This is a genomic window from Pseudomonas sp. P135 (assembly GCF_020312125.1).
GTDB classification, from domain to species: domain Bacteria; phylum Pseudomonadota; class Gammaproteobacteria; order Pseudomonadales; family Pseudomonadaceae; genus Aquipseudomonas; species Aquipseudomonas fragariae.
Map to the genome: position 1 here is coordinate 1 of NZ_JAGPYR010000007.1, position 57,671 is coordinate 57,671.

Sequence of the window (57,671 nt, forward strand, 5' to 3'; positions counted from 1 at the left end):
GTGGAATACAGAATGCAGGCCGCCAAGGCAGCGTAGGTGGATAATTGTCCAACCTTCGGGGGTCACACCAGAGCGTGAGGAACGATAGTCATCAGGTTCCGGGCCGTGCCTCTAGCCCGACTACTCTAAAGTGCTTTTCGGACACGATGGCCTGACGACGCAAATTGCGACGTAAGTGACAGGACCAAGTCGGGCCGGAAACGGAGCTGCGGGTTTTGCTTGCTTTGGCCCCATCAAAGTAAGTCGCCGAGGGGCGAAAAGGTGACCTGAGTCGAACCCTATCAAACTGACAAAGAAAAGCCGCTGTGTGACGCAGAGCGTCACGAACTGCATTCCCACGCGGAGCGTGAGGAACGATGGTTATGTGACTATCGTGCCAGTGTTCGACACGATAGCCATCGTTAGCCGTCAACCCTCACCAATACGTCTCCACCGCCACCTGCCCCGGCTTGCGTGACAGGCTCAAGCGCATCTCGCGCTGCTTGAGAATCGCCCGTGTGTCATCGATCATCTGCGGATTGCCGCACAACATCACCCGCGAATGCTCCGGCGTGAGAGCAATGCCGGCCGCGCGCTCAAGCTCCCCGTTTTCGATCAACTGCGTGATACGTCCATTCAATGCGCCCGGATGCTGTTCACGGGTCACCGTGGGCAGAAACAGAAACTTGTCCGCGTATTCAGCCAGGTACTCACGCTGCATCAGTTCGGCAATCAATTGCTGATAGGCCAGCTCGCGTGACTCACGAACGCTGTACACCAGAATCACCCGCTCGAACTTCTCCCAGACCTCGAAATCCTGAAGGATCGACAGAAACGGCGCGACACCCGTGCCTGTGGATAACAGCCAGAGATCGCGCCCATCGACAAAGCGATCCAGGGTCAGATAACCAAACGCCTGCTTTTCCACCAACAGACTGTCGCCCTCACGCAAACGGCTCAACTCGCTGGTGAATTCGCCATCCGGCACCACAATGGAAAAAAACTCCAGAAACTCGTCGTGCGGTGAAGAAACCATCGAATAGGCACGCCATACCACTGAACCGTCGGCCTTGGTCACCCCGAGACGCGCGAACTGTCCGGCACGAAAGCGAAAACCGGGATCACGCGTGGTGCGCAGGGTAAACAGGTTCGCGGTCAGCGGCGTGACACGCTGCAGTGTCTGTCGGGTGAATTTGTCGTCACTGACGGTCATGGTGCGCTTTGAACTCCTGAATATGGAAAGCAGAGCCCAGTGTCCCGCAAAGCAGGCTCGATAAACACCGGCTGTTTGTGATGGATTATCCGGCAACGGGCTCTGCCGCTTAGAGTATTTGGTTCTTGGATCAGCTCCTGACGGGTAGCACATCCACAGGCCAAATTGCCCCGACCCTTCTCGCGCGGGGTTTTCAGCCAGCAGCCCCAGAACACGCAGCTATGTGCCATCAGCCCATCCGTCCGGCTGATCCGCAGCCCGACGGATTGCGGTCTATTTGTTCCCTAGACTGGATAAACACCCAGCAAGGTCTGTACACGTACTGCAAGGAGGCTACATGAACACAATGGACATAAATTTCTCACAGCCCTCGCCAGCAAAAAACCTGACTCAGAGAGAAATCGAAGTCCTCAAGTGGTCCGCCGAAGGCAAAACAGCTGGCGACATCGCAATGATCCTCTGCCTGAAGGAACGCACCATTCACTTCCACATTGCCAGTGCCATTCAAAAAATGGGCGTTTGCAACAAGACGGCTGCCGCCGTACAAGCCGCGCTCAGCGGGATGTTCTGACAAACGGGCAATCACCGCGTAATCAGACAGGTATCGAAACGAAAAAATACGTAAAATCGTCTGTCTCGGCGAGCCCACCTGTCATCGGGCTCACTGACATACCTTCGATTGCACAGAGTTCTCCCGCCAATGCCCCTGCTCATCAGTCCCTTCGCTGAACTTGATCTCATTCGCCAACCCGAGCAACAGGATGAGCCCCTGCAGGCATTCGATGCCGCCGACGAGTACCTGCTCAATCATGTTGCACAGGCAGGGCTCAGCCTGCCCAGTCGGGTTCTGGTGCTCAATGACAGTTTCGGCGCGCTGGCGGCGAGTCTCGCGCCGCATGCCACGGTGATCAGCAGTACCGACTCGTTTCTGGCGGCGCAGGCGCTGGAAAAGAATCTGGCGCGCAACGGCATGAGCTACGACGCAGTACCGCACATCCCGGCCAGCGAAGCGTTGCAGGGGCCCTTCGACTGGGTGCTGATCCGGGTGCCCAAGACCCTGGCGCTGCTGGAAGAGCAACTGATACGCCTGCAAGGTCAACTGGCCCCCGGCGCTCGGGTCATTGCTGCGGCAATGGTCAAGCATTTGCCGCGTTCGGCGGGCGACTTGCTGGAGGAATATGTCGGGCCGGTGCAGGCCTCGCTGGCAGTGAAAAAAGCCAGGCTGCTGTTCGCCACGCCACAGCCAATGGAAGTGCGCACCTCGCCCTATCCGACGCGCTACCGGCTGGATGAGCCGGCCATCGAACTGCTCAACCATGCCAATGTGTTTTGCCGCGACGGGCTGGACATCGGCACTCGCGCCTTCCTGCCGCATCTGCCGAAAAACCTTGGCACGGCAAGGGTCGCAGACCTGGGTTGCGGCAACGGCGTACTGGCCATTGCCAGCGCGCTGGACAACCCGCAGGCGCACTACACGCTGGTCGACGAGTCGTTCATGGCCGTGCAATCGGCAGCCGAGAACTGGCGCGCGACGCTGGGTGATCGCGACGTCCGGGTTCGGGCTGGCGACGGTCTGGAGATGCAGGAGCCTGACTCGCTGGATGTGGTGCTGTGCAACCCGCCCTTCCACCAGCAGCAAGTGGTCGGCGACTTTCTTGCCTGGCGGATGTTTCTGCAGGCGCGTGCCGCGCTGGTGACCGGCGGGGCGCTGTACATCGTCGGTAATCGCCACCTGGGTTATCACACCAAGCTGTCGCGCCTGTTCCGCGGCGTCGAACAAGTGGCCGCCACGCCGAAATTCGTGATTCTGAAAGCCCGCAAGTAACCCACGCTCACGACAAAAAAAGACCCCCTTGCCACGCGAGTGGCAAGAGGGTCGCAAAACGTGTCCGGAGGACACGAACGGGAATTCAGTATCAGTGTGTCGTCAGGCCCGCTGCGCTCATGAACATACGCATCAGGCTGGCGACGATGAACAGCGCGAATACGCTGCCCGCCCAGATTCCGACCAGCCACGCCAGTCGTTGCCAGAGCGGCTTGCTCAGCGCCGGATCAGGATCGTGCATGGAATTTTTACCAGACATCGTCATTCTCCTCGGTTCGGACTAGTGATAACCGTCTGCAGCCGTCACCTTGCCGCGGAACACGTAGTAGCTCCAGAAGGTGTAGCCCAGGATGAACGGAATGATGAACAGCGTGCCCACCAGCATGAAGCCCTGGCTCTGCGGCGGCGCGGCGGCTGTCCAGATCGATACCGAAGGCGGAATGATGTTTGGCCACAAACTGATGCCCAGACCGCTGTAACCCAGAAAGATCAGCAACAGGGTCAGTAGAAACGGCGTGTAGTGGGCATTGCGGGCCACCGCCTTGAACAGACCGTACATGGTCACCAGCACCAGAATCGGTACCGGCATGAACCAGAACAGGTTCGGCATGCTGAACCAGCGATGCGCGATATCAGCGTGGGCCAGCGGCGTCCACAGGCTGACCACGCCCATGACCGCGAGCACCGCAAGGGCCAGCGGACGTGCCAGATCATGCATCGCCTTCTGCAGCGAGCCTTCGGTTTTCATGATCAGCCAGGTGCAGCCCAGTAGCGCGTAAGCGACGATCAAGGCCAGCCCGCAGAACATCGGGAATGGCGAGAGCCAGTCCAGCGAGCCACCGGCAAACTGGCGATCGACCACCGGGATGCCTTCAATGTAGGTACCCAGCGCCACACCCTGAAAGAATGTCGCCGCCAGCGAGCCGCCAATGAATGCCTTGTCCCACCAGTGACGCTTCAGCTCGGTCGCCTTGAAGCGGAACTCGAACGCCACGCCACGGAAGATCAGGCCCATGAGCATGAACATCAGCGGCAGGTACAGCGCAGACAGGACCACCGAGTAGGCCAGCGGGAATGCACCGAACAGTGCCGCACCGCCCAGCACCAGCCAGGTTTCGTTGCCGTCCCAGACCGGCGCGACGGTGTTCATCATCACGTCGCGGTCGGAACTGTCCTTCATGAACGGGAAAAGAATCCCGATACCCAGATCGAAACCGTCCATCACCACGTACATCATGATGCCGAAGACGATGATGATGGCCCAGATCAGCGGAAGATCGATACCCATGGCTTAAATCCCCTTGCCGTGACGGTCAAGATTGTCGCCATCTTCTTCGCCTTCAACAGCAGCGGAGAGCGGACGGGCCGGTGTGCGTTGCTGGCCGGGACCACCGTGCGGCACATGTTCGACATAGGCTTTCGGCCCTTTGCGAACCAGACGCATCATGTAGCCAAGACCGGTGCCGAAGAGCACGAAGTAGACGACCACGAACAGCACCAGGGTGATGCTCATCTGCGCCACGCTGTGCCCGGACGAAGCATCGGCGGTACGCATCAGGCCGTACACGACCCACGGCTGACGGCCGATTTCGGTGGTGAACCAGCCGGCGAGAATAGCGATCAGGCCGGATGGCCCCATCCACAACGCCAGGTACAGGAACGGACGCGAGTTGTACAGCGTGCCGCGCTTGCGCAGCCACAAGCTCCAAAGGCCGGTGAAGATCATCAGCATGCCAAGGGCGACCATGACCCGGAACGACCAGAACACGATCGTCGAATTAGGGCGATCCTCAGGCTTGAATTCCTTGAGCGCAGGCACCTGCTTGTCCAGGCTGTGAGTCAGGATCAGGCTGCCCAGGTACGGAATTTCCACCGCGTACTTGGTACGTTCTTCCTTCATGTCGGGAATGCCGAACAGGATCAGCGGGGTCGGTTCGTCACCAACGTTCTCCCAGTGACCTTCGATGGCCGCAATCTTCGCAGGCTGATGCTTGAGCGTGTTCAGACCGTGGAAGTCACCGACGACAGCCTGGACAGGCGCCACCAGCAGGGCCATCCACATGGCCATCGAGAGCATCTTGCGCACTGCAGGTGTGTCGCGGCCCCGCAACAGATGCCAGGCGGCCGACGAACCGACGAAGAACGCCGTCGCCACGAACGCGGCGATCGCCATGTGCGTCAGGCGATAAGGGAACGACGGGTTGAACACCACAGCGAACCAGTCAGTGGGAATGACCCGACCGTCGATGATCTCGAACCCTTGAGGGGTCTGCATCCAGCTGTTGGACGACAGAATCCAGAAGGTGGAGATCAGCGTGCCGATGGCGACCATTACCGTGGAGAAGAAGTGCAGGTTGCGGCCGACACGATTCCAGCCGAACAGCATGACGCCGAGGAACCCCGCTTCGAGGAAGAACGCGGTCAGCACCTCGTAGGTCAGCAGCGGGCCGGTCACAGCACCTGCGAAGTCGGAGAAGCGGCTCCAGTTGGTGCCGAACTGGTAGGCCATGACAAGCCCGGAAACCACGCCCATGCCGAAGTTGACTGCAAAAATCTTCGACCAGAAGTGGTACAGGTCACGGTAGACGTCATCGCGGGTCTTCAGCCACAGACCTTCGAGCACAGCCAGGTAACTTGCCAGACCGATGGTGATGGCAGGAAACAGGATGTGGAACGAAATCGTGAATGCGAACTGAATCCGGGCGAGATCTATAGCCTCTAAACCGAACATAAGATGTTCCTCTCTCAGATGAAACCTGCTGCCGGCCGCAAGCCAACAGCGATTGCCCCCACGGTAATGAGTGCTTATGTTTCTTTATTCTGGCGTTTCCAATGGCGAAAACGCTGGTCGATGCACTGATCGTTGCCTGAACACACTGATACAGATCAATCGACCATCAAAGAGTAGTCCTGTTCGGCCATTAAAGTCGTGTGGTCTATTGTCGCGTGGCGGGTTGTCTCACCTGCGGAGAACTGCGGCGTCTATCGTTCCTCACGCTCCGCGTGGGAATGCAGTTCGTGACGCTCCGCGTCACACATTGCAGCGTTGACGCCTGATTCAGGCGTTACAAGGTGCACGCACCCTCAAAGCCTGAGCCTGGTTTACGCGCGCTGTCTCGCCGTGCTGAAAATTTGTGACGCAGAGCGTCACGAACTGCATGCCAACGCGGAGCGTTGGCACGATAGGCAGTTGGATTCGCGCTCAGCGGGAGAGCGCCTTGCGAAACGCGAGCAGCTCCATTGTTACAACAGCTTATCCAGCGTGATCGGAAACTCGCGGATACGCTTGCCGGTGGCGTGATAGATCGCGTTGGCAATCGCTGCCGGCACACCGACGATGCCGATTTCGCCGACGCCCTTGGAACCCAGCGCGTTGACGATGTCGTCGTGTTCTTCGACAAACAGCACGTCAATGTCGCCGATGTCAGCGTTCACCGGGATATGGTACTCGGCCAGGCTGTGGTTCATCGGGCGGCCCAGGTCGTGGTCAAGCATCGCCTCTTCCTGAAGCGCCATACCCATGCCCCAGACAACGCCGCCCAGAATCTGGCTGCGCGCCATTTTCGGGTTCACGACCCTGCCCGCTGCCACGGCACTGACCACACGATTGACCTTGATAGTGCCCAGATCCTCGTCGACCAGCACTTCGACGAACACCGCCGAGTGCGTGGCTGCCGCGTAGGCTTCGCGCTTCTTGTCCGGCTCGGCGTCGACTTGCACCTCGATGACACCGTGGGCCTGAGACGCGGCCAGTTCAGCCATCGATAGCGCCTGATCGCCGACGTACAGCTTGCCCGCTTCGAAGCGAACCTCATCCGGCGTCACAGAAGCGAATTGCGGATGCAGCCCTTTGGCAACTTCCAGTACTTGGCGCTGCAAAGCCTGACAGGCCTGTTGCACCGCAGTACCGACTGAAGACACCGTGAACGAGCCGCCCTGCAACGGCGCAGTCGGCAACGAAGAGTCGCCCAGCAGGAAGCTGACGTTATCCACCTCGATACCCGACGATTCTGCAGCGATCTGCGTCATGACGGTATAGGTGCCGGTGCCAATGTCGGTGGTAGCGCTGCTGACCACCAGCGTGCCGTCCGCTTGCAGACGCGCCTTGGCGCTGGCCTTCATCTGCATGGCCTCCCAGACACCACCGGCCATGCCCCAACCGACCAGCTGACGGCCTTGACGCATGCTGCGTGGCTCAGGGTTGCGGCTGGACCAGCCAAAGCGTTCGGCACCCTGTGCGTAGCATTCGCGCAATTCCTTGCTCGAATACGGCTTGTCTTCGTTACCGTTGCGCTCGGCGTAGTTGGTCAGGCGCAGGCGCACCGGATCGATGGCCAACGCGTAAGCCAGCTCATCCATGGCGCATTCCAGGCCGATCATGCCCAAGGCAGCACCCGGCGCACGCATGTCGAGCGGCGTGAACACGTCCAGCGGCACCAGTTTGTAGGTCAACTGCACGTTGTCGCAGTGGTAGAGCATGCCGCTCCATTCCACGACGTGTTCGCTGAAGTCCTCGAAACGCGAAGTCTGCCCGATGGCTTCATGACCGACCGCCAGCAAACGACCGTTGGCAGCCGCGCCCAGACGCAGGCGCTGAATGGTGCGCGGGCGATAACCGAAGGTGAACATCTGCTGGCGGGTCAGCGTCAGGCGCACGGAGCGCTTGAGGTGCAGTGCAGCCATTACTGCCAGCGGCAGTTGATATTGCGGGCGCAGGCCAGAACCGAAGGCACCACCGACGAAAGCGGCCAGCACGCGGATCTTGTCCTTTTCCAGACCGAACACCTTGTGCAGATAGTCCTGACAGTTTTGCGTGCCCTGGGTCTTGTCGTGAATCTGCAAGCTGCCGTCAGCCTGATACAGGACAGTCGACGCATGCGGCTCCATCGGGTTGTGGTACTCGCTGGGCGTGCTGTACGTCACGTCCACGCTCAGCGCGGAGCTGGCCAGTTCGCCTTCGAAGTTGCCACGCGGCGGCGGCAATTCGGCAGGCGCGTCATAGGCGGTGTCGAGCATGGCCTGCAGATCGGTCTGGTGCTCCTGCTGCTCGTATTCGATACGCACCAGCGAGCCCGCGTGACGCGCCAGTTCCAACGTATCGGCAACGACCAGCGCGAGCGGTTGGCCGCTGTACATGACGTTGTCGTTGTAAAAAGGACGAAACGGCGAACCGTCGGCCGAATCGGCGTCCTCATAGTTTTCGTCATAGCTGGCCAGCCACGGACGATTGGTGTGGTCGATGACCGCGACCACACCCGGAACCTTCATTGCCTCGCTCTTATCGATGCTGGCGACGCGACCGTTGGCGATGGTGCTGGAGACCACGCTGCCATACAGCAACCCTTCTTCAGGGTATTCACCGGCGTAACGCGCGCCCCCGGTCACTTTCAATCGGCCGTCGACGCGGTCCACAGGCTTGCCCATTGGCGAAAATGGCTGGTTCATTGGGCGCTCCCTCCTGTTGCGGCATCGCTCAAGGCACGAATGATCGCGCGGCGGGCCAGTCTGACTTTGAAACCGTTGTGCTCCAGAGGCTGCGCATCTTCAAGCATGGCGTCTGCAGCAGCGGCGAAGTTCTCGCGAGTGACCGGCTTGCCGACCAGCAGCGCTTCGACCGCCTTGTCGCGCCATGGCTTGTGCGCGACACCGCCCAATGCCAGACGCACGTCGCGAATCACATCGCCGTCCATATCGATGGCGGCAGCCACCGATATCAGGGCAAACGCATAGGACGCACGGTCGCGGATCTTCAGATAAGCGTTGTGGCTGACAAAGCCGTTTGCAGGCAGTTCGACGGCGACGATCAACTCATCGTCGGCCAGTTGATTGTCCCGTTGCGGAGCATCACCCGGCAGGCGATGGAAATCAGCAAACTCGATAGTGCGGCGGCCGGCACGTCCTTGAACATGCACCACGGCTTCCAGCGCAGCGAGTGCCACGCACATGTCGGACGGGTGAGTCGCGACGCAGTCTTCGCTGGCACCCAGGATCGCGTGAATGCGATTCACGCCCGTACGCGCCGGGCAGCCACTGCCTGGCTCACGCTTGTTGCACGGCACGCCGGTGTCATAGAAGTAATAGCAGCGGGTGCGTTGCAGCAGGTTGCCGCCGGTGCTGGCCATGTTGCGCAACTGCGGCGAAGCACCGGCCAGCACGGCTTTGCTCAGCAGCGGGTAACGCGCTTCGATCAGCGGGTGATAGGCCAGGTCGGCGTTGCTGACCAACGCACCGATCATCAGACCGCCCGAGGCAGTTTCACTGACATCCCTTAAAGGCAGGCCGGTGATGTCGATCAGGTGCTCTGGCGTGGCGACGTTTTCTTTCATCAGGTCAAGCAGATTGGTGCCGCCTGCAATGAAACGCGTGGCCGGGCCGCTCAGGTTGACCGCAGCGGTGATGTCGGTCGGCTTGCTGTAGGTAAACGGATTCATGCGTTCACCTCCGGCTTCGGCGCTGCGTTGTGGAACTGCGGCAGCGCCTCTTCGACGGCGGCGAGAATATTGCTGTAGGCACCGCAACGGCACAGGTTACCGCTCATCAGTTCCTGAATCTCGGCACGCGTGCTGGCGCGCCCCTCATTGGCAAGCCCGACAGCCGAGCAGATTTGCCCGGGCGTGCAGTAGCCGCACTGGAACGCATCGTTCTTGATGAACGCCTGCTGCATGGGATGCAACTGGTCGCCATCAGCCAGGCCTTCAATGGTGGTCAGCTCGGCGCCATCACACATGATCGCCAGCGTCAGGCAGGCATTGATGCGCGTGCCGTCGCGCAGTACGGTACACGCACCGCACTGGCCGTGGTCGCAGCCTTTCTTGGTGCCGACCAGATCGAGCTGATCACGCAGCAAGTCCAGCAAGGTGGTCCAGGGCAGCACATCCAGTTGGCGGAGCTGTCCGTTCAGGGTCAGGGAAATCGCGTGGGTGGCGAAGTCCTGGGGGTTCGGGGTCGTTGCACTCATGGAAACCTCACGGTAGGCGGTCACTTAGCGCACTTTTTATGCGTCTTAAGGGGTGGGACTTCGCGAGGTTTGCAACGTTCAGGCTTTCTTGATGGGCGTACTTGTCATTGAAAGGCCGTCATCCACAGGCAGCCATCCCGCCAAGCTGCTGGTATGATGCGCGGCTTTTTCCGACCCGCAAAAATCAAACGGGCTGCCCTGCAGTCTGTGCATTGCTGTTGGAGTCGATCATTCACGACGCGCGCCGCGTCACGGAGAGCCAGACATGCTGGAAAGGCTGTTTCAACTCAAGGCACACAACACCAACGTGCGAACCGAGATTCTTGCGGGCGTCACGACTTTCCTGGCGATGGCTTACATCCTGTTCGTCAACCCGAGCATCCTCGGCGAAACCGGCATGGACAAGGGCGCGGTATTCGTCGCCACCTGCCTGGCGGCGGCCATCGGCTCGACAGTGATGGGCCTGATCGCCAACTACCCGATCGCCCTGGCACCGGGCATGGGCCTGAACGCCTTCTTTACCTACACCGTGGTCCTGCACATGGGCCACAGCTGGCAGGTAGCGCTGGGCGCGGTGTTCATTTCAGCGGTGATGTTCTTCATCCTGTCGATCTTCCGGATCCGTGAATGGATCATCAATAGCATTCCCCTGCCCCTGCGTTCGGCGATTGCGGCCGGTATCGGCCTGTTTCTGGCGCTGATCGCCCTGCATAACGCCGGTATCGTGGTCAGCAACCCGGCGACCATGGTCGGCATGGGCGATCTCAAGCAGCCAGCCCCGGTACTGGCGACGCTGGGCTTCTTTCTGATCGTGGCCCTGGATTACCTCAAGGTTCGCGGCGCCGTGCTGATCGGCATCCTCGCGGTCACTCTGGTGTCTATCGCCCTGGGCTTCTCACCGTTTGGCGGAGTGGTGTCGATGCCGCCTTCGCTGGCACCGACCTTCATGCAACTGGACATCATGGGTGCGCTGGACGTAGGTCTGGTCAGCATCATCTTCGCCTTCCTGTTCGTCGACATCTTCGACAACTCCGGCACGCTGATCGGCGTGGCCAAACGCGCCGGGCTGATGGGCAAGGACGGGCACATGCCGAAGATGGGCCGTGCGCTGATCGCCGACAGTACTGCCGCGATGGCCGGTTCCCTGCTGGGCACCTCGACCACCACCAGCTACATCGAGTCGGCTGCAGGCGTGAGTGCCGGTGGCCGCACAGGTCTGACTGCAGTGGTAGTCGCCGTGCTGTTCCTGCTGGCGCTGTTCTTCGCTCCGCTGGCCGGCAGCGTGCCCGCCTTCGCGACGGCACCCGCGCTGCTGTTCGTCGCTGTGTTGATGGCGTCCGGCATGGCGGAAATCGACTGGGATGACATCACGGTCGCAGCGCCAGTAGTCATCACGACCCTGGCCATGCCATTCACCTACTCCATCGCCAACGGCATTGCCTTTGGCTTCATTTCCTGGACAGCGATCAAGCTGCTGTCGGGACGCTGGCGCGAGCTGAATTCGGCGCTGGTGATCCTGTCGATCCTGTTCGTGATCAAGCTGGGCTGGTTCAACGCATGAGTGTTCCCTTCGACCCTGCGAGCTACGACCGTCAGCTCGAAGAAAAAACCGTCCGCCTGCGCGAGTTGCTGGCGCCGTTCGATGCTCCCGAACCACAGGTGTTCGACTCGCCACGCGAACACTATCGGCTGCGCGCCGAGTTCCGCCTGTGGCGCGAAGACCAGAAGCGCTATTACGCGATGTTCGCGCCGGGCGACAACAGGACGCCGATCCTGCTCGAAGGCCTGCCGATCGCCAGCGAGCGCATCAACGCGCTGATGCCGGTGCTGCGCGAGCGCTGGGAAGCCAGCCCGACGTTGAACCACAAGCTGTTTCAGGTGGACTTCCTGACCACGCTGGCAGGCGACGCGATGATCACCCTGTGTTATCACCGCCCGCTGGACGCCGAATGGCAGGCCGCCGCCGCGCAACTGGCCGCCGAACTGGACGTCAGCCTGATTGGCCGCTCCAAGGGGCAGAAGCTGGTCATCGGTCATGATTACGTGACCGAGAAGCTCGACGTGGCTGGCCGCACCTACAGTTACCGGCAACCGGAAGGCGCTTTCACCCAGCCCAACGGCACGGTGAACGGCAAGATGCTCAACTGGGCCTTCGATGCGCTGGGCGAGCGGCAGGACGACCTGCTGGAGCTGTATTGCGGCAATGGCAACTTCACCCTGCCGCTGGCTACACGCGTGCGCAAGGTGCTGGCCACCGAAATCAGCAAGACCTCGGTCAATGCGGCGCTGAGCAACCTGGATGACAACGGCGTGGACAACGTCACGCTGGTGCGTCTGTCGGCCGAAGAACTGACCGAAGCCCTGAACGAAGTGCGCCCGTTCCGCCGTCTGCACGGCGTGGACTTGAAGAGCTACGATTTTGGCAGCGTGTTCGTCGACCCGCCGCGCTCCGGCATGGACCCGGACACCTGCGAACTGACCCGGCGCTTCGAGCGCATTCTGTACATATCCTGCAACCCGGAAACCCTGGCCGCCAACATCGCCCAACTGCACGACACCCACCGGGTCGAGCGCTGCGCACTGTTCGATCAGTTTCCGTACACCCACCACATGGAATCGGGCGTGCTGCTGGTTAGGCGCTGAGGCTCCTCTGACTGACTATCGTGCCGACGCTCCGCGTTGGCATGCCGTTCTGGACGCTGCGCGTCCTATCCTGAACATGCGGCGCGACGCAGATCTGTGACGCAGAGCGTCACGAACGGCATTCCCACGCTGGAGCGTGAGGAACGATAATCTCGACTATCGTGCCGACGCTCCGCGTTGGCATGCCGTTCTGGACGCTGCGCGTCCTATCCTGAACATGCGGCGCGGCGTAGATCTTTGACGCAGAGCGTCACCCACGGCATTCCCACGGAACGATAATCCCGACTATCGTGCGGCGCTCTGCGTCGCATGCCGTTCCGGACGCTCCGCGTCCTATCCCGACGTGCGGCGCGACGCAGATCTGTGACGCAGAGCGTCACCCACGGCATTCCCACGCTGGAGCGTGAGGAACGATAATCCCGACTGTCGTGCGGCGCTCTGCGTCGCATGCCGTTCCGGACGCTCCGCGTCCTCTTGCGACGCGGAGCGTCGTGAAATGCATTCCCATACTGGAGCGTGAGGAACGAGAGTTCTTTCATGCTCGTCAACTGCGAAACTGTCAGAATATTTATTAGCTTCCTATCGATACGCTGGGGTATAAACCAAAAACCTGAATCAGCTGCTTCGATGGGATCCTTTTTCTTGAGCTCCGAGTCTTCCGCGCCTTCTGTACCGGTCAAGTTGTCCAGCCAGCCCGGTTTCGTCAGTTTTATCCTCTCGCGCCTGATGGCGGTGTTCGCCATGCAGATTCAGGCGGTGGTCGTTGCCTGGCAGGTTTATGACATGACCCGCGAGCCGATGGCGCTGGCCTATGTGGGCCTTGCTCAGTTCATTCCCATGTTGCTGCTGTTGATGCCTGCCGGGGATCTGATCGACCGCTACAACCGCAAGGTCATCCTGATGCTCAGTTGGGGTGTGCAGGCGATCTGTGGGGTCATTCTGCTGGTGTTCTCGGCACTGAAGCTGCAAGACCTGCGGCTGATCTACGGCGCGCTGATGCTGTATGGCTGCGCCCGCGCTTTTACCGGTCCGGCGCTGCAAAGCCTGCTGCCACAGATTGTCCCGCGCGACCAACTGGCCTCGGCCATCGCCACCAACAGCGTGATCATGCGCTGTTCGACCGTCGGTGGGCCGCTGATCGGTGGCTATCTGTACTGGCTGGGCGGCGCAGAGCTGACCTATTCGGTCTGCGTCGCAGCATTTATCGCCGGCATCCTGTTTCTGGCCCCCGTGGCAACGCCCTTTGCCGGCAAGCCGGTGGAACTGGGTTCCAGCGCCTGGGGCCGGTTCACCGCGGGCATTGCCTTCATTCGCTCGCGGCCGATCATCCTCGGCACCATTTCGCTGGACCTGTTCGCCGTGCTGCTCGGCGGCGTGGTGGCGCTGCTGCCGATCTACGCCCATGAAGTGTTGCACCTCGGGCCGCAGGGGCTGGGCATGCTGCGTGCGTCGATGAGCCTGGGTGAACTGGGCGTCGGCATTTACCTGAGCATGCGCCCGCTGCAGCGCAACGTCGGCATGACCATGTTTCTCGCCGTCGGCCTGTTCGGCGTCGCGAATCTGGTGTTTGCCCTGTCGACCCTGTTCTGGCTGTCATGCCTGGCCCTGCTGATCGCGGGCGCGGCGGACATGGTCAGCGTGTTCATTCGTTCAGCGCTGGTGCAGTTCTCGACGCCGGACAACATGCGCGGCCGGGTCAATGCCGTGAACATGCTGTTTATTGGCTCCTCCAACGAACTGGGCGAGTTCCGTGCAGGCACCAGTGCCTCGCTGGTCGGCGCAATCCCTGCCGCAATCCTGGGTGGCGTCTGCACGCTGGGCGTGGTCGGCGCCTGGATGACGGGCTTCAAGTCATTGCGCCAGGTCGACCGTTTTGCCGACGCCTCGCCGCCGGACGTGCTCAACGCGCAGCCCGTCAAACAGGCCTGACGGCGGCAGGTTTCAGCAAAACACAGCCACGGCACAGCTTGCGCGAACCAATCAGCCTCGCCGCACCTCTATACCCTCGCATTCTGCACACGACGCTGGCCGGAACACGCCGGACTGGCGCATTCGCGTATCAGCAGCGAAACTAATTGCACGAAAAGAAGAGGGATCCGACATGCTCTGGAAAAAAGGCCGACGCAGCGACAATGTAGTCGATGCGCGCGATGGCGGCAGCAGTGGTGGCGGCGGTGGCATGCGCATCGGCGGCAAGGGGCTGGGTCTGGGCGGCATCGTGATCATCGTCGCCATCGGCCTGCTGACCGGCCAGGACCCGATGCAGATTCTCGGACAACTGACCGGACAAGTGACCGAGCAAAGCGCTCCACCCAGCGCGCAAACGCGTGAAGCGCCGCCGGCCAACGACCAGCAGGCCGAATTCGTGCGCAGCATCCTTGGCGATACCGAGGACACCTGGCGTGCCGTGTTCGCCCAGAACGGTCGCGAATACAAGGACCCCACGCTGGTGTTGTTCAGCGGCCAGGTGAACTCGGCCTGCGGTCGCGCTACGTCGGCAACCGGTCCGTTCTATTGCCCGGCTGACCAGCAGGTCTATCTGGACATGGAGTTCTTCCGTGAAATGGCCCAGCGCTTTTCCGCCGCTGGCGACTTCGCCCAGGCTTACGTGATCGCCCATGAAGTCGGGCACCATGTGCAGACCCTGCTGGGCATTTCCGCCAAGGTCGACAAGGCTCGCCAGGCCGGGCAAAAAATGGAAGGAGCCAACGGTTTACTGGTCCGCCAGGAGCTGCAAGCGGACTGCTTTGCCGGTGTTTGGGCGTACAACGCACAAAATCGTTTGAACTGGCTCGAGCCGGGTGATATTGAAGAAGCATTGAACGCGGCCAACGCTATCGGCGATGATCGCTTGCAACAGCAAAGCAGTGGTCGAGTCGCTCCGGACTCCTTCACTCACGGCACGTCTGCACAGCGTGTACGCTGGTTCAAGGCAGGCTTTGCCCAAGGTCAAATCAATCAATGCGATACATTCGCCGCCAAGAGTCTCTGAGCACATGATTAAACCGCTTCTGGTCCTGTTGTTGAGCACTGCCTTCGTGAGCCTCGGGGCGCATGCCGAGGATCAAGCGGTCAATTCCATCAGCCCGGATCGCCTCGCCATCAATGGCGCCGAGGCGACCCTCGGGCTGAGCCAGGAGTGGGTACACCCCAAGCCGAAGATCGAGCGCGTGGTGATCGTCCTGCACGGTCGCCTGCGCAATGCGCAAACCTACCTGCGCAGCATCGAACGTGCGGCCAACCAGTCCAGAGAGCGCGGCAAGACCCTGCTGATCGCCCCGCAATTCCTGGATGAAAAGGATATCGTCGCGCACCACTTGCCGGACTCGATCCTGCGCTGGCGCCAGAACAGCTGGATGGAAGGCGCAACCTCCACCGATCCCAAGCCGGTCAGCTCGTTTCTGGTGCTGGACCACATCCTCAAGCGCCTGAGCGACAGCAAGCTGTTCCCCAACCTGAAGGAAATCGTCATTGCCGGGCACTCCGGTGGTGCCCAGGTGGTGCAGCGCTACGCGATGATCGGCGGCAAGGAAGACGCCCTGCTGCAGCGTGAAGGGGTGAAGCTGCGCTACGTGATCGCCAATCCGTCGTCCTACGCCTATTTCGACGCGGAACGGCCTGAGCCGGTAACCGCGCAAAGCTGCCCGAACTTCAACGACTGGAAATACGGCCTCAACAAGATGCCGTTCTACTCGGGCAAGGAAAAGCCGGCTGACATCGAGAAGAATTACGTGAAGCGCGACATCACTTACCTGATGGGCGAGCTGGACACCGACCGTAATCACCCGGCGCTAGACAAGACCTGTGCCGCCGAAGCGCAAGGCGCCTACCGCCTGATTCGCGGGCAGAACTACTTCAACTATCTGCAGAAGCGTCACCCCGAGGGGCTGAACCAGCGCCTGGTGATCGTGCCGAAAGTCGGCCACAACGGCGACGGGATCTTCACCTCACCGGAAGGCCAGGCGGTGCTGTTCAAGCCGTTTTGAGTGGTATTGATATAACTATCGTCCCCACGCTCCGCGTGCAACGCTACATACAAGTCCGCTTTTGATTCTGGCCGGAGGCCGTGGGAGCGAACTTGTTCGCGAAAGGGTCAACATAATCGTCGAAAATGCATCGACTGAAATACCGTCTTCGCGAGCAAGCTCGCTCCCACAAGATCAGCGCTGCTGCAGAACATCTACGTGGCTCGAAAACACCCCCTACCTGCGGGAGTGATCCACAGGGCTTGAAAACACGCCGGACCTGTGGGAGTGAGCTTGCTCACGAAGAGGCCGGTGCAGTCGCTGAAAATCTATATATCCGTGACTAAGCCTTCGCGAGCAAGCTCGCTCCCACAAGGTCAGCGCTGCTGCAGAACATCTACGTGGCTCGAAAACACCACCGACCTGCGGGAGTGATCCACAGGGCTTGAAAACACGCCGGACCTGTGGGAGTGAGCTTGCTTACGAAGGGGCCGGGGCAGTCGCTGAAAATCTATATATCCGTGACTACGCCTTCGCGAGCAAGCTCGCACAAGATCAGCGATGCTGCAGAACACCTATGTGGCTCGAAAACACCACCGACCTGCGGGAGTGATCCACAGGGCTTGAAAACACGCCGGACCTGTGGGAGCGAGCTTGCTCACGAAGAGGCCGGGGCAGTCGCTGAAAATCTATATATCCGTTACTAAGCCTTCGCGAGCAAGCTCCCACAAAGACTTGTGGATAACGGTGAGCGCTCCGCATTGCCACGATAGGCAACTCAGATCACCCCAGCATCCCGCGCAGCGCTATGCAATTCTCTGCATGCCAGTCAGTCAGCTCCGGCCAGGGATTGTCTTTCAGGTTGACCAGAATGGTCTTGGCGCCTGCCGCACGGCCGCAGTTCAGGTCATGCATGTAGTCGCCGATCATGACCATCTTCTCCGGCTCGACACTCCAGCGCGTGGCCAGCTGCAGTAAACCCGCCGGATCCGGTTTGGGAGTCGCCTCGTCGCGGCCCAGTACATCCTCGACGGCAAAGCAGTCAGCCAGGCCGATGGCCTTCAAGGTGATATACGCCAGCTCCTGAGCGTTACGGGTGAGTATGCCCAGTCGATAACCGCGCGCCGACAATTCGCGAACCAGCTCGACCGCGCCTTCGGCAGGCTGCGAAGCCAGTGCCAGCTCGCGCTCATGCTCCAGCAGCCAGGCGTGCTTGGCCGCCGATTCCTCAGCGGGCAACGCAGCAAGATGCCCGAGAATGTCATCGTCCTGGGGGATGCCCAATTCACGTTTGATGGCCGGGAAGTCGTGGATAGGGACGGTCAAGGTACCGTCCATGTCGAACACCCAGTGCCGTATACCTTCGAGTGTCATGCCCAATCCTTACGATGGCGGATCAGCCCTTCCTGACTGACCGATGCGACCAGTTGCCCGGTGCGGTTGAAGATACTGCCGCGCGAGAAGCCGCGCGAGTTGCCTGCCCAGGGGCTGTCCATCGCGTAGAGCAGCCAGTCATCGGCACGCAGGTCGTTATGGAACCACAGCGAATGGTCAAGGCTGGCGACCTGCATGTCGCGCTGCCAGACGGTCTTGCCGTGCGGCAGCAGGGATGTGGTCAGCAAGTTGAAGTCGGAGGCATAGGCGAGCATGTAACGATGCAGCGCCTGCACGTCCGGGAGGCTGCCATCGGCGCGGAACCACACGTATTTGACGGGATCGCCGGGCTTGGGATCGTACGGATCTTCAGCGGTCACCGGGCGGAACTGAATCGGCTTGGGGCGCAGAAACTTGTCGTGCATCGCTTCAGGAATCAGGTGCGCGCGGCGGGTCAGCAACTCCAGCTCGGACGGCAGGTCTTCCGGGCCGACAATCTTCGGCATCGTCGCCTGGTGCTCGAAGCCCTCTTCGTCGTACTGAAACGAAGCGCTGCAGGTGAAGATCGGCTTGCCCTTCTGAATGGCAGTGACACGGCGCGTGCTGAAGCTGCCACCGTCACGCACACGGTCCACCTGATAGACCACCGGCAAACCGGCATCGCCGGGACGCAGAAAGTAGCCGTGCAGCGAGTGAACATGACGGTCCTCTTCAACTGTCTGACTGGCGGCAGACAGCGACTGACCCAGCACCTGACCACCAAACAACTGGCGAAAGCCCAGATCCTGGCTATGACCGCGGAACAGGTTTTCTTCAATGGCTTCCAGCGTCAGCAACTCAACCAGATCATCCAGCACTTGGCTCATTCTCATTCCTCTCGTACATCGACTTTGCACTTGTACGGCAACAGCAGTCGCTGCATTTTCCCACAGGCCTCGGGCCCGTCCCCGCTGGAATGGAATGATACAGATTTAAGATGGTTGGCTTAATTCAATCTGCACCCGGATCAAGGCTTCAGCGTCTTGAGCCACTGCTCATGGCTGATCCGGTACAGCACGTGCGGTTTGAGCGGGTGGCCGTCCGCAAGATTGGGGTGATCGAAGTTGCCGGACTCATCCTGCTGCATGCCGATTGCCTGCATCACCTTTTGCGACGGCTGATTGTTGACCGCCGTGAACGACACGATCTCCTTCAGCTCCAGGCGCTCGAAACCACAGCCCAGCGCGGTCCAGGCCGCCTCGCTGGCAAAGCCCAGGCCCCAGTGTTTGTGCGCCAGCCGCCAGCCGATTTCCACGGCCGGGGTGAACGGTGCCTTGAAACCCACGACATGCAGCCCGGTGAAACCTATGAACTCGCCGGTGTCCTTGCGCTCCAGCGCCCAGAACCCGAAGCCCAGTTCGGCAAAATGACCACGCAGCCGCCCGATCATGGCAGCACTTTCGAGACGGCTCAGGGGGTCTGGAAAATAGCGCATGACACGAGGGTCCGCGCACATGTCGGCGAACGCCGGCAAGTCATCGTCACGCCACTGCCGCATCAGCAGTCGGGCGCTATCAAGCTTGAGTATCGGTTCCATCGATTCCCCCGTGTCACGAGACATGAATGGGCGTCAGTGCAGCCATCTGCTGCGCCACACAACTGGGCGTACGGATGCTTTACTGGCACTATCGGGCTTCGGCCCTCTAACGGACGCAAAATGTCCCTACCGCTTATCTACCATGAAGACTACAGCCCGGACTTCCCGGCGGATCATCGCTTCCCGATGGACAAGTTTCGTTTGTTGCGCGATTACTTGATCGACAGCGGCATGACCAGTGACGTTCAATTAATGCGTCCCGAGTTGTGCCCGGCGGACATTCTGGCGCTGGCTCATGATCCGTCCTACATCAGCCGCTACCTTAGCGGTGATCTGTCGCGCGAAGACCAGCGGCGTCTCGGACTGCCGTGGAGCGAGGCTCTGGCACGCCGAACCATCCGTGCGGTAGGCGGCTCACTGCTGACCGCCGAACAGGCCCTCAAGCATGGCCTGGCCTGCCACCTGGCGGGCGGCACCCACCATGCGCACTATGACTACCCGGCGGGTTTCTGCATTTTCAATGACCTGGCGGTGATCAGTCAGTACCTGCTGCAAAGCGGCCGCGTGGACAAGGTGCTGATCTTTGACTGCGATGTGCATCAGGGTGACGGCACGGCGCGCATTCTGGCCGATACCGAGGACGCCATTACCGTCTCGCTGCACTGCGAAAAGAACTTCCCGGCACGCAAGGCGCAGAGCGACTGGGACATCCCGCTGCCGATGGGCATGGGCGACGCCGACTACCTGAACGTCGTCGATGACCTGCTCAACTACCTGCTGCCGCTCTATAAGCCGGACCTGGTGCTGTATGACGCAGGCGTCGATGTCCACAAGGACGATGCGCTGGGCTATCTGCAACTCACCGACCAGGGGCTGGCCAATCGCGACGAAGCGGTGCTGCGTCATTGCCTGAGCCGCGACATTCCGGTCATGGGCGTGATCGGCGGTGGCTACAGCAAGGACCGCTTGGCACTGGCAAGGCGCCACGGAATCCTCCATCACAGTGCGCAACGGGTCTGGAACGACATGGGCCTGTGAGCCTGCGCGGTACTTCGCTTCAGTCTCCGCCAATGACGTGCGCCACACCTTGAAAGAACGCTCGGGTAGAATGCCCCACCCCTCTGCTATCGATACTTCGCTGACCATGACCGACCTTGCCCTCTCCGCTGCCCGAACCGTCGCCATCATCGGAGGCGGCCCTGCGGGGTTGATGGCAGCAGAAGTGTTGAGCCAGGCCGGACTGAAGGTCGATCTGTACGACGCCATGCCATCGGTTGGGCGCAAGTTTCTGCTCGCCGGGGTGGGCGGTATGAACATCACTCATTCCGAGCCTTACCCGGCCTTTCTGGCGCGCTATGCCGAACGTTCGCCGATGATCGCTCCGCTGTTGCGCGGTTTTGACGCTGATACCCTGTGCCAGTGGATTCATGCGCTGGGCATCGAGACTTTCGTCGGCAGCTCGGGGCGTGTGTTTCCCACAGACATGAAAGCCGCGCCCCTGCTCCGTGCCTGGCTCAAGCGGCTGCGTGATGCGGGCGTCACGATTCACACGCGGCATCGCTGGTCGGGCTGGAACGCCGATGGCAGCCTGCGCATCGCGAACGCTGACGGTGAACGGGCGATCGAACCTGCAGCCACATTGCTGGCGCTGGGCGGCGCCAGTTGGGCGCGGCTGGGTTCGGACGGGGCCTGGCTGCCGTGGCTGCAGGCAAGGCAGGTCGAGGTTGCACCTTTGCAGGCCGCCAACTGTGGTTTCGAGGTGAGCGCCTGGAGCGACCTGCTGCGCGACAAGTTTGCCGGTGCTCCGTTGAAGAATATCGCGATGGGCCTGCATGGCCATGCCCTGCGCTTGGGCGAATGTGTGCTGACCGCGACGGGCGTGGAAGGCAGCCTGGTGTATGCACTGTCGGCGCAGATTCGTGAACAGATCAACCTCCACGGCTCAGCGATTGTGGATATTGACCTGCTGCCCGGCAAGACGCTGGCAGACATTCAAAAAGCCCTGAGCAAACCCCGTGGCTCGCGCTCGATGTCCAAGCACCTGCACAGCCAATTGGGCCTGGACGGCGTCAAGGCAGCACTGTTACGCGAGCTTGCGCCTCGTGAAGCGTTTGCCGATCCACTGGTGTTGAGCGAGGCCATCAAGGCGCTGCCACTGCCCCTGATCAAACCGCGCCCCATCGATGAGGCCATCAGCACCGCAGGGGGCGTCACCTTCGAGGCCATGGACGAGCGTCTGATGCTCAGGCAATTGCCCGGCGTATTCTGCGCCGGTGAAATGCTCGACTGGGAAGCGCCGACCGGCGGCTACCTGCTGACCGCCTGCTTCGCCAGCGGCCGCGCTGCGGGGTTGGGGATGGTCGAATGGCTGCAATCGCGCTGATCATGATCGTCGCCACGCTCCGCGCTTATCGTTATGTAAAAGTCCGCTTTTGATTCGGCCCGCAGGGCGTAGGAGCGAACCGGGCGACGCTTCGCTTGTTCGCGAAGAGGGTGTTTCAATCGATGCATTTTCGGCGATTATGCAGGCCCCTTCGCGAACAAGTTCGCTCCTACGGCCTCCGGCCAGAATCAAAAACGAACTTGCGTATAGCAATGAGCGCTCCGTCCGCTTTGAATGCGCACTGCGCCTCAAGGCTTCTTCTTGCGTGGGCCGGTGTTGAAGACCGGTACTTTACGCACCGGTTTGACCACCGGCGCAGGCTCGGAGTCGCCGCTGTCGACCCATTTGCCCAGGTTGCGCTTGCTGCCCGACACCTTGGGTTTTTTCGGTTTCTTGGGCTTTTTCAGGATCTGGCCGCTGGCATCCGTGCTCGGTACGCGATGCTCCGGCTCGAAGTCCTGCTCTTCCTTGCGCTCCAGGGTCTGGCGGGTCAGCACTTCGATGGCTGACAGCAGTTCGACTTCATCGGCACACACCAGCGAAATTGCCTCCCCCGTCAGCCCCGCACGGCCGGTGCGGCCAATACGGTGGATGTAATCCTCGGCCACGATCGGCAGGTCCAGGTTGACCACGGTCGGCAGGTCATCAATGTCCAGACCGCGCGCAGCCACGTCGGTGGCGACCAGAATCTTCACTTCGTTGCTCTTGAAGCGGTCCAGCGCACGCTGGCGAGTGGCCTGCGGTTTGTCGCCATGAATGCCGTCGGCGTTCATGCCCAGCGCCTGCAAGCGATCCACCAGTTGATCGACGCCAACCCGGGTCTTGGCGAATACCAGCACCTGACCCCAGCGATGCTTCTTCATCAGATGGATGAACAGATCCGCCTTGCGTTTCTTGTCCACGGTCACGACCCATTGCTTGACCGAAGACGCCGCGACGTTGCGCGGGCTGACTTCGATGGTCAGCGGGTCATTGAGCATCTGCGCGGCCAGCAGACGAATCTCGTCAGAGAACGTCGCGGAGAACAGCAGGGTCTGGCGCTGCTTGGGCAACACCGCGTAGATACCGCGCAGTTCCTCGGCAAAACCCAGGTCGAGCATACGATCAGCTTCATCGAGGATCAGCGTCTGCAACTGGGAGAACTTGACCGCGTTCTGGCGATGCAGATCGAGCAAGCGACCGGGGGTCGCGACCAGCACGTCGACGCCCCTGCGCAGCTTCATCATTTGCGGGTTGATGCTCACGCCGCCGTAAGCCGCGTAGGTGGTCAGCGGCAGATGCTCGGCGTACTGACGAATGCTTTCGTGAACCTGATCGGCCAGCTCGCGGGTCGGCGCCAGTACCAGCGCGCGAATCGAGTTGGGCGCGACTTTCGGGCCTTCCATGGTCAGCCGTTGCAGCAGCGGCAAGGCAAAACCTGCGGTCTTGCCGGTGCCGGTCTGCGCAGCTGCCATCAGATCGCGGCCCGCCAGTACCGGAGGAATTGCCTGGGTCTGTACAGGCGTCGGAGTCTGGTAACCGAGCGCTTCGAGGGCACGCAGCAAGGGTTCGATCAGGCCGAGAGAGGCGAATGTCATGGAAATACCGTAGGAAGATTCAACGCAAGGCGCGCAGTTTAACCTGTCCGGCGCGCCTCGGTTAGCTTGTGCGTGTCGATGCGACCTCTGACGGCGGCGACCGGCGCCATTGCGGCAGGCCAATCAGCACCACGGCACTGATGATCACCACCATGGCCATGCACTCTTCGACACCGATCGTTTCGCCAGCGAACACCACGCCGAGCATCACTGCCACGGCCGGATTGACGTAGGCGTAGCTGGTCGCCGCTGCCGGGCGCACGTTCTTGAGCAGGTACATATAGGCGCTGAACGCGACGATAGAGCCGAATACCACCAGATACAGCAGCGCGCCCCAGCCCGCCGCCGTCGGCATATGCGCCAGACGCTCGCCACTCAAGGCACTGCCGATCAGCAGCGTCGCCCCCGCCGTGATCATTTCCGCCGCACTGGCCATCGGGCCTTTCGGCAACGGCAAATGCTTGCTCAGCACCGAACCCAACGCCCAGGCTGCGGCGGCAAAAATCACCACGGCAGCGCCATAAGGGCTGGCTTGCAAATTGGAGCCGAGGTTCAGCAGGCCGATGCCGATCAGGCCCAGCACGATGCCTGCCCATTCAAGATTCGTGGTGCGATTGCCCCAGAACAGGCCGAACAGCAGGGTAAACAGCGGCATGGTCGCCACCGCCAACGCGGCAACGCCTGATGCGACGCCTGCGTGTTCGGCCAGGGTCACACCGCCATTACCGCAGGCCAGCAGCAGGAAGCCGATCACGAACGCAGCTTTCCACTCGCGCCAGGTCGGCGCAGGCACGCCGCGAAACCGCAGAAAGCCATACATCAGGCAGCCGGCAATCAGAAAGCGCACACCCGCCATCATCAACGGTGGCCACGATTCCACGCCGATGCGGATCACCAGATAGGTAGAGCCCCAGATCAGGTACAAGGCCAGAAAGGCACCGATGAGCAAGGGTGAAACACGAACGGATTGAGGCATGGCTAGGCTCTGGGATCATTGTTATGGTTGACCTATTGTATGAAGGCCGAAGTCGGATATTAAGCAGACAAACCTGTTTAAAACGCGCTGAAACTTACGATTCAATGCTTGTCAGGCCTGCTTTCCTTTTATTTTAAAAACGCCCATCGCTGGGTACGAGGCACGCCATGACCCTGGATAAATACGATCGGATTCTGCTCGATGAGCTGCTGAAAAATGGCCGGGCGTCTTTTGCGCAACTGGCGAAACTGGTCAACCTGTCCGCGCCCGCGGTGGCCGAGCGGGTCGCCAAGCTGGAAGCCAGTGGCGTGATTACCGGTTACGAGGCCAAGGTCGATCTGTCGAAAGTCGGCCTGCCGATTCAATGCATCATCGAACTGCGCATGGGCAGCCATGGCAATCAGCAGGCCTACAAGGAACTGTGGAAAGTCCCCGAGCTGATCCAGTGTTACCGGGTGACGGGCGACCCGTGCGTAATCATGCGCGCAGCGGTCGATTCGATGCCGCATCTGGAAGACCTGATCAACCGGATCGCCAAGTTTGGCTTCAGCAAGACATCAATCGTGCTGTCGACAGCCGTGGAGCGCAGCCTGCCGAGCGATTACTTGATCAGCAACGGCAAGCAGGAGCACTGACAGGTCAGACGCCGCGCTGGCGCTTCAGGGTTTCACTGATCTTCGCGGCCGGGACTTTCTGCAGGGAACACAGCATCTGGTGGGAGATGGCAGAGATGCCGTGGGTCTGGCGCAATTCGTTGGTCAGGTGCGCGGTCAGGTTGGCCGCCATTTCCGCATCGGCCATCGCCCGGTGAGCCTTGCCGGTGTCGGGCAGACGCGCATAGCGGGTCAACGTGCCGAGCTTGTGGTTCGGTGCGCCGGGCATCAGGCGTCGGGCCAGCAGCAGTGAACAGGCGAAGCTCTGTTCGCGCGTGCGCTGGATACGCGACAGCTCGTAGTCCCAGAACTTCTGGTCGAACGAGGCGTTGTGCGCCACCAGCGGTGTCGAACCGACGAAATCCGCCACATCGCCCATCACCCGCTCGGCGCTGGGGGCGGTACGAATCATGTTGTTACTGATGCCGGTCAACCCTTCGATGAACGCAGGAATACGCACGCCGGCATTCATCAGGCTCTGAAAGCGCTCGACGATACGCCCCTGCTCCATGATCACCACCGCAATCTCGGTCGCCCGGCAGCTATGGCCCGGGGAGATGCCGGTGGTTTCAAAGTCGATGACTGCAATACGTTCCAACACTGGCCTGACCCTGTTAATTCATTTCAGCAAAAACGCGCCTTCGATCGGCACGTAACGACTGGCGGCGCGGATCAACGAGTTCGCGGTCAGCCCCGGCACGCCGTAGGCGACCGCCTCGACCCCATGTTTGCTGATCACGCGTTCGAGCAACATGTCGAAGTCGCCATCACCCGACGCCAGCACGATTTCGTCCACTTGCGGCGCGAAATCCATGATATCGATGGTGATGCCGACATCCCAGTCCCCTTTGGCCGAACCGTCGCTGCGCTGGATATACGGCTTGAGCCTGACCGTGAACCCCAGATTGCGCAGTATCTGCTGGAACTGCTGTTGCTTGCTGTCGCCACGATCGATGGCGTACGCAAACGCGTGAACGATCTCGCCGCGCTTGCTGATATCCGCCCACAAGGCGGCGTAATTGAAATGACAGCCATGCGCCTGGCGCACGGTGTAATACAGGTTCTGCACGTCGGCGAACACCGCGATCTTCTTCACCGCAATTCCTCATGGCGGGCAACATGCCCACGGGTTACAGCGATCCGGAACGTGAATCGGTGCCCAGTATGCCAGTTTGAGGAAGGAATTGAGGGATGGATCGGTACCGGCCGCTGCGAAGCCCGCGCGTCATGGCACAGATCATCGTTCCCACGCTGCAGCGTGGGAATGCCGTTCTGGACGCTCCGCGTCCGTTCCAGAGCACGCGGCGCAGCGCAGATTCGTGACGCAGAGCGTCAAAAACATTCCCGCTGGAGCATGAGGAACGACCGTCACATCCTCAAACGAACGAATCATCATCCGAGAACATGTCGCCACCATCGTCGAAATTGTCGTCAGCCGTGTACTGCTGATCCGGCTGCCCCCAACCGCCCTGATCATTGAACGAGCCGGTGTCCTGCGCCTGTGGCGCGTCATGAATGACTTCGACGATTTCCTGCGGCTGGCTGTGGTGGCTGAACATGCTGCTGATACCTTCTGCCAGCAGCACACCGCCCGCTACACCGGCCGCGGTCTTCAGCGCCCCGCCAAGAAAGCCACTGCCGGCAGCCGGGGCAGGCGCGGCATAACCGCCCTGTGGCGCTGCGGGCGCAGGTGCAGGATTGAAACCGCCACCATCACGCCAGCCGCCACTGGATGGCTGGCTAGGTTGTGGCTGCGATGCGCGCGGTGCACTGCTGCCAAAGATACTCGACAAAAACCCGCCACTCGCTGGCGCGGACGAGGCTTGCCCCTTGGCCTGCTGGAGCTCGGCCTGCAACTGCTGAATCTGCTCGTCGCGCTGTTTTACCTGCTGATTGAGCTGATTGACGGCCGCTTCCTGCACCAGAATCGCCTGCGTCATGTAGTACGGCGCAGCGGGCTGGCGGGTCAGATGCTCCTTGATACGCGCCTCGGCCGCAGCATCTCGCGGGGCGGAAGCCGTTTCAGCGTCTTTCAGTTTCGAGAAAAGACCGTCAATCAGGGTTTGCTCTTCGCTGTTCATGACCACCTCACTGAGTTGCCACTGGAATTCTTCCCTGCCGCAATGGCAGGACCATGTGCAGAAAATGGGGCCTCATCGACGCGCTTCAATGACATGAAGAAAAAGATAACAAGGCGTGCGCCGAAAACCACTGCGCTTGGTTAGACCGGGGCCATGGGCTAAAGTGTGCGCCTGCTTTTAGCCTGCGATCTATCTCCATGAACCCGTTGAACGTCATCCAGGATTCGCTTTATTTCTTCCGGCGCAATCTGGGCAGCATCGCGCTGCTGTGCCTGCCTGTCGTGATCCTTGAAGTGCTGGCCAAACAAGCGCTGGGCAGCGCCATGTCCGCCGACACTTCACCTGCCTACGCATTGGTGATCGGGCTGTTTTTCTACCCTGTCTATACCGCCGCGCTGATCCTGTTTCTCGACGCACGCAGCCGTGGCGAGGACGTACATACCCGCGATGTACTGGCCATGGCCGTGCGCCTGTGGCCGACGTTCGCCGTGCTCTCGGCCATGAGCACCCTGCTGATCATGTTCGGCCTTTCATTGTTCGTCTTACCCGGCATCTGGGTGATGATCAAACTGGCGTTCAGCGAATACCTGCTGGTCCTCCGCAAACTCACGCCGTTCATGGCCATGCGCGAAAGCATGCAGATGACCACCGGACACTTCACGCGCATTCTGGTGTGCGTACTGAGCGTCTACATTCCCCTGTGGCTGCTCGAGGGCGCCAGCCTGTACCTGTTTCCGGAACCGCAAAGCGCAGCGGTTTCCGTGATCACCGACAGCATCGGCAGCTTCCTGCAACTGTTCACCACCATCGTGACGTTCCGCCTGTTCATGCTGATCAGCGAGCCCGCGCACCGCGCCTGAAGCAAAGGCTGACGTCAGGCGCGTCGATTCGGTATGCTCAACGCCGAATCCCTCACTGAGCGCCAGGCGCCCCAAGTCGAGCCGATGCCCCGTTTACTGCTACGTCTGACCCTGTACGGCTTGCTGCTGGTCGCCGTATTGCTGTTACTGGTTTTCCAACTGACCTGGCGCCCTCCGGCCCGTGAATTACTCACGGCCAGCTGCAACCCTGCAGTCGAGGCACCGAAACTGGTGCCGGGGCAAGCGCTGAAAGTCATGACCTGGAACATCCAGTACCTGGCGGGTAAGCGCTACGTGTTCTGGTACGACATGGCTGACGGCAGCGGCCCGGACGAACGCCCGACCCATGAAGACCTTGCCTACAATCTGGACGAAGTGGCGCGGGTCATCCGTGACGAACAGCCCGACATCGTGCTGCTGCAAGGCGTCGACGATGGCGCCAAGAACTCTGACTATGAAGATCAGTTGGCGCTGATCAAGGAACGTGTCGCGGACCTCTACCCGTGCAGCACGCAGGCCTTCTACTGGAAGGCAGAGTTCGTGCCCAACCCGCATATCTGGGGCAGCGTCGGCAGAAAACTGGTGACCCTCAGCCGCTTCCATATCGACAGTGCCGAACGCCTGCAACTGCCGGTGCCCGACGCCAACATCATCAGCCGTCAGTTTCAGCCAAAGGATGCGTTGCTGGTCAGCTACCTGCCCTTGCGTGACGGCGGCAAACTGGCCGTCATCAACACCAGCCTGACCACCGCCAGACACGCCGGCGACACCGCACAAAAACAGGTCGCGGCCACTGAAACGCAGCTGGACAAGCTGGAAAGCGGCGGCACGCCCTGGCTGATCGGCGGCGACTTCAACCTGCTGCCGCTGGGCCAATACCAGCGCCTCCCCGAGCAACAGCGCCTTGGCTATGCCGCCGACAGCGAACTGCACCAGCTATGGGACAAATACCCGATGATCCCCAACAACGCCGAATCCAGCGGCATCGACCGCAGCAAATGGCTGACGCGCTTCCCCAACGATAGCCGCATCAACGGGCCGGACCGGACGGTGGATTACCTGTTCTACAGCCCGAGCCTGAAGCGGGTCAGCGCGCGGGTGCGGCGGGATGATACGTTGCTGATCTCTGATCACTTGCCGGTGATCGGGCGATTTTTGCTGCCGGTTTTGCCTTGAGGTGGAAAGCGGCATTCAGGTTTCAATACTCTGGCTGGTCACCAGACTTCCGAATGACGTGCTTCAACAGCCGATTATGATCAAATACTTGGAACCGTTTCTGGAAGCGCTCGCCTAATGATTAGCCCGTGGATACTTCCATGGGCGACGTGCCAATACCGGCATACACCAAAGGGTGATCCACATGGCTAAAGACGACAAGAAAAGTAAAGGCGAAGCCTCGAAAGCCAGCAAAGACCTGAAAGACAAGAAGGCATCACCGGCCAAGAAATCTGAAGCGGCCTCGACGCTTTCCAAGTCTTCCGAAAAGAAAGACAAGAAGAAAGACGCCGAGCCAAAGAAAGCGGCCAAAAAAGCTGATAGCAAGCCAGAAAAGGCCAAGAAATCAGACAAGGTTGAAAAGGCTGAAAAGCCGGCTAAAAAGAAAAAGTGACATCTGCTGCCTGCCAGGGCGTTGCGCCCTGGCGTTCTCTGGGTCACTGTCTCGCTTGCAAGCTAAGTGACCAGAATAAAGAGGTTCTCCCTTTAGATATCAACTCAACGTTGCACGCCCTGAATTTTCTCAAGACGCATTTCATAACCTTGACCTGGCTGCGTGACCGTCTCTGTTTCAACGGTCTGCACAACACGGCCCGATGCATCCTTGGTCACTGCGATGCTTTTGCTGTAAGCGGTTTGAACGCAGCCCGAGATAGAGATGACTGCCAGCAACAACAAAGCGAAGTTAGTTTTCATTATGGATTCCTGTCCATTGGTTGAGTGGCGGGCAGCTTAACCGGATAGATAGCCTCTTGCCGTCATTTTTGCGCTTTTGCTTTATAAAGTCCGCTGGAAAAGCCGAGCCCCTAATTAGCCTGACGCCGTTCAACGTGATCGGTTGGCAGAGCTTGACGGCTTAGCCTCTCGGTCTACTGGATTACGAGCCATTGCTCCCGGACCTCACGTCCCCCTCAGCTTCACCCGCGCCCTCGCCTCCGCCACCAACGGATCATCCGGCCAGTAATGCTTTCTATCACCTAGCACCTGCGACATTGACAGCGTTGTAGCTTCTAAATTAGTGGACTTCTGGCGTTTTCGTCAGCAACACCGTTGACTGTCAATCTCGCTATGGAGGATTGACATTTTGAGAGGATATTTTTTGAGAGGATTGACACCCTCGGCAAGATCTGCCCATAACAAAGCGAAACGGCCCTAACAAGGCGGGCCGTTTGCTTGGGACCGTCACGTAGCGTTAGAGGGTTGAAGCAACAACTGTATATGTATACACAAAACCGCACCTATTAGATCCGTGCAAACCCATACTCAAGTCTTCGCACATATCAATCGAAATGTTCCGAGCATTCGCAAACCATCCTTTCTTCTAGCCAGATAGAGCTCATTCAGTTCAACAGAGCCATAGTCTCTCACGGACTGAAATCCTATACTCTGAAGCTCATTTTCAATGACAGCGGGGTCAAGCCATGTTTTCCATGGTTCACCCAGTTGCCCGATCAAACTCACAAGATAATCGCCTATGGCATTTTCAATGGGATCGAGCAACGTAGGGGTGACGCCGTAATCGAAAATTATGCCGCTTCCTTTTGGCAGTGACGCGACAAACGTTAGTGTGTCAAGTATCGCTTCCTGGGATATGTATATCGTCACGCCTAGCCAAGAAAAAAATGCAGGTTGATCTGCGCGAAAACCGGCTTTCTGCAGCTCTTCGGCTAAGGTGTTACTTTCAAAATCAACCGCCACGAACGTCAATGAGTCAGGTACTTTTATGGACGCTTCTTTAAGGAGACTTCTCTTCCATTCTTGGGTAGATGGATGGTCCACTTCAAATACCTGAAGGCCCTCTTCAAGATAAGTATTCCTGAGAGCGAATGTATCAAGGCCGGCACCTAAAACGACATATTGTTTCACTCCGGAGTGTACACATTTTTTGAGTTCATCTTCAGCTAATCGACTACGAATAACCACGGCAGCACGTATGCCTCGCGCATGGAGATCGTTGGATTGGAATGGATACTGTCGCAGGTCGGTTGCCGCCTGCTCGCCAAGAATCGGCAAGGCCAACGGGTCGTTGAATATGATTGGTTCGTCCAGCAGCTGATGAGCGGCCCGGAGTTCGGCAACCTGAAAAGCAGTTCGACTTGGAATACCCGTATTAATAATGTTTTTCTGTGAAGTGAGCATCATAGCTTTCCTGTATCGTACTATGGACCAACTAATATTTTCTGCATGATTATCCTTCACGTTTTACACCATCAATAGTTGCTGGTCTGCTATAGCTGGTTTTTTCGATCGACACTTGCAATTTGGCTTGCAACGTCCAGATTCCGCTTTAAGGACCTTTCGTGACCTGACTCCGCTGTCCTTGCACGCCCACCGGTACTTCGCCCTTGAAGGTCACCCGGCGTACGATGCGCTCTTGGGTTCCTTAATCATCCAGCGCGTAATGCTGGGTGGCGCGGTTATCCCAGATCGCTACGTCACCGCTATGCCAGCGCCAGCGCACAATATTTTCCGGCCGTGGGACGTGACTCTGCAGCAGGCTGAACAGGTGGGGGGGGGGTAATGTTGTTCGATTAAGGCTATAGCTGGCATATTCAGGCAGCAAATGACTTAAATTCACTCTCGATGTATTTGATTCAGCCTACGCAAAAAGATAGATGGTGCCGTTCTATGCTGTCGGCACTGCGGATGACCGAGGAAGGCTCGATGGAGTTACGATGTCACTGTCGGCAACGTCAGCATGAAAAAGGCGCAAAAAGGGTCAAGAAAAATGCCAGTATTTCTTGACCCTTATCTGATGAGGGCTTGATGTCAATAAATTTTACTTACGAACGGGACAGTCGCTGACGAATTTGCGCAACCAACGCGTCAAGCGTCCCGCTTTCATTGGTCTCCACGCGTTTGCTGAGCAGCAACTCTTCGGCGCTGAGCGGGTCACGATTGGCCTGCTGCCCTTCGATGACGGTCAGGGTGGCGTCGGACAGATCGTTGTTGTCTGTCTGACGTTGTGCCAGCCAAGCGGCGATCACGGCCTGTGGCGCATTGCAGTCGAGGATCAGGAACGGTGCGCCGGTGGCCTCAGCGATTTTCGCCGCAGCGTCGCGTTGTTCACGCTTGAGGAAGGTCGCATCCAGTACCACCGGGAAACCAGCGCGCAGTAAGGTGTCGGCGATCTCGTTCAAGCGCGCGTAGGTGGCGGCGCTGGCATCTGCGGCGTAGATCCCTGCCTGCGGCTTGTTCTCGACATGCTGCTCGCCGAACAGGCGCTTGCGCTCTACATCCGACCGTAGGCGAATTGCCCCCAGTGCTTCTACCAGGCGCATGGCCACGTGGCTTTTGCCGACGGCTGATACGCCGTGAGTGATGGCCAGGAAACGCGAGGGGGTGGTGCTGTAGCTTTCTGCCAGGTTGGCGTAGTTGCGGTATTGGCGCAGGGTGGTTGCGCGCTGCACCGCGTCTGCCTCGGAAGGCATGCTGAACAGTGCAACCTTGGCGCGTACCAGGGCGCGGTAGGCTTTATAGAAGTTCAGCAGCTCCAGGCCTTGGTAGTCGCCGGTAAGTTCCAGGTACTGGCTGATAAAGCGCCGCTCCAGGCTTTTGAGGCCACGGTCTTCCAGGTCCATCGCCAGGAAACCGGTGTCGGCATACACGTCGGTGAAGCGGAATGGCTCGTTGAACTCGATGCAGTCAAAGATCACCACATGGTCATCAATCATAGTGGCGTTGCCCAGGTGAATATCACCGTGGCATTCGCGGATGAAACCATTGAGCTTGCGTTGTTCAAACAGTGGCTTGAGGCGCTCGAAGCTGCTTTCGGCCCAGGCCTGCAAGGCTCCCAGTTGTGCCAGGTCAGCCTTGTCGCTGAGGAAAGGGCGGATCTGCTCGAAGTTCTGCAGCACCGGCACCATGACGTCGTGTGGCGTGCCGGCGGTGTGTGTGGCCCGCACTTTCGGGGCATTCAGGTGAAAGTGCGCGATCTGCTTGGCCAGTTCATCGATGTGCGCGCTGGTCAGTTCGCCGTTGGCTTGCAAGGTGCTGAGCAGCTGGCTTTGTGGGAACTGGCGCATTTTCAGCACGTAGTCGACTACCGGGCCGTCGCCGCCCAATTGCGGTGCTTCTGCGCTGCCGGTGATTGGCAACACTTCAAGATACAAATTATCGGTCAGGCGCTGGTTGAGGCGCAGCTCTTCATTGCAAAAGTGGCTGCGGGCTTCCAGGGTGGTGAAATCGAGGAAGCCGAAATTCACCGGCTTCTTCATTTTATAAGCGTAGTTACCCGTAAGCAGGACCCAGGAAATATGGGTCTCGATGACGTGGAACTGATCCACCGGATGGGGGAACAGGGCCGGTTTTTGCAGGGCAGCAATCAGGGACTGGCTCACGTGTGATCCTTCGGAGTTTGGGGAAATTCATGGAGGGTATGATTGCTGCTACAGACGGTTGTGCAAACCGCTGTCCAGCTCATATTGGTCATCAATATTATTAGCTCAGCAGGCTGGAAACACCTGAATATAATATAGCGCAAGAAAACATCATCAATACTGATGCTGATGCTGATGCTGATGCTGATGCTGATGCTTTAAGTATTACCCGCCTTGTGCCCCCTCCTTCCTGCGAATGGAGATTGACAACAGTTCCGACGCTCAGCCAAAAAAGGGTTGCCAGCAACATAACCCCAGAAAAGACCAGCATTTCCTGAGCAATTAAAAGCGGATCGTCGATAAGCGTAACGGAAAAGATGATCGAAGACACAATAAATGCTTTCGGATTAAACAACGTAGTAATAAATATATTAAATCCCAAAATAGTTTCGGTCGCTTTTAAAAAGTCACCTGAAAGCTTCCACGTCTTGCAAGACAGGTAAGATATAGAGCCCGCACAGAACACCTTCATGAAAAACAGACAACCTGTATTGCCCGAGACATATTCGATCAGAATGGAATAGAAGGTGATCGCAATCACGTAGCCGGAAAGCTCGAACAACGGTAAACCAGCAGACGTCAAAAACCCCTTGGACACGCCGGCCGCCAGCAATAACGTATTCGTCGGTCCCGGAACAAATAACAGTACAGCAGACTCAATCGCTACCTTCAGCAGTTCATGCATATCACACCCTTGCACAACAGCAACATTTCACTTGACAAAAATTCATTGAATACCTGGTCACTCACCGCGCGCCCCGCAACTCGACCCCGTCCGCGCGCGTACGTCCCCAAGGCATAAACACGCGGTCATAAAGCTTTTTCAGGCATGGTACTTAACGATGCATGCCCCCCAAAAAAACATGCCAAAACTCAGGCAAAAGGCCAAATCACCATCATCCATCGGGGTCCCCGTCAGATTCAACAAACTATCAATCGTAAAAACATGCGCTTTCGGAGGCCGCGTTGGCAGCCTGAGTGTTGAGGCGTCGCCGCCGACCTCCATAATGTACATTTTGGACAAGTGCATAATAAAGTTATTGGTTATGAAGTGGCTTATAGCACTTTTATCAAAATCAACTTTCAAAAAAATATCCCTAGACAGCGTACGAACTGCGGTCAAGGCGAGCCGTAACGCATCAATATTTTTCTTTTCAGCATAAGCCTTAGTGACTCGGTGGTCGGTGGCCTCCGACCGCGCGATAACCTCATAGCAGTTTCTGGTTTTTTCGCAGGTCACCAGACAAACTGCCACCCCGTCACTTAAAATCGCCGTTCCAGGATAATGCCGCTCCTCGTCAGTCATCAGCTTTTCTGCGAATACCAACAAAACCTTGCTGTCTGGGCGCTCCTGCAGGATCTGCCCACAAAAACGCAAGGCATGAACGAAATTACCGCACTCCCCCGCAGACAAGGCATACAACGTCGCCTTATGAATACCGATATTCGCTGCCAACTTCGAGAGGTAGACACTCAGGCCAACGACCTTGTCAATGAATTTGGTTGAGCTGATATAGACAATATCGGTCACATCCTCTCGACCGACATGGCTCTCATCCAGGACCTTCGCGGCTGCCTTTTCGCACACAGCATAAACGTCACGACTTTCATTTACATAATATTCAAAGCCGCCCGCCCGAAAGGCCTTAAGCTCATCAGGACTCATGCAAGATGACAAGCTATCAATTGACTTCGACTCGTCGAAATCAAACACGACGTTAGAAATAAACAGATTGGACATACCGGCATTCCCTGGCAATTAAATATATACAAAAAAGAGACAGTCCAAATACTCAAAGCCCTGGCAGCCTATACGCCATCCAAAAGAGCCGAGCTTAACTCAGCCAACGAGGGCTGTTTATTGACGAACTGAACCTTGAGCCATTCGGAAATGGCCAGATAGTTGGACGGTAGCAACCTGCATAGCGTTGGCCTTTGATCATCCGACAGCCAACCATGGGCGTTACCCGCACGCTGGCGAATCGCTGGATCATTAGTGATGTACGTCTTGGCTCGCCCACCAAAATGGATCGTCTTAGGATCTGGAAGATCCACTATAAAGGCGTCGCTTGCGGAAAAAAGGGTCTGCCTGATCAGTCCAGGCAAAAAAGACTCGCCTATCAGCACGTTCAACTCACTGCTGACAAAAAAATCTATTTGACTGAGCGTCCCTTGAGTGAAGTCGTTCGGGGCCGACAGCGCGCCTTCGATGCCAATCTTTATATCCAGTTCAGGGTGTTCAACCCTCAACCGGTTAATGCTCATCAATGCCTCCAGGTCATGCTCTTCATTATTGAGAATAATGGCATCACAGGCAGCGATGTTTTTCGCAAACTCAAACTGAGCAGCATCAATTCGCCCTTGCAGGTGCAAACGCTCAAGAACACCTTGCGGTAGCTTCTGGTAAAAGCCCTGAACACAGCGAGGATCATCCACGCTGATAAACAACTTGTTCTTTTGTGGGGTACTACTAAAACGCCCTTGGTAGGCCGAAATAACCCGGTAGTAGACCAGTTCAGTCGTCATACCGTAGACGCCGGTCAGGGCGACAGCGTTCAACTGATGCGCCAGAACTTTTGAAAACAGAACCTTATCGTTTTCACTGTGGGTAATAGCCACCCCCACACACCCGGAGTCATTGGATCTTTTGGCGCCCAATCTCGACAGAATGCTGTCCAGGCTACCGGAATCAATCGCCTCAGCGGTCCAAGGAACTGCCTGAAAAGCTAGATGTCCGCACGCCTGTGCACGCTCTATAAAAGAATAATCCAGATTATCTTCCGAGAGCGTCAGGACATGAGGGTAAGCCAGGCCAAAATAACTAGAAAACTCATCCCCCCGGCTCCAGCGACTTTTGAAAGCCTTACCCAACCCGTCTTTCGCAGGCTGCCGGGCAACCTTGCTTTCCACGCTCTCTGTGCTGCCTGGCACCTGGCGAATGACTTTCTCACCCAAGACTAATGGCGAGCATTTATTGCGGATCTTGGTGGTCAACTTGGTGAGCACATCACCAGGACCGATCTCTACGTACTCATCGACCTCCAACCCCATCAAGTAACGAACGCTGTCCAACCACTGCACTGGGCTGTACAGTTGCTTCACCAGTTGGCTCTTCAGCGTTTCATTCTGATGGGGCAAACCGGTGACGTTACTGATCACCGTTTTATTCATCGGTCGAAACGTGAAAGGCTCGAGAAACCGCTCAAAATCTTGTGCTATCGGCTGCATGTAGCGCGAATGAAAAGGTGCCCCCACCGGAATAGGAATGTAGGTGCCCGCCAGCGAGTTGATAATGCCTTCAAACGCCTCCAGCGCCTGATGCGGCCCTGCAATCACCAACTGATCCGGAGAGTTGATGTTTGCAACATCAATGCTGGTAATGCCGTTATCGTTGAGCAGTTGCTGCAGATCCTGAGCTTTATAATTCAGGATCACGGCCATGGAACCGGCATTCGCGGAAGACATCAATTCCCCGCGGTGCTTGACGATGCGCAGTCCCGTTTCAAAGTCAAAGACATCCGCGGCGAACAGCGCCGCATATTCTCCCAGGCTGTGCCCGGCCAGGAACTTGATCACCACCTCGTTATCTTCCCGATAGGCGAGGTACTGCAATGCACACACGGTATACAGCGCAGGTTGCGTGTACTGTGTTTTGTTCAACTGCTTCTGTGGGTCTTCCAGGCACAGCTGCTCAATGGAATATCCCAGAATATCACTGGCGATTTCAGTCTGCCGACGGAAACGTTGGAACAATTCACGCCCCATGCCCACTCGCTGTGAGGCCTGTCCTGGAAAAACAAGGGCAGTGTTCTTTGCTGGATTATTGCCGACCACGCTTGTTCGAGTCTTTTCCATAGAATGATTTACCAAGGTAGTGTCTTGAGGCCCGGGTTGAGCGATAGCGCTTTCGCTATACGCCTTTGCAAGGCGCTTTAGGGTCAGCACGCCGGCCTGGTATTGAGTCGTGTCGTTACTCATCAAGGACATCAGCGTCAGGCTCACAGGGACCTGCTTTGCCCTGAACGCACCCAGATGCTGTTTGACAAATCCATGCAACGATCCGGAAGGACTAAGATCAACATACACAGGCGTCGCGCCTGTGGCGCTTGCCTCTATCAAGTCGATGGTGTCTGCAAAGTTGATGGGTGACTCAACGATCCCCCAAAAGTGCTCGGCGTCAATCACACGACACCGCGCAACCGTTGCACAGGAGTAAAAAGGCAGCGTGAATGCCCCGGTTGTGTACTTTTTTATCGACGCTAAAGAAGCCGCTTTTAACGGGCGTATGGCAGGCGAATGAAAGGCGTAGTCCACAGCGATCCGCTGATATAAAAAAGCTCGTTGCTGGCAGCTCTTTTCCAACGCATCAATCACCCACGTATCTCCCGAAAAGGTGACGTGTCGTGAGTGATGCACACCCGCAACAGCAACTTCAGGAAACTCGGCGAGCAGTGCGTCCCTTTCATCCGGGGTAATCAATGCCGACAGCATGCCGCCTTTCGGCAACTTGCCTTGTCCTGCAAACTGCTCGATCAATAAGGCTTGATCACAGATTGCAGCCAATAAATCCGTATCCGAAATGGCACCGGCAACACAAGCGGCAATGAACTCCCCCAAACTCGTGCCGATCACCGAGTCAGCGGTGATCCCTTCAGCAGCGAGGGTTGAGACCAGTGCCAGTTGCACCATCACGATGCTCGGATGAGTGAACGTGATAGAGGAGAAGTCATCGCTGCGAGACTTGTCTTTACGATAAATCTCCGCGATTACCGATTTACCCAGTATGCGTTGGCCTATCAGATCCAGCCGCAGCATGGCTTCACGAAACGTTGAATGCGTCAGGAATAGATGGCTCGCCATCTGATAGTAATGACACCCCTGCCCGCCGAACATAAATATCCTGTGCAAGGGATAGACCATCCCCTGGTTCAGCGGCGAGGCGGTGTCTCTGGCGAGCGCATCGGTCCTGACATTCATTGCATCAGCCCTCCACGTCGGTTTCTAACACTTCTTCAATCTGGTCGCCGTGCTCAGCCACCAGGTACTGTGCCAACGACTGAATGGTGTCGTGCTCGAAAAACACCACCACAGAGATCGCCAGCCCCAGACGGCTGTTGATCAACTCACACAACCCAACAATGCTGATCGACTCGTAGCCGTTTTCAGTAAACGTTGCTACAGGACTAAACGAAGCTGACTCCTTGTCCAGCAACTCCGAGGAGATTGAAACCAACCAGGAAACCGTTGCCTGCAACTCGTCGCTGGCGCCATCAAACGAATAGGCTGGCTGTTTTTGCGCGACCGCTGCCAGTGGCGCAGGCGATGCAACGGGAGGCTCCACGGTTACCTGCGGTTGAATGACTGGCGTGTTGTCAGCGAGAGTTGCGGCCTTCCAGATGAACGCGAATTGCTCATCCGAATGGTTTTTGTCCAGGGCGTGAATAAATGCAGTGGCAATGTCATTGGCCGCGTTGCCCTCCACTTCCAGCGCTACGGTCTTGCCTTCGCGGTAACCAGTACCCTGCAACGCCGCGCGATAACGACCAAAGGTTTTTGCCAGGGTGTTGAGCTGTTTACTGTCGTGTTCCTCGACGGTCATGACGATGGAGAACGATTGCAGCTGGGAGTCAAATGAGTAGGTCGCCTCATCTAGGTTAATCAGTGCCGCGAGATGACGAATAAGCGCCTTGTCTTTCAACGGTTCCTTATGCTGCTGAACCTTGTCATCGGCCGGAACAATGTAATGCACACCCTGGATATCGCCCAGTTGGTCTTTTATCAGCAACAGTGCATTGAACACGGACTTTCTATCGTCAAGTTCAGCCGCGTAGTAGCCGACTTTGGTATTGTCCAGGCTGTTCTGAAGTAACCCGATTTGCTCATCGATGTCTGGCGCTGAAAGCGCGTCACCCAGGATTGCGATATGGCATCCGCTGGTTTCATCATCAATCGCACGAATCACACTTTGGCCCACCTCATTCAAGCCGTTTGCCAGGACATAGACACAGTTGTCATTGAGTAACGAGCCTGATTCCGGCTGGCTGACTTTCTGCACGCTGCCGGCATAGATACTGTCGTGGGCACACAGGTATTCAGCGATGTGAGTCTGTGTGTCTGCTGCACGGTTGATCAGCGTCGAAATGTTGGCAAACGAGCACAAGGCTTCACAGTAAATAATCGTCAGTTTGACATTGGCAGCACCCAGCACGTGCTGTTCCAACGCCCCGGTCAATGCTGCATAGAGTTGATACTGGCGATCGAACGGCATGATGATTTGCAGGTGCAAAGGCTGAGTGCTGTCCGCCAGCCAGGCTTTGACCTTCTTCGCTAGTTGACGTGAGACGGACTTGGCCAGATCAGCGAAGGACTGGGCAAAGCCGTTCGGCAGGACTTGCTGCCATTCTGAAGAGCCGGCATCGAGGCCGCAGGTCTCCAGATCTCGCTGGAAGTAGTCCAGGGTGTCCAGGCCAACGACACAGATTTTCGTATCGGCCTGCGCCGGTTTCGGATGTGGGCTCACGTCCACCTTGTTCCAGCGATGAATAAACAACGACTTCGGTTCGGCGGTGACTTTTTCGACCGCCACCGGTGCCGTAATGAACGGCTTGCCAACCACCGGCTCAACGGTTTTCTGAACAATCTTCCCTGCGACTTTTTCAACGACCGGTTCAACCATAGCGGCTACGGTTTTCACCCGCTGCTGCACAGAAGCTGCCTCGACTTTTTGAGACACGCCGGCCGTGTGGTTGCCCATCGGCAACCAATGACGGTTTTGTGAGAACGGGTAGGTCGGCAGGCTGATACGTTGCCCTCTTTTCCCCAGCAGGCCGCCCCAGTTAATCACCACCCCTTTGGCCCAGAGCGCGACGATGTTCTGGTATTTACCTTGCTTCAGCCATTCAGAAAGAATCAGCTCAAGGGAGTTATCCTCGTACAACAGCTTCGCTGTGGCGTCCATCTCGCTGGCATAGCAGACATGCAGCGGGGATTTGCCTTTTTTATCATTCAGGAATGCATCGAGGTTGTCTTCAAGGTGCTCGATGGAGTCCGCCAGGAAGCTCAGGCGGTACGGCATTTGAGTGCGGCCAGTTTGCAGCGTATAGGCAATGTTGCCCAACCAGTATCGTGGCTGGTTGTTCAGGGAGGTGTTTTGCTGAGCGTTGTAGTGGATGTAGCCCAGCAACTGCGCAGCTCTCTGGTGTAGCGCCTCCTTTGATTTTGCGGACAACACGATCAGTTCCGGGTAATCCATCGTGTAATTGACCTGATTCGACACTTCCTCGTGCTCTTCGATGATGAAGTGCGCATTCGCACCGCCCGCGCCAAAGGACGACAGGCCGGCAATCCGCTTTTTGACCTCTTTATTCGGCAGACGCCAATGGGACAGCAACTGGGGGATCGAGAAGGAGGTTTTTTCGATCTGCAGGTTTTTATTAATTTTCTTCGAGTGGAGCGAAGGGACGATTTGCTGGTATTTCAGTTGCAGCAGAATCTTGGTCAAACCGGCCATGCCTGCGGCACTTTCGCAATGACCGATATTCGATTTCACCGAGCCTACCGAGCAGAACTTACCTTGTTGTGCCGAGTCTTGATCGATGGAAAACGCCTGCCTCAGCCCATGAATTTCGATGGCGTCGCCCAGATGGGTGCCCGTACCGTGCGCTTCAATGTACGAAATGTCCGCAGAACGAATGCCGGCCTGTTGGACCACTTTTGAGATCAGCTTACTGTGAGCTTTCGGGCTTGGAACGGTATACCCATTGGTCTTGCCTGCGTGAACGATCAGCGACCCGGTAATCACCCCATAGATGTGGTCGCCATCGCGCAGCGCATCCTCGTAGCGTTTCAACAAGACCGCACCAACACCTTCTCCCGGTACATAGCCGTCTGCACTCTCGGAAAAGCTCGCACATTTACCGGTCTGCGAAAGGTCGCCGCCCTGTTTCAGCACACCATATTTGTTGGGATGCAAGGTCAGATTGACCCCGCCGGCAATCGCGTAATCAATCTCCCCAAGCTTCAACGCAGAGCACGCCAGGTGCACGGCGGACAGCGATGACGAACACATGCTGTCTATGGCGACGCTAGGGCCTTCCAGGTTCAGGATGTAGGAAACACGGTTGGCAATGGAGGCAAAGCTGTTGGAGATGGCCTGCCCTTCGTACAGACCTTTAGCCGTTTCGCTGTGCAGCTGATACTCCTGGTACATCGCGCCGACATAGACACCGGTGGTCATGTCACTTTCGGCCAGGGACTCTTTGGTGTAGCCCGCATCTTCCAGCACCGAGAAGGCACATTCGAGGAATTTGCGTTCCTGAGGATCTGTCAGCAGCGCATCGGTTTCACTGAAGTCGAAGAACTCCGCGTCGAACTGGTCAAAGCCGTCAATAAAGCCGCCCTTGAAATTTTCCGGATTTTCGACCCGATTAAAGCCGGTTTGCTCCCACCTTGCCTTGGGCACTGAGGTCACCAGGTCACGACCTTGCGACAGGTTTTCCCAGAACTCGTCCAGGGTCCGCGAGCCAGGGTAAGTACCATTCAGACCGATGATCGCGATATCGCCGGAACGACGGGGTTCAGGGTAGGTTTCCTGGAAATCAGACACCTGAGGCAGTGACGCCGACGGGGCGTCAACCTCTTGAAGGGAGAATGCGCCCAGGTCGATCACGTCAAACTGAGTAACCGCAGGTGCGCTGGCAGGGGCCTGGGTGTGAGAAGCAACGGCAACCGGGGCAGCACTAGGTGGTTGTGCATCGCTGAAATCAATACCCAGCAACGCCGCCAAGGCCTGTTTATCTTGCTCGATAAAGTAATCGATGATGCCTTCGACGCTATCAATATCAAACAGCAGGGAACTGCTGACCTGCTCGAAATGCTCACGCAGTTTATTGGTGAGGGTGACGACCAGGATAGAATCGAATCCCAGTTTTTCGAGGGAGAGGTCCAGCGCGATTTCATCGACAGGAAGCTGAACGACGTCGGCGATCAGATCAGTGAAAAACGCCTGGCTCTTGGCTTTCAACATTGCAACGTTGACAGCCGAAGGGGTATTTGACGGGGTAAGCATGGAGGATTCGTTCCCTGATGAATGACTGGATCCGGACTCAACGACCTTGGGGGCAAGGGACGCGGCGTGCTTTTGCGCACGCATCAACATCACGAACTGCCCCATGTCGTGGGCCAGCTCGGCGGGGAACTGCGTAGAGCCGTAACCCACTTGCAGGGCGGTGTTGTGCCACGTGGCAGGCTCCAGAACCGGAGAGCCCGGCACCCTGATGTGATCGTCGTTGTACAACCACCAACCGTCGAGGAAACCAAACGTGAGGTGGTTGAACAAGGTATTGCGGCTGAGCTCGTTGACGATCAATGAGCCCTGATCTTTCAAAACTTCCCAGACCCGGCGAATCGAGGCGGCAATGTCACTGGTGGCGTGTAACACGTTGGTGGCAACTGCAATATCGTAGTAATCACGCTGCAGTGGTTGGTCATCGACCGACTTTTCTACGTTGAAAATCTCGTAGCGCAAGAATGGATTGCCTGGCCCGTATTCCCGCTGGGCATGAAACAGAAACGACTTCGAAAGGTCGGTGTAGCAGTACTCTGCGATGTTGGCGTGAAACGGCGCCAGGTGCTTGAGTAACACGGCGGTTGTACCGCCGGTGCCAGCGCCCACTTCCAGAATGCGAATTTTCCGCTGAGGGTCAGCGGCCAGCAGCGTGTTGATTTCGTCAACCACCGTCCTCGAAAGCACCAGGTTGAAGTAGTCAGCAACGCGGTTGTTTTTATAGATACCCTCGACCATGCGCATCGAAGAGTCAGGGAACATGATGTCGGTGGCCTTTATTTTCCCGGTCAGTATCTCCTTGGTATGGATCAGCAGGGCTTCAACCAGTTTGACTTGAGCGGATTTATTATCATCCAGCAGCCATTCAACTTTTGCGGTGTTCCAGGAGAGCCAGGCTGCGCTGGCATCGCTCTCAGGAAACTCTGCCGTTTTGCTGAATTGACCAGCGTCGTGACGAAGGTAGCCCTGGCGCACAAGGCTCATCAGGGTCTCCGTCAACCAGCGCGAAAAACCTGCGCGAATATCGGTCTTGCGAAGCACGTTTTCAACGGAAAACTCAGTACCGGAAAACACGCCCAAGGTTTCAAGATCGGCAGCGACGATCCGGCAAAGGTAGCTGTCCATGTCCTCCAGGTAAAAAACGCCTTCCTCCCTTAGGGCCATATAGTGTTCATTCCGATACACATATTCCATCATACAGCCCTCCACTACATTGTTATTTAACTGAGTTGTTGATTGCACAAAACCAAATTCTGTAGTGTTCTGATGAAGTGTCACCTTATCTATCAATGTTATTTTTTCTGGATCGTAGGCAGCGATAAAACTGGCCTGTAAATGATCCCCTGCCATCAACGCCTCAAAGGCCAACATGCCGATGGTCGGGTTGATTGACGCCATCCCGCTTTTTTCCAGCACCTTTTGATACGACGCATCACTGACAATGCCGACGGTTCCCCAATACCCCCAGTTCATGGTTCTGACATGGGTAGTTGCGCACTTGGCCTGCAAGTAATGGGCAAAACTGTCTTTAAAGGTGCACCCCGCAGCGTAATTACTCTGCCCGGCCTGGCGAGCAAAGCTCTGGATCGAGGAATAGAAGGCGATGAAGTCGAGGTCTAGATCGGCAAAGTAATTTTCGATGTTTCGGCAAATATCCACTTTCGCAGCAAGGGCCGAACTAAAGGTTGTTTCAGACATATTGGCAACCGTCTTGTCCTCCAGGACGATTGCCGAATGAATAATGCCGTCCAGCCGGCCATATTGACGGAGGATGGTGTGTCGTAATTGCTCCATTTGGTGTGGCTGGGTGGCATCAACCGATACGTACAGGGGAGCACGACCGAGTCTCTCCATGGCACGCAATGAATGACGGATTTCATCATTAATGGCTTTTCGACCTGCCCAAATGACTTGGCTATCGTGCCGTTGCAAAAGACTTTCGGTCCAGGCCTGGCCCAAGCCACCGGCACCACCGATGATCAGATACACCCCGTTGTCACGGTAGATCGGCTTGACCGGCTCACTGCCGTTTTCAACCGGCAACACCTCCAGGTGCTCGGCATACCATTGATCGTCGCGGCAGCAATACGTCTGTCCTTTGACTTTTCTTTTTTCAATACCTTGCGACGAGCGCACCAGCGAGGGGTTTGAGGTCGCACGCGCCACAAAGGCGTCATCGACATCAAGCAAGCTTATCGTCCAATGGCTGTATTCTTTCGCAGCGGCACCGACCAACCCGTGCAACCCGGCGTTGACCGCTGTGTTAGTGCCTTCGTTGTTGACATTGAAGTTATTCTTGGTGACGACTGTGATCGACAACCTGACTTCATCAGCCTTTAATTCCAGCAACGCCTTGAAGAACCTGAAGAAGATTTTTTCTTCGATACCATACTGTAAACCTTGATCCTCTGCGTGCACAGAGACATCAAGGCTACCGCCGATCCAGAGGATACTTTTAATCTTTCCCGGGATGCAGTCCGCCAGTGTCGCGGTCATACGTTCCAGCGTATCCAGCGCAGTAAAGCTGCAGTGAGCCTGACCGCCAACCCACGACAATAATCTCTGCCTGTTTGGCGACACACCCGCCGCAGCAGTGACTGGAATAATAACCAGAACGCTTTCATCGGTCGCCAACGACGGGCTGCCCGCTATTGGCCGCCAACGATTAACGGCATAAATGTTATGCACGGCATTGCTCATATCAAACCTTCTACCCAGAGGTAACAATCAATAGCACCCAAACACCAGGACCTGTTTAAGCTTCAGACAATCGCGGCACACCGGACAGTATCCGTTGGCGATAACCATCCAGCACCGCACAGACATTGGATTGCGCGTCGTAGATAACAATGGTCCAGATTTCTTTCTTGCCATCATTCAGCACATGCCCAACCGACCAGGCGTTGAGTGGAATTTCCCGATACTGTTGAAAGCGGTCTATTGCAAAAGGAACCCGGGTTTGCACCCCACCCTGATCCCTGGTTTGTTTGGCTTTTTCCCGCGCTACAGCGAGAATCGAGATGGCCTGAAGTGCAGAGTCTGCAAGGCAGGGATGAACCGAAAAAGGCGACTGTTTATTCGCCAGGATCGACGGCAGTTGCAATTGAGCGATGACCGTCGAGGGCGAAAAGTAGAGGGCCTTGATACCTTGCAAACGGGTCTTGTGGGTAATGCCATGGCGACGCAACAAGTCATAGCATTGCGCTGCCGGTACTTTTCGATACTGGGCCAGCCCTGCCGCGCTCAGGTCAATCTCATCGAACCGGATCCCCTGTGCTTTCAGGTGACTGAACGACTGATCTTCTGCCAGCACCTGTTGACCTGACGACAAATCACAGATGGCTTGGGCATACAGCTGCTTTTTATCTCGGCTCAGCACCTTCAGGTCAGCGTTGTCGCCTCGCTCTGTCACTTCCACAATAATCGGTAAGCGTGGCGTGGCGTCGGTAAAGACCATCGGCTGAACCCAGGCAATATCGTTCAGCGCTATTTGGTAGGCATTCTTGAACTTGTCGCCATACACCGCGCAAACACTGCGTTTCATCAGCTCGATATACATCACGCCGGGCAGGACTTTCTGCCCCATAACCAAATGATCCGCGATGAAGAAATCATCCACCGTCAGGGTGAATTCACAGTACTTGCTGGCGGCTTTTGACCTTGTCGCCGTGGCTCGTGGGGCTGATGCGGGAGGACTCGGACGTGCAACGGAGGCCTGTTTCGCCGGCGCTTTATCCTTCGAAGACGCCCAGAACGACATGGAATTGAACGGACTTGCCGGCAGGCTACAAATGCTGCCCTGGAACGAAGCGTCGTTGACCTGGCCGTTTTCAATATAGACGTGCGCTTGTTTCAGCAAAGCCTGGGCATTGCCCTGCCCCAGGTCGCTCGGCGTAAAGATTTGCATGCTCGGCTTGGCTGCTGACAGCAGGGAGCCCAGTGCATTGGCCAGTTCAGAAACCGAGCGGCTAAGAATCGCCACGCGCTTGCCGAAGTGCCTGCGCCCGCAGGCCAAGGTGTAAGCGATGTTGGTCAGCGACACCGTCGCGTCAGACTCGAGGTGCTCACGCAGTTTCTGCAGGAGTTTGACCAACTGTGGGTCAGAGTTCGCCGACAGCAGAATCAACTGCGGCCCAAACTTCTCCGCCGTGTGCCGTACCGGCTGGGGTAAATCACCGAGCACCACGTGTGCATTGGTGCCACTGGCACCGAAGGCACTGATCGTTGCCAGCCTCCGGCCATTTCTGGCTTGCCACGGTTGTGAAGATTTCGCGACATAAAACGGGCTACCGGCCAAATCAATTCGCGAGTTGCCTTTGGTGTGGTGAATCAGCGGCGGAATGGTGCTGTGTTCCAGTGCCAGCACCGACTTGATCACACTCGAGATACCGGCGGCAAATTGGGTGTGGCCAATGTTGGCTTTGACCGAGCCCAAGGCGCAGTAATTCTTGTGCGCGGAGTCCGTGGTGAAGGCTGCACAGAGTGCGTTGAACTCAATCGGGTCGCCCAGGTTGGTGCCGGTGCCGTGGGCCTCCACCATGGAGATGTCGTTAGCGGTAATACCGAAATCCTTGTACACCCGTTTCAGCAACTTCTCTTGCGAGACGGCGCTTGGGGCCGTGATGCCGTTGGTTCTGCCGTCCTGGTTGATGCCGTCACCGTAGATGACCGCGCGAATGTTGTCGCCATCGGCCAAGGCATCGTCCAAACGTTTAAGAATAATCGCCCCGACCGCTTCGCCGGGGACAAAACCATCGGCGTTTTCATCAAATGGCGAGCACGTCCCGGTGGGCGACAACATCCCGGCTTGTGTCGCCTGCACGTACAAGCGCGGCGTCGTCTGTACAAATACACCGCCCGCAATCGCCGTATTGGTGATCCCCAGTCGCAGGTCTTTACAAGCCTGATGGATCGCCACCAACGAACTTGAACACGCAGTGTCGATGGTCAGCGCCGGCCCTTTGAAATCCAGGTAATAGGCAATCCGCGACGCAATCATCGAGCCCATGTTGCCCCACAGCGCTTGCGCCGGTGCCTCACTGGCCTCGAACACTTCGTTGTAGTCGCCAGTCCAGCCGCCGACGTAAATGCCGAACTGATCTTTCACTTCAGGGGTCAGGCGACTGCCTGCATAGCCACTGTCCTCCAGGGCATGCCACGCCTCTTCGAGGAAAAGGCGTTGTTGTGGGTCCATATACGTGGCTTCAACCCCGGAAATGTTGAAGAAGATCGCATCGAACTTATCAATTTCATTGAGGAATCCACCGCGCTGGCAAACACCGTCGCGATACTTTTCCTGATTGAGATAGTCCGCCAGGTCCCAACGACTCACCGATTCGGTGCTGTCTTTGCCGTCGCGGATATTGTTCCAGAACGCCTCGGTATCATCGGCACCGCCAAAACGGCCACTCATGCCGATAATTGCAATCGGCTTTTGGTTGCGTTCCTGGCCAGTTGCAGGCGACTCGCTGAGTAGCTGAGGCGCTGGCCGAGCGAATTTAGTCGACGAGTCGACGATCGTCACAGGCGTAATCAGCCCATGGGCATGGCGGGATAGATCCTCGACATTCGGATAATCGTAGATACACGTGGTTTTCAAACCGAGACGATACTGTTCATTAAGCGAATGGATTAAATCAACGCCCAGAATGGAGTCCAGACCGTAATCGACAAACGACACCTCATTGTTGATCGACGCCTCATCCATCTTGAGTACATTGGCCAGTCTTTCTCGAATGAATCCGGCAACGGCCGGCACTTCAAGGCGAACGGGCACGTGACTGATGATTTCGGCGCTCACCTTCCCTGCTTCTGATGGCTGATCCAGGTGTCTGACGGCCCTTGCGTTCGAACCGACTTTGTCCAGGAAGCTATGGGTGTTGGCCGCAAAGGCATACTCGGGTATCCGGCATTTTTTCGGTTGCAGCCCATCGCTGTACAAACCTTCCCACTGCTCAAAGCTGCCATTGACCCACAGTTGCGCCAAGGCGTCCGACTCGTGGTGGGCAAAAGCAATCTGAACGCGGTCGTGGGCCAGCGCTCTTTGCTTGGAAAGCTCTTCAAACCGGTGAGTTTTCACCCCGGCATACAGGCCGCTACCATTAACCTGAGGGTCTTCCTCGCCAAGGAAGCGCTGGAGACGCTCGATAAAACCGGCTAGATCCCTGGCACAAATCGCGACGCGATGTTGATGGGCATTTCGACACGTCTGCAGCGTGAACGCGACGTCACGCAACGCGGGTACGGTCGACGATGAAGCGCCGCCCTGAATAACCGCCACCAGTCGCCCAATCGATACGCTGCCTTGCCAATTGAGCATCGACAGATTCAGCCCGTAGCGGGTGTTGACGGCCTCGAATAGTCGATAGAAATCAAATGGTTTGAGCCCGGCATCGACCAAGGGGGTTGAATCGTCAACCTGATTCAACGAGAGATTGTTATCCAGCCCCCGAAGCGTGGCGCGAATAAACGTCGCAATATCCATTGCAGTGGAGGCTTCAGGCGCTTGCGCCTGAAGGAAATCCAGGAACCGACGGCAGTTTCTTTTCAGGCCTTGTTCGGTATTCGAAGAGAAAGGGAAAACCAACGCCTGGACATGTTCTTGCCCGACAGGTGCGCCAACGACCTGTTCCTGCGGCGCTGTGTACTCCTCCAGAATAACGTGGGCATTCACCCCCGCCGCACCGAACGACGAAACACCGGCGATACGATTGCGGTTGTTGCGCGATGGCCACTCGATCAGCTCCCGCTGCAAATAGAACGGCGACTGGTCGAACTCCAAGTTAGGATTGATCGTCTGTGCGTGCAGGCTGGGTACCAGGACCCGGTGCTGCATCTGCAGCACCACTTTGATCACACCGGCCAGACCGGCGGCGGCTTCCAGGTGGCCGATATTGCTTTTTACCGAGCCAATCGCGCAGGAAGACTCAGGCAGGTCATTACCTGAGAAACAGGCTTTGAGTGCGTTCAACTCGATGGGGTCACCGAGTTCCGTCCCGGTGCCGTGAGCCTCGATGTAGCTGAGTTCGCCCGCTGTGATATTGGCGCTGTTCAGGGCTTTCTCGATCACCGCCGTTTGCGCCTTGGGGTTCGGCACGGTGTAGCCTTTGGCGGCGCCACCATGATTGACCGCCGAGCCTTTGATTGTTGCGTAAATCCGGTCGCCGTCTGCCTGGGCCTGCCGAAGCGGCTTCAGAATAAGCGTCGCGACACCTTCACCCGGTACAAAGCCGTCCGCCTGGTCGCCAAAACTGTGGCACTGACCTTTTTGCGACAGCATGCTGGACGCACAGAGTTGTACATAGCTTGCGGGGTGCAGATACAGGTTCACGCCACCGACAATCGCCATCTGGCAACGCCCAGCCTTGAGACTATGGACCGCCTCATGAATCGCCACCAGCGACGATGAACACATGGTGTCGATGGGCATGCTGGGCCCATTGAGGTCGAAGAGATAAGAAATACGGCTGGCGACAGAACTGAACGAGGTCGTCGGAATCGTGCGTTCGTCTTGATTCCAGAGTGCCGGGCCGTAGAGATTGAAGCCAGTCTTGGTAATGCCGACGTAGACACCAACGTCGCCGTCATACTGCTGCTTGATTTTATCTTTGGTGTAACCAGAGTCCTCCAGGGCACGCCAGCAAGACTGCATAAACAGCCGCTCCTGCGGATCCATGGCGAGGATTTCTCGTGGTGAGAGCTTGAAAAACTGCTCATCGAAATCATAAGCCTGTTCAAGAAACCCGCCTTGCTTGCAGTAGGATTTACCGTCTCTGATGGCCTCGATTTTGTCCGTGGCATAGAAGTCTTCCAGGGACCAGCGCGACTCAGGAATCTCGGTCACCGCGTTCACGCCGTTGCGCAACAGCTCCCAGAACGCTTCGATATTCGCCGCTCCCGGAAACTGCGCGTTAATACCAATAATGGCGACCGCATCACCGGCCTGCGCATCCACTGCGCGGGGCACTGCCGGACGCGGCTGAGCGTCCTGACGGGCAGAGGCTTGCGGAGCCTGTTGGCTCGCTGCCGGGGCAACCGCGCCGAGCCACGCCTGCACCGCGTCGGGTTGCAACTGGCTCAGTGTGGTGGCCAGGTCATGAATGGATTCCACTTCGTACAGCAGCGTTTTCGACAGTCGAGAGAAATGCTCACTCAACGCCTGATTGATCCGCATGATGGAAAACGAGTCGAGGCCGTAGCTTTGCAACGGCTCGAAGGTGTCGAGTTTGCTTGTCTCCAGCTTCAGGACGCTGGAGATCAACTGTTTGAGGTGAGCGACCAATGGATCATAGGCAGTCTCAACCGATGTCACTGCGCCCTTCCCGCTGGCTGCTTGAGCCGTTTGCTGACTGAGCGCCGGGGTTTGCAGGTTCCGCTGTGGTTTAGCGTTAACGTACTGGCTATCAATTTTCACCGGATCGCCATAGGTCACCAGAACATGGTGGGTATCGGCGGCCAGTAACAACGTATTCACGTGATTGAGGGCCACATCGACCGGCAACGGCAACAGACCGTACTCGACGTGGAGTTCTTTCAGCGCCTGCTGGTCAACACCCATACCGGCGTTTTCCCAGAGCGGCCAGTTCACCGACAACAGGCGATCAAAGCCGTTACGCCCGACCTTGTTTCGAGCGTCGCTGAAACCATCAATGAATCCATTGCCGGCCGCATAGTCGATCTGGCCGACAAAACCTAACTGGCCTGCACAAGAGGAGCAAAATAGAATGAAGTCAAAGCCCGTTTCAGTCTGTTGACTGACGTCGTTTGCAGCCTGAATCAGATGGAGGCTGCCACTGACTTTGGCTTCCAGGGTATTTTCAAACTGCTCGACGGTTTTGTTGACCAGAAAACTGTCATTCAACGTGCCGGCGCAGTGGAAAATCCCTTCGAGGTGATGGGAGGCGACGACCTTGATCAACAGCGACTTGAGGTCCGAGTAGCTCGCCGCGTTCGCCGTGAGATAGGAAACCCGGGACTTTCCGTAGGTGTTTACCAATTGCAGGTACGGCGTATTACTTTGCAGATCGGCTTCACTGCGGCGCCCGGTCAATACGACGCGGGCCTGCTGCCCCTGGCGCAAAATGTAATCTGCCAAGTGCAAACCAATACCGCCTACGCCACCTATAATCAGATAACTCGCATCGGTTTTTATAAAGCTTTGCAACGACGCACCATCAGAACGGTCACTGAGCGTTTCAAACACCTGAACATAACGGACATTCTTGAGGTAGCGCACATACGCCGCGTGACTGTGCTGTTCCTCGGCCAGGCTATTTTGGCTTAACTGACCCAAGGAGGCTTCATCAAGCGCCACCAGTTGAGTGGTAATGCTCGGGTGCTCCTTATTCAGGGTTTTCAGCATGGCTGAAATAGCCGCTTCCACTCCGACATACACAGATTCGTGCGCTACTTTGTCTTCAGCGTAACTATCGGGCCTCAGAAAAAACACCTGGAGCAGCGTATCCGCCGAGCTTTTCCGGCCTTTACCATGCTGCAAAATGGCCGTGACCTGCGCCTTCAAACTGAGGAAAACGTCGAGGATCATCGCACTGGCCAAACCGCTCATCTGGTCGGCAAGCGTGCCTTTGGCGGCCGCCTCTTCGGGAGCCGACACTACCGTCATCCGGGCCAGCAGGCGTTGATCCAGGCGGGCTTTCAAGGTATCCACCAACCGCTCATGACCGTGCTCCGTTACGACCACCACGCAATGCTGTTCGTGAGCCTGAGCCACATCGAGCGCGCGCCCAAGCGGCGCATCGCGCCACACCGGCACATAACGCGTACTGCCCGGCGGCCCGGACTGCTCTTCACGCATACTGCCCCCGGTGGCGTCGGTTTTGGCCAGCGCCTGAACCGCTTGCTCTTTAGTAATACGACCCGCTTTGAGTTGATCAATAATGTAACGCTGAAAGTTAGCAACCTCATTGGAGTTATTCATGACGACACCCTTAATCCTTTCTCAATAGCTGCAGGACCGTCTCGGTATCCAGATCGTCCAAAAGCACTCTATCCAATAAATCTTCATAAAATGAGTGCGCTACAAATTGCTCATTTGAAAAATTATCGACGTCATACCAGGTGGTCACTTGGTCTTTAGGCAGCCAATACCGCTGCTGTTCGAAAGGATAACCAGGCAACACAACCCGATTAGGCCGTGCGCCTCCGTAGAGCAAATTCCAGTTAAACTTAACGCCTTTAACAAACCGCTCCGCCACCATATTGGCATTGTCCAAAGTGAGCAGTTTTGGCAGTGCCTCGTTGGACATTTTCTCGGTTTTCGAGCCCTTGATATGCCCGGTAAAGATGGACACGTGGTTTAACTCATTGGCCCCGGTCGAGAAGTCTGCATCGGACAGTGCGGCCTCACTTTCAATAAACCGCGTGAGTTTGCTCAGGCCATCCGCGCTATCCATGGCCACAATCGACAAACGGTAAGACAGCTCGGCACGCCCAACCTGGAGGGTGTAAGCCACCTCCTCAATCTGCTCGGGATGACTGGACAGGTGCTGGCGTAAATTGATCGCTTGCGAGACCAGCCCACGGCGAGTTTTCGCCGACAGCACCAGAACCACCTCGTGCCCGGAAAACGCCCGGTGCGCACGAGCAGTCGTCCGATTGCTTTCATAACGGCGCAGAACGACGCTGGCAATCGAGCCGCCAAATCCGAAACTGCTGACCGCCGCGAAAATCCCCTGATCACTGGCCTTCAAGCTGGACTGGCGTTCGTTGATCACGAAGCGGCTGTCATGCAGCTCGATATAGGGGTTCAACGGTGAGCAGTGAAGATTGGCGGGCACCGTCCGCTCGCTGAGTACTTTCACCGCTTTGATCAGGCCGGCCACGCCTGCGGCTGACTCCAGATGCCCGATATTGCTTTTCAGCGCGCCGAGATAAATCGGCAAACCATGCGTTTCCGTCACCGCCTGTTTCAGCGCATTGACCTCTACAGGATCGCCAAGCTCGGTGCCAGTACCATGAGCCTCAACATATTGCAGTTGGCTCAAGTCGATCTTTTTAAGGGTTGTACGCAACAGCTCAGCCTGGCTCTTGGCATTCGGCGCCGTCAGCGACTTGGCCCGGCCGCCATGCTGATGCGCGCTGCTTTCAATCACGGCCAGGATGTTGTCGCCGTCTTTCTGTGCCAGCGAAAGCGGCTTCAGGATGACCACGCCCACACCCTCCCCTCGAACATAACCATTGGCATTGCGCGAGAAGGTGTTGCAACGCCCATCCAGGCTCAACATGCCTGCATGGTCAGGCTCGGCGAAGCCCTGGATGTCGAGTAACAGATTGACCCCACCGGCGATGGCAAAGGACGCCGAGCCGGAACGCAGGCTTTCACAGGCATTATGGATAGCGACCAGTGAACTGGAACACGCGGTGTCAATCGACTCACTCGGGCCGTGGATGTCCAGGAAGAACGACACACGGTTCGCCAGCATGGCGTGAGAGTTGCCCGTGGCGATGTAACCGTCCAGCTCCTGGTCTTTTTGCAGCAATGCCCGGTAGTCATTGTTGCTGACCCCGATAAATACCCCGGTGTCCGAAGGCAACTGGCTGGGGTCATAAGCGGCGTTTTCAACGGCGTGCCAGACCACCTCCAGGACTTGGCGTTGCTGTGGGTCCATGAACTCCGCTTCAACACGCGAAATATTGAAAAACGCCGCATCAAACCCGTCCACCTTATCCAGGTAGCCACCCTTTTTGACGCAAGCCACACCGGCGAACGCCGCTTGGGTGTCCTGGTTGTAACGCTGGTAGGGGAAGTCTTGAATGCTGTCTTGGTTATTGAGCAGGTTCGACCACAACGCTTCAACCGACGCGGCCCCCGGGAATCGTCCGGCCATACCAATGACCGCGATGGATTCATGAGGGTGCGGCAGACGGTGATTCCGCTCGGCCTCTGGTTTCTCGACGCGAGAAACCGGCGTTGCAGCCTGGTTCACTGCAGAGGCGCTGTTCTGTGGCGCCTCTTCACTGGTGCCGCTGACGCCTTGATCCTTGAGGTAAAAACACAAGGCCTCAATATTTTCGCAGTCAAAGAAAACGGCCGGGGTGATTCTGGCGCCCAGCATCTCGTTAATTTCTTTGCTCAACTGGGTTAAGCCGATGGAGTCAAAGCCGAACTCGTAGAAGCTGGTTCTTGCGTCCACTTCGGATTCATCAAACTTCAAAAGCTTAGCGACGATGGCAGACACGGCTTTGCCGAGACCGTCGGACTCCGTGCCAGCGGCGGCGACTGGTCGTGGAGACTCGGCAGTCTCGTGGCGGAAAACGGGTTGACTGCGGAAGCTGGCCGTCTCAATGGTCTTGGCGGCACGCGGTTCAATGGCTTGGCTATTGGCGATATACACATCGTCCAAGAGGGACAACAAAGTGCCATTCTTATCAGCCAACGCAATCGTTCCGCGCAACGCTTGCCCCGACGATTCGAGGGAGAACAGCAGGCTGCTGACCTTCGACACAGACGCTAAATCCAGCTGGACATTGCAGGCGCAAAGCGCGTAGTTGCTCCAATGGTCCAGTCCTTGGCGCAAGGCGATGTAGAGGACGGCTTGTTGCAACGCCGAACCGAGTTCGGATAAAAACGTCGTGTTGCGGGCAAAGTGATTGTGTCGATAATCAGTATCTTTCAAGTGCACGCGATAGCGCTGTTCACCGATCAACTGCAGCTCGCTGATAGCATTGACGTAATCGCCAAAAACGATTTTGTGCTCTTCCAGCGCTTTGCTGACCTGTGCACCGGAAAGGCTTTCCCGAACGGTCGCATTCGCAAACGCGGGAAAAGGCTGCTGGAGAACCCTGCGTCCATCGCCAGCTTGCACGGCAAATTCGACCCGTGCACACAGTTGATGCGGCGTCGACGCATCCGCTGTGGAAGAGATGTAAACGTCAGAAAATTGCCCCGTTTGATCATTCAATGCCACCGCATAACACAGCTGCGAAGGCACAACAGGGATAGGCGCCAGCAACTCCCAACGCACAGAGGTGTAGCCGCTTTGCGGATCAGCCTGCTTCATCACTGCAATCGCCGCATCGAGCAGGCTGAACGTGATTAACTGCGGCTGTTTCTTGACCCGGTAAAGGTAGTCGAGGATTTCAATCTCGATCAAATCAGCGGAGTAACGGATGCCGCTCAGGTCGGAGGTGTTGTCACGGACCAGCGGGTGATATTTGTTGCGGTTGCCCAGAGGATCAATAACGCTTGGGGCGTCTTCCAGAACCTCAAACCAGCAGCGTTTCTTCTCGAACTGATAAGCCGGAATGCGTACTTTAATCATCGCACCCAAGGCCGCTTGGTCATTCAAGCCATGCAAGGCAAACCAGTCCACGGTCGAGCCATTGGTCCAGTACTCGGCCAATGCCTCAAGCTCAGCGCTCTCGATAGCCTGACTCAGTTCCCTCCTGGAGAACTCCTTGGTCGCACCCGACGCACTGTCCACGAAGCGCACGGAACGGTTGCTGGAAAGACCACTCAGCCAGCTATCAATCGACCCAATGACCTCATTGACGCTGTCTGCGCAGAATGCCAGGCGGCATTTCATCTGGTTCTTGGCCACTTGCAGGGTGTAGGCCAGCGAGACGGGCGATACATCACGGTGGTCTTTCAGGTAGCTTGAAAAACCCTGCAGGTTCCTGACCAGCGAATCACGATTGGTCGCCGAAAATACAAACAGCTGTTGCTGGGTCTGGCGCGGGCTGCGGCTGGTCGTCCGAGGGTCGACATACTCCTCCAAAATCATGTGCGAGTTCATCCCTCCAGCACCGATGGAGGTGATCGATGCTCGACGCGGTAAGACCAGGTTGCTTTCGGAACGAGGAGCTGGCCACGACTGCAGTTCTTTATGCACATAAAACGGTGAGTCTTCGAAACGAATATTGCTGTTGAGCGTATCCGCACCCAGCGACGGCACGATCTGCTGGTGCTTGAACTGCAGTAAGATCTTCGAGATGCCGGCGATACCAGCGGCCGCTAGAAGGTGGGCAAGGTTCGACTTGATCGAGCCAATCGGACAGAACTGCTTCTTATCGGTGTATTTTCGGAAGGCCTGGGTAGCGCCTTTTATTTCGACCGGGTCGCCCAGTTCGGTACCCGAACCATGGCCTTCGAAGTAACCAATGGTTTGCGGGTCAATTTGCGCATCTTCAATCGCTTTTTCTATCGCCAGAGCCTGCATATGCGGCTGCGGAACGGTGAAACCATTGCGTACGCCAGCATTGGACAGGGCCGTTCCCTTGATAATGCCCCAGATGTTGTCGCCATCACGCTTGGCATCTGCCAGGGTTTTCAGGACCACGGCACCCACGCCTTCGCCCAAAATAGTGCCATCGGCGCCAATCCCATAGCTTCTGATGACATCTGAGGTTTTGGTGGTGAAATGTTCCTGGGAACTGGAGATCAGGTTGTAAGGGTGCAGGAGCAAGTTCATGCCCCCCGCCACGACTATTTTCGACTCACCAGACCGCAGCATTTGCACAGCCACATGAATGCAGGTCGATGTCGCCGAGCACATGGTGTCGACAAACAAGGACGGGCCGGTGAACCCATAAAAATACGACAGCATGTTCGGGATCGTGCCGGTGTAGCTGCCGCTGGCAGAACCGCCCCGCGTGAGGTTGTTTTGGAAACCATACAAGTTGTAGTGGTTGCTCATGGTGCCCGCGACAACACCCACGTCGCCTTTATACAGCTGTTGCAACGACTCTTTTGAATAGCCCGAATCTTCCAGGGCCTCGACGCCCACTTCGAGGAACAGCCGGACTTCCGGTGACATCTTCTCGGCTTCGAGTTGAGAAATCTGAAAGTAACGCGGATCAAACTTGTCTATGTCGTCGAGGAAGCCACCGGTCTTGATCGTCGACTTACCCCACACATCGCGTTCTTTGTAGTAAATAGCGTCGTGCTTCCAGCGATCCGCCGGGATCTTCTCGAACGCATGCTGGCCACTTT

Annotated in this window: 37 protein-coding genes and 1 pseudogene (1 of these 38 running past the window's edge); 13 read left to right on the plus strand and 25 right to left on the minus strand. The window is 57.3% G+C overall.

Going from position 1 to position 57,671, the window contains the following annotated elements; translation table 11 throughout:
* Positions 1 to 415: 415 nt before the first annotated feature.
* Positions 416 to 1,192 carry a ferredoxin--NADP reductase gene (locus KBY08_RS12615; protein ID WP_004416059.1) on the minus strand — a complete coding sequence of 259 codons (777 nt, stop codon included), beginning with the start codon at positions 1,190 to 1,192 and terminating at the stop codon, positions 416 to 418.
* Between the two features lie 337 nt (positions 1,193 to 1,529).
* Between KBY08_RS12615 and KBY08_RS12620 the strand changes: the two genes are divergently transcribed.
* The gene (locus KBY08_RS12620; RefSeq protein ID WP_003340758.1) at positions 1,530 to 1,763 is read left to right on the plus strand and encodes a helix-turn-helix domain-containing protein; all 234 of its coding nucleotides are present in this window, start codon (positions 1,530 to 1,532) and stop codon (positions 1,761 to 1,763) included.
* Between the two features lie 129 nt (positions 1,764 to 1,892).
* Positions 1,893 to 3,017: a methyltransferase gene (locus tag KBY08_RS12625; RefSeq protein ID WP_024650687.1), complete on the plus strand. Its 1,125-nt coding sequence runs from the start codon at positions 1,893 to 1,895 to the stop codon at positions 3,015 to 3,017.
* A 91-nt stretch (positions 3,018 to 3,108) separates the two neighbouring features.
* Here the strand turns inward: KBY08_RS12625 and KBY08_RS12630 are convergent, their stop codons facing one another.
* The 6 genes from KBY08_RS12630 to KBY08_RS12655 form a co-directional block, all read right to left on the minus strand.
* Positions 3,109 to 3,276, minus strand: a complete 168-nt coding sequence (locus KBY08_RS12630; protein WP_002555239.1) for a DUF2474 domain-containing protein — start codon at positions 3,274 to 3,276, stop codon at positions 3,109 to 3,111.
* 21 nt (positions 3,277 to 3,297) lie between these two features.
* Entirely contained in the window at positions 3,298 to 4,305 is a 1,008-nt protein-coding gene (cydB, locus tag KBY08_RS12635) for a cytochrome d ubiquinol oxidase subunit II (protein WP_003396217.1), read from the minus strand.
* Between the two features lie 3 nt (positions 4,306 to 4,308).
* On the minus strand, positions 4,309 to 5,748 hold the full coding sequence (locus KBY08_RS12640; RefSeq protein WP_003399952.1) for a cytochrome ubiquinol oxidase subunit I: 1,440 nt from the start codon (positions 5,746 to 5,748) through the stop codon (positions 4,309 to 4,311).
* A gap of 512 nt (positions 5,749 to 6,260) precedes the next feature.
* Positions 6,261 to 8,462 carry a xanthine dehydrogenase family protein molybdopterin-binding subunit gene (locus KBY08_RS12645; protein ID WP_111522200.1) on the minus strand — a complete coding sequence of 734 codons (2,202 nt, stop codon included), beginning with the start codon at positions 8,460 to 8,462 and terminating at the stop codon, positions 6,261 to 6,263.
* Positions 8,459 to 9,448, minus strand: a complete 990-nt coding sequence (locus tag KBY08_RS12650) for an FAD binding domain-containing protein (RefSeq protein WP_003399948.1) — start codon at positions 9,446 to 9,448, stop codon at positions 8,459 to 8,461. Before KBY08_RS12650 ends, KBY08_RS12645 begins: the two co-directional genes overlap by 4 nt.
* Entirely contained in the window at positions 9,445 to 9,975 is a 531-nt protein-coding gene (locus KBY08_RS12655) for a (2Fe-2S)-binding protein (RefSeq protein WP_003368718.1), read from the minus strand. The genes KBY08_RS12650 and KBY08_RS12655 overlap by 4 nt, the downstream gene beginning before the upstream one ends.
* Before the next feature lie 265 nt (positions 9,976 to 10,240).
* On the opposite strand from KBY08_RS12655, the gene KBY08_RS12660 reads away from it, so the two are divergent.
* The 5 genes from KBY08_RS12660 to KBY08_RS12680 all read left to right on the plus strand — a co-directional run bounded on the left by KBY08_RS12660 (position 10,241) and on the right by KBY08_RS12680 (position 16,604).
* Positions 10,241 to 11,536, plus strand: a complete 1,296-nt coding sequence (locus tag KBY08_RS12660; protein WP_111522201.1) for an NCS2 family permease — start codon at positions 10,241 to 10,243, stop codon at positions 11,534 to 11,536.
* Entirely contained in the window at positions 11,533 to 12,618 is a 1,086-nt protein-coding gene (gene trmA, locus KBY08_RS12665) for a tRNA (uridine(54)-C5)-methyltransferase TrmA (protein WP_024641962.1), read from the plus strand. The genes KBY08_RS12660 and trmA overlap by 4 nt, the downstream gene beginning before the upstream one ends.
* A 642-nt stretch (positions 12,619 to 13,260) precedes the next feature.
* Complete coding sequence (locus KBY08_RS12670; RefSeq protein WP_024640227.1) at positions 13,261 to 14,547, plus strand: MFS transporter; 1,287 nt, start codon at positions 13,261 to 13,263, stop codon at positions 14,545 to 14,547.
* Between the two features lie 172 nt (positions 14,548 to 14,719).
* The gene (locus KBY08_RS12675; RefSeq protein WP_003399938.1) at positions 14,720 to 15,610 is read left to right on the plus strand and encodes a neutral zinc metallopeptidase; all 891 of its coding nucleotides are present in this window, start codon (positions 14,720 to 14,722) and stop codon (positions 15,608 to 15,610) included.
* Between the two features lie 4 nt (positions 15,611 to 15,614).
* Positions 15,615 to 16,604 (plus strand): hypothetical protein, encoded by a 990-nt coding sequence (locus tag KBY08_RS12680; RefSeq protein ID WP_003399936.1) that lies wholly within the window; start codon positions 15,615 to 15,617, stop codon positions 16,602 to 16,604.
* 762 nt (positions 16,605 to 17,366) lie between these two features.
* Here the strand turns inward: KBY08_RS12680 and KBY08_RS12685 are convergent.
* From KBY08_RS12685 to KBY08_RS12695, 3 genes are all read right to left on the minus strand, one after another.
* A complete protein-coding gene (locus tag KBY08_RS12685; RefSeq protein ID WP_024642209.1) occupies positions 17,367 to 17,957 on the minus strand; it encodes an HAD family hydrolase in 591 nt (196 codons plus the stop codon).
* Positions 17,954 to 18,823 (minus strand): acyl-CoA thioesterase II, encoded by an 870-nt coding sequence (gene tesB / locus KBY08_RS12690; RefSeq protein WP_024642208.1) that lies wholly within the window; start codon positions 18,821 to 18,823, stop codon positions 17,954 to 17,956. The genes KBY08_RS12685 and tesB overlap by 4 nt, the downstream gene beginning before the upstream one ends.
* Positions 18,824 to 18,963: 140 nt before the next feature.
* On the minus strand, positions 18,964 to 19,533 hold the full coding sequence (locus tag KBY08_RS12695) for a GNAT family N-acetyltransferase (RefSeq protein WP_003399930.1): 570 nt from the start codon (positions 19,531 to 19,533) through the stop codon (positions 18,964 to 18,966).
* Between the two features lie 120 nt (positions 19,534 to 19,653).
* Here KBY08_RS12695 and KBY08_RS12700 point away from each other — a divergent pair, with 120 nt between their 5' ends.
* Both KBY08_RS12700 and KBY08_RS12705 read left to right on the plus strand, forming a co-directional pair.
* Positions 19,654 to 20,571 carry a histone deacetylase gene (locus KBY08_RS12700; RefSeq protein WP_225651153.1) on the plus strand — a complete coding sequence of 306 codons (918 nt, stop codon included), beginning with the start codon at positions 19,654 to 19,656 and terminating at the stop codon, positions 20,569 to 20,571.
* Positions 20,572 to 20,677: 106 nt separating this feature from the next.
* Entirely contained in the window at positions 20,678 to 21,916 is a 1,239-nt protein-coding gene (locus KBY08_RS12705; protein ID WP_177410931.1) for a TIGR03862 family flavoprotein, read from the plus strand.
* Positions 21,917 to 22,164: 248 nt separating this feature from the next.
* Here KBY08_RS12705 and KBY08_RS12710 read toward each other — a convergent pair whose 3' ends face one another.
* Together KBY08_RS12710 and yedA are read right to left on the minus strand one after the other, a co-directional pair.
* The gene (locus KBY08_RS12710) at positions 22,165 to 23,493 is read right to left on the minus strand and encodes a DEAD/DEAH box helicase (RefSeq protein ID WP_003399924.1); all 1,329 of its coding nucleotides are present in this window, start codon (positions 23,491 to 23,493) and stop codon (positions 22,165 to 22,167) included.
* A 61-nt stretch (positions 23,494 to 23,554) separates the two neighbouring features.
* A complete protein-coding gene (yedA, locus tag KBY08_RS12715; protein ID WP_024640222.1) occupies positions 23,555 to 24,469 on the minus strand; it encodes a drug/metabolite exporter YedA in 915 nt (304 codons plus the stop codon).
* Between the two features lie 167 nt (positions 24,470 to 24,636).
* Between yedA and KBY08_RS12720 the strand changes: the two genes are divergently transcribed.
* Entirely contained in the window at positions 24,637 to 25,104 is a 468-nt protein-coding gene (locus KBY08_RS12720; RefSeq protein WP_024640221.1) for an Lrp/AsnC family transcriptional regulator, read from the plus strand.
* A gap of 4 nt (positions 25,105 to 25,108) precedes the next feature.
* Here KBY08_RS12720 and KBY08_RS12725 read toward each other — a convergent pair whose 3' ends face one another.
* The 3 genes from KBY08_RS12725 to KBY08_RS12735 all read right to left on the minus strand — a co-directional run bounded on the left by KBY08_RS12725 (position 25,109) and on the right by KBY08_RS12735 (position 27,203).
* A complete protein-coding gene (locus KBY08_RS12725) occupies positions 25,109 to 25,720 on the minus strand; it encodes a PolC-type DNA polymerase III (protein ID WP_003399918.1) in 612 nt (203 codons plus the stop codon).
* 21 nt (positions 25,721 to 25,741) lie between these two features.
* Complete coding sequence (locus KBY08_RS12730; RefSeq protein ID WP_010426725.1) at positions 25,742 to 26,218, minus strand: NYN domain-containing protein; 477 nt, start codon at positions 26,216 to 26,218, stop codon at positions 25,742 to 25,744.
* A gap of 280 nt (positions 26,219 to 26,498) precedes the next feature.
* On the minus strand, positions 26,499 to 27,203 hold the full coding sequence (locus KBY08_RS12735; protein WP_011268948.1) for a DUF2076 domain-containing protein: 705 nt from the start codon (positions 27,201 to 27,203) through the stop codon (positions 26,499 to 26,501).
* 197 nt (positions 27,204 to 27,400) lie between these two features.
* On the opposite strand from KBY08_RS12735, the gene KBY08_RS12740 reads away from it, so the two are divergent.
* From KBY08_RS12740 to KBY08_RS12750, 3 genes are all read left to right on the plus strand, one after another.
* Positions 27,401 to 28,063 (plus strand): YciC family protein, encoded by a 663-nt coding sequence (locus KBY08_RS12740; protein ID WP_024641317.1) that lies wholly within the window; start codon positions 27,401 to 27,403, stop codon positions 28,061 to 28,063.
* Positions 28,064 to 28,096: 33 nt separating this feature from the next.
* The gene (locus KBY08_RS12745; RefSeq protein WP_024641318.1) at positions 28,097 to 29,239 is read left to right on the plus strand and encodes an endonuclease/exonuclease/phosphatase family protein; all 1,143 of its coding nucleotides are present in this window, start codon (positions 28,097 to 28,099) and stop codon (positions 29,237 to 29,239) included.
* Between the two features lie 175 nt (positions 29,240 to 29,414).
* On the plus strand, positions 29,415 to 29,672 hold the full coding sequence (locus KBY08_RS12750; protein WP_024639707.1) for a hypothetical protein: 258 nt from the start codon (positions 29,415 to 29,417) through the stop codon (positions 29,670 to 29,672).
* Between the two features lie 104 nt (positions 29,673 to 29,776).
* Here the strand turns inward: KBY08_RS12750 and KBY08_RS12755 are convergent, their stop codons facing one another.
* The 10 genes and pseudogenes from KBY08_RS12755 to KBY08_RS12800 form a co-directional block, all read right to left on the minus strand.
* Positions 29,777 to 29,974 carry a hypothetical protein gene (locus KBY08_RS12755; RefSeq protein WP_003313844.1) on the minus strand — a complete coding sequence of 66 codons (198 nt, stop codon included), beginning with the start codon at positions 29,972 to 29,974 and terminating at the stop codon, positions 29,777 to 29,779.
* 567 nt (positions 29,975 to 30,541) lie between these two features.
* Positions 30,542 to 31,417, minus strand: a complete 876-nt coding sequence (locus KBY08_RS12760) for a class I SAM-dependent methyltransferase (protein ID WP_024641319.1) — start codon at positions 31,415 to 31,417, stop codon at positions 30,542 to 30,544.
* A 148-nt stretch (positions 31,418 to 31,565) separates the two neighbouring features.
* Positions 31,566 to 31,790: pseudogene (locus KBY08_RS12765) on the minus strand (TauD/TfdA dioxygenase family protein); the annotation flags it as partial.
* A 271-nt stretch (positions 31,791 to 32,061) separates the two neighbouring features.
* Positions 32,062 to 33,618, minus strand: a complete 1,557-nt coding sequence (locus tag KBY08_RS12770) for an AAA family ATPase (protein WP_024641320.1) — start codon at positions 33,616 to 33,618, stop codon at positions 32,062 to 32,064.
* A gap of 100 nt (positions 33,619 to 33,718) precedes the next feature.
* On the minus strand, positions 33,719 to 34,342 hold the full coding sequence (locus KBY08_RS12775; RefSeq protein WP_225651154.1) for a hypothetical protein: 624 nt from the start codon (positions 34,340 to 34,342) through the stop codon (positions 33,719 to 33,721).
* A 138-nt stretch (positions 34,343 to 34,480) separates the two neighbouring features.
* Positions 34,481 to 35,398, minus strand: a complete 918-nt coding sequence (locus tag KBY08_RS12780; protein WP_032653293.1) for a hypothetical protein — start codon at positions 35,396 to 35,398, stop codon at positions 34,481 to 34,483.
* Between the two features lie 68 nt (positions 35,399 to 35,466).
* Positions 35,467 to 38,634 carry an ACP S-malonyltransferase gene (gene fabD, locus KBY08_RS12785; protein ID WP_058822780.1) on the minus strand — a complete coding sequence of 1,056 codons (3,168 nt, stop codon included), beginning with the start codon at positions 38,632 to 38,634 and terminating at the stop codon, positions 35,467 to 35,469.
* A 4-nt stretch (positions 38,635 to 38,638) separates the two neighbouring features.
* Positions 38,639 to 45,421: an SDR family NAD(P)-dependent oxidoreductase gene (locus tag KBY08_RS12790; RefSeq protein WP_032653299.1), complete on the minus strand. Its 6,783-nt coding sequence runs from the start codon at positions 45,419 to 45,421 to the stop codon at positions 38,639 to 38,641.
* Positions 45,422 to 45,476: 55 nt separating this feature from the next.
* Positions 45,477 to 52,658, minus strand: a complete 7,182-nt coding sequence (locus tag KBY08_RS12795) for a type I polyketide synthase (RefSeq protein WP_225651155.1) — start codon at positions 52,656 to 52,658, stop codon at positions 45,477 to 45,479.
* A gap of 10 nt (positions 52,659 to 52,668) precedes the next feature.
* A protein-coding gene (locus KBY08_RS12800) for an SDR family NAD(P)-dependent oxidoreductase (protein WP_111522204.1) crosses the window boundary here: on the minus strand, positions 52,669 to 57,671 show its 3' portion. Its footprint extends 4,693 nt past the window's final position; 5,003 of the gene's 9,696 nt are visible here — the last part of the coding sequence; its start codon lies off the right edge, out of view; it ends in the stop codon at positions 52,669 to 52,671.

What these genes read in the sequence shown, in the direction of transcription:
- KBY08_RS12615 (WP_004416059.1), bottom strand. Translation starts at nt 1,192, where the DNA reads ATGACCGTCAGTGACGACAAATTCACCCGACAGACACTGCAGCGTGTC.
- KBY08_RS12620 (WP_003340758.1), top strand. Translation starts at nt 1,530, where the DNA reads ATGAACACAATGGACATAAATTTCTCACAGCCCTCGCCAGCAAAAAAC.
- KBY08_RS12625 (WP_024650687.1), top strand. Translation starts at nt 1,893, where the DNA reads ATGCCCCTGCTCATCAGTCCCTTCGCTGAACTTGATCTCATTCGCCAA.
- KBY08_RS12630 (WP_002555239.1), bottom strand. Translation starts at nt 3,276, where the DNA reads ATGTCTGGTAAAAATTCCATGCACGATCCTGATCCGGCGCTGAGCAAG.
- cydB (WP_003396217.1), bottom strand. Translation starts at nt 4,305, where the DNA reads ATGGGTATCGATCTTCCGCTGATCTGGGCCATCATCATCGTCTTCGGC.
- KBY08_RS12640 (WP_003399952.1), bottom strand. Translation starts at nt 5,748, where the DNA reads ATGTTCGGTTTAGAGGCTATAGATCTCGCCCGGATTCAGTTCGCATTC.
- KBY08_RS12645 (WP_111522200.1), bottom strand. Translation starts at nt 8,462, where the DNA reads ATGAACCAGCCATTTTCGCCAATGGGCAAGCCTGTGGACCGCGTCGAC.
- KBY08_RS12650 (WP_003399948.1), bottom strand. Translation starts at nt 9,448, where the DNA reads ATGAATCCGTTTACCTACAGCAAGCCGACCGACATCACCGCTGCGGTC.
- KBY08_RS12655 (WP_003368718.1), bottom strand. Translation starts at nt 9,975, where the DNA reads ATGAGTGCAACGACCCCGAACCCCCAGGACTTCGCCACCCACGCGATT.
- KBY08_RS12660 (WP_111522201.1), top strand. Translation starts at nt 10,241, where the DNA reads ATGCTGGAAAGGCTGTTTCAACTCAAGGCACACAACACCAACGTGCGA.
- trmA (WP_024641962.1), top strand. Translation starts at nt 11,533, where the DNA reads ATGAGTGTTCCCTTCGACCCTGCGAGCTACGACCGTCAGCTCGAAGAA.
- KBY08_RS12675 (WP_003399938.1), top strand. Translation starts at nt 14,720, where the DNA reads ATGCTCTGGAAAAAAGGCCGACGCAGCGACAATGTAGTCGATGCGCGC.
- KBY08_RS12680 (WP_003399936.1), top strand. Translation starts at nt 15,615, where the DNA reads ATGATTAAACCGCTTCTGGTCCTGTTGTTGAGCACTGCCTTCGTGAGC.
- KBY08_RS12685 (WP_024642209.1), bottom strand. Translation starts at nt 17,957, where the DNA reads ATGACACTCGAAGGTATACGGCACTGGGTGTTCGACATGGACGGTACC.
- tesB (WP_024642208.1), bottom strand. Translation starts at nt 18,823, where the DNA reads ATGAGCCAAGTGCTGGATGATCTGGTTGAGTTGCTGACGCTGGAAGCC.
- KBY08_RS12695 (WP_003399930.1), bottom strand. Translation starts at nt 19,533, where the DNA reads ATGGAACCGATACTCAAGCTTGATAGCGCCCGACTGCTGATGCGGCAG.
- KBY08_RS12700 (WP_225651153.1), top strand. Translation starts at nt 19,654, where the DNA reads ATGTCCCTACCGCTTATCTACCATGAAGACTACAGCCCGGACTTCCCG.
- KBY08_RS12705 (WP_177410931.1), top strand. Translation starts at nt 20,678, where the DNA reads ATGACCGACCTTGCCCTCTCCGCTGCCCGAACCGTCGCCATCATCGGA.
- KBY08_RS12710 (WP_003399924.1), bottom strand. Translation starts at nt 23,493, where the DNA reads ATGACATTCGCCTCTCTCGGCCTGATCGAACCCTTGCTGCGTGCCCTC.
- yedA (WP_024640222.1), bottom strand. Translation starts at nt 24,469, where the DNA reads ATGCCTCAATCCGTTCGTGTTTCACCCTTGCTCATCGGTGCCTTTCTG.
- KBY08_RS12720 (WP_024640221.1), top strand. Translation starts at nt 24,637, where the DNA reads ATGACCCTGGATAAATACGATCGGATTCTGCTCGATGAGCTGCTGAAA.
- KBY08_RS12735 (WP_011268948.1), bottom strand. Translation starts at nt 27,203, where the DNA reads ATGAACAGCGAAGAGCAAACCCTGATTGACGGTCTTTTCTCGAAACTG.
- KBY08_RS12740 (WP_024641317.1), top strand. Translation starts at nt 27,401, where the DNA reads ATGAACCCGTTGAACGTCATCCAGGATTCGCTTTATTTCTTCCGGCGC.
- KBY08_RS12745 (WP_024641318.1), top strand. Translation starts at nt 28,097, where the DNA reads ATGCTCAACGCCGAATCCCTCACTGAGCGCCAGGCGCCCCAAGTCGAG.
- KBY08_RS12755 (WP_003313844.1), bottom strand. Translation starts at nt 29,974, where the DNA reads ATGAAAACTAACTTCGCTTTGTTGTTGCTGGCAGTCATCTCTATCTCG.
- KBY08_RS12760 (WP_024641319.1), bottom strand. Translation starts at nt 31,417, where the DNA reads ATGCTCACTTCACAGAAAAACATTATTAATACGGGTATTCCAAGTCGA.
- KBY08_RS12775 (WP_225651154.1), bottom strand. Translation starts at nt 34,342, where the DNA reads ATGCATGAACTGCTGAAGGTAGCGATTGAGTCTGCTGTACTGTTATTT.
- KBY08_RS12780 (WP_032653293.1), bottom strand. Translation starts at nt 35,398, where the DNA reads ATGTCCAATCTGTTTATTTCTAACGTCGTGTTTGATTTCGACGAGTCG.
- fabD (WP_058822780.1), bottom strand. Translation starts at nt 38,634, where the DNA reads ATGAATGTCAGGACCGATGCGCTCGCCAGAGACACCGCCTCGCCGCTG.
- KBY08_RS12790 (WP_032653299.1), bottom strand. Translation starts at nt 45,421, where the DNA reads ATGAGCAATGCCGTGCATAACATTTATGCCGTTAATCGTTGGCGGCCA.
- KBY08_RS12795 (WP_225651155.1), bottom strand. Translation starts at nt 52,658, where the DNA reads ATGAATAACTCCAATGAGGTTGCTAACTTTCAGCGTTACATTATTGAT.